50 protein-coding genes, 1 rRNA gene, 2 pseudogenes and 1 riboswitch are annotated in these 53,206 nt (G+C 72.2%); of the genes and pseudogenes, 30 read left to right on the forward strand and 23 right to left on the reverse strand.

All coding sequences use genetic code 11. The features are described from left to right. From rrf to ABD350_RS27545, 11 genes are all read left to right on the forward strand, one after another. Positions 1-64 (forward strand): 5S ribosomal RNA (gene rrf, locus ABD350_RS38030); the annotation flags it as partial. A 107-nt stretch (positions 65-171) separates the two neighbouring features. Next, complete coding sequence (gene clsA / locus ABD350_RS27500; RefSeq protein ID WP_344351237.1) at positions 172-780, forward strand: cardiolipin synthase ClsA; 609 nt, start codon at positions 172-174, stop codon at positions 778-780. A gap of 114 nt (positions 781-894) precedes the next feature. Beyond that, on the forward strand, positions 895-3,390 hold the full coding sequence (locus ABD350_RS27505; protein ID WP_344351240.1) for a sugar phosphate nucleotidyltransferase: 2,496 nt from the start codon (positions 895-897) through the stop codon (positions 3,388-3,390). A 165-nt stretch (positions 3,391-3,555) separates the two neighbouring features. After that, positions 3,556-4,473, forward strand: a complete 918-nt coding sequence (locus ABD350_RS27510; protein ID WP_344351242.1) for a DUF881 domain-containing protein — start codon at positions 3,556-3,558, stop codon at positions 4,471-4,473. Then, positions 4,470-4,802, forward strand: a complete 333-nt coding sequence (locus ABD350_RS27515; protein WP_003988855.1) for a small basic family protein — start codon at positions 4,470-4,472, stop codon at positions 4,800-4,802. The genes ABD350_RS27510 and ABD350_RS27515 overlap by 4 nt, the downstream gene beginning before the upstream one ends. A gap of 5 nt (positions 4,803-4,807) precedes the next feature. Further along, on the forward strand, positions 4,808-5,701 hold the full coding sequence (locus ABD350_RS27520) for a DUF881 domain-containing protein (RefSeq protein ID WP_344351244.1): 894 nt from the start codon (positions 4,808-4,810) through the stop codon (positions 5,699-5,701). A 190-nt stretch (positions 5,702-5,891) separates the two neighbouring features. Next, on the forward strand, positions 5,892-6,722 hold the full coding sequence (locus ABD350_RS27525; RefSeq protein WP_189998659.1) for an FHA domain-containing protein: 831 nt from the start codon (positions 5,892-5,894) through the stop codon (positions 6,720-6,722). Between the two features lie 44 nt (positions 6,723-6,766). Further along, entirely contained in the window at positions 6,767-7,504 is a 738-nt protein-coding gene (gene ftsR, locus ABD350_RS27530) for a transcriptional regulator FtsR (protein ID WP_189998657.1), read from the forward strand. Positions 7,505-7,589: 85 nt separating this feature from the next. Continuing rightward, entirely contained in the window at positions 7,590-8,063 is a 474-nt protein-coding gene (locus ABD350_RS27535; protein WP_037684412.1) for a bifunctional nuclease family protein, read from the forward strand. Between the two features lie 261 nt (positions 8,064-8,324). After that, entirely contained in the window at positions 8,325-9,008 is a 684-nt protein-coding gene (locus tag ABD350_RS27540) for a MerR family transcriptional regulator (RefSeq protein WP_344351253.1), read from the forward strand. 191 nt (positions 9,009-9,199) lie between these two features. Continuing rightward, entirely contained in the window at positions 9,200-10,849 is a 1,650-nt protein-coding gene (locus tag ABD350_RS27545) for a DNA polymerase IV (RefSeq protein WP_344351256.1), read from the forward strand. A gap of 441 nt (positions 10,850-11,290) precedes the next feature. Here the strand turns inward: ABD350_RS27545 and ABD350_RS27550 are convergent, their stop codons facing one another. Further along, positions 11,291-11,662 carry a PRC-barrel domain-containing protein gene (locus ABD350_RS27550; RefSeq protein WP_344351259.1) on the reverse strand — a complete coding sequence of 124 codons (372 nt, stop codon included), beginning with the start codon at positions 11,660-11,662 and terminating at the stop codon, positions 11,291-11,293. Positions 11,663-11,781: 119 nt separating this feature from the next. Continuing rightward, positions 11,782-11,877: riboswitch (glycine riboswitch) on the forward strand. Between the two features lie 174 nt (positions 11,878-12,051). On the opposite strand from ABD350_RS27550, the gene gcvP reads away from it, so the two are divergent. Further along, positions 12,052-14,937, forward strand: a complete 2,886-nt coding sequence (gcvP, locus tag ABD350_RS27555; RefSeq protein ID WP_344351261.1) for an aminomethyl-transferring glycine dehydrogenase — start codon at positions 12,052-12,054, stop codon at positions 14,935-14,937. 55 nt (positions 14,938-14,992) lie between these two features. On the opposite strand, the gene ABD350_RS27560 is transcribed toward gcvP, so the two are convergent. From ABD350_RS27560 to ABD350_RS27600, 9 genes are all read right to left on the reverse strand, one after another. Next, the gene (locus tag ABD350_RS27560; RefSeq protein WP_344351263.1) at positions 14,993-15,412 is read right to left on the reverse strand and encodes a TOBE domain-containing protein; all 420 of its coding nucleotides are present in this window, start codon (positions 15,410-15,412) and stop codon (positions 14,993-14,995) included. Between the two features lie 28 nt (positions 15,413-15,440). After that, on the reverse strand, positions 15,441-16,457 hold the full coding sequence (locus ABD350_RS27565) for an ABC transporter ATP-binding protein (protein WP_344351265.1): 1,017 nt from the start codon (positions 16,455-16,457) through the stop codon (positions 15,441-15,443). A gap of 350 nt (positions 16,458-16,807) precedes the next feature. After that, positions 16,808-17,668, reverse strand: coding sequence for a molybdate ABC transporter permease subunit (gene modB / locus ABD350_RS27570; protein WP_344351267.1), 861 nt, complete (start codon positions 17,666-17,668; stop codon positions 16,808-16,810). Then, positions 17,665-18,501 (reverse strand): molybdate ABC transporter substrate-binding protein, encoded by an 837-nt coding sequence (gene modA / locus ABD350_RS27575; protein ID WP_344351269.1) that lies wholly within the window; start codon positions 18,499-18,501, stop codon positions 17,665-17,667. The genes modB and modA overlap by 4 nt, the downstream gene beginning before the upstream one ends. Before the next feature lie 206 nt (positions 18,502-18,707). Next, complete coding sequence (locus ABD350_RS27580; protein WP_344351272.1) at positions 18,708-19,103, reverse strand: TOBE domain-containing protein; 396 nt, start codon at positions 19,101-19,103, stop codon at positions 18,708-18,710. A 66-nt stretch (positions 19,104-19,169) separates the two neighbouring features. Then, positions 19,170-21,122 (reverse strand): amino acid transporter, encoded by a 1,953-nt coding sequence (locus tag ABD350_RS27585; RefSeq protein WP_344351275.1) that lies wholly within the window; start codon positions 21,120-21,122, stop codon positions 19,170-19,172. 626 nt (positions 21,123-21,748) lie between these two features. Beyond that, positions 21,749-22,306, reverse strand: a complete 558-nt coding sequence (locus ABD350_RS27590) for a hypothetical protein (RefSeq protein WP_344351278.1) — start codon at positions 22,304-22,306, stop codon at positions 21,749-21,751. Positions 22,307-22,705: 399 nt separating this feature from the next. Further along, positions 22,706-22,912 (reverse strand): DUF5999 family protein, encoded by a 207-nt coding sequence (locus tag ABD350_RS27595; protein ID WP_344351280.1) that lies wholly within the window; start codon positions 22,910-22,912, stop codon positions 22,706-22,708. Positions 22,913-23,211: 299 nt separating this feature from the next. Continuing rightward, the gene (locus ABD350_RS27600) at positions 23,212-23,814 is read right to left on the reverse strand and encodes a hypothetical protein (RefSeq protein ID WP_344351282.1); all 603 of its coding nucleotides are present in this window, start codon (positions 23,812-23,814) and stop codon (positions 23,212-23,214) included. A 572-nt stretch (positions 23,815-24,386) separates the two neighbouring features. On the opposite strand from ABD350_RS27600, the gene ABD350_RS27605 reads away from it, so the two are divergent. Both ABD350_RS27605 and ABD350_RS38035 read left to right on the forward strand, forming a co-directional pair. Further along, a complete protein-coding gene (locus ABD350_RS27605) occupies positions 24,387-25,904 on the forward strand; it encodes a glutamate-cysteine ligase family protein (protein ID WP_344351285.1) in 1,518 nt (505 codons plus the stop codon). A gap of 177 nt (positions 25,905-26,081) precedes the next feature. Continuing rightward, positions 26,082-26,816: pseudogene (locus ABD350_RS38035) on the forward strand (phosphatase PAP2 family protein); the annotation flags it as partial. Here ABD350_RS38035 and ABD350_RS27615 read toward each other — a convergent pair. Together ABD350_RS27615 and ABD350_RS27620 are read right to left on the reverse strand one after the other, a co-directional pair. Next, entirely contained in the window at positions 26,763-27,443 is a 681-nt protein-coding gene (locus ABD350_RS27615; protein ID WP_344351288.1) for a response regulator, read from the reverse strand. The pseudogene ABD350_RS38035 and the gene ABD350_RS27615 sit on opposite strands and share 54 nt — an antisense overlap. A gap of 7 nt (positions 27,444-27,450) precedes the next feature. Beyond that, on the reverse strand, positions 27,451-28,785 hold the full coding sequence (locus tag ABD350_RS27620) for a sensor histidine kinase (protein ID WP_382466920.1): 1,335 nt from the start codon (positions 28,783-28,785) through the stop codon (positions 27,451-27,453). A 379-nt stretch (positions 28,786-29,164) separates the two neighbouring features. Between ABD350_RS27620 and ABD350_RS27625 the strand changes: the two genes are divergently transcribed. Further along, a complete protein-coding gene (locus ABD350_RS27625; protein ID WP_382466919.1) occupies positions 29,165-29,986 on the forward strand; it encodes a CPBP family intramembrane glutamic endopeptidase in 822 nt (273 codons plus the stop codon). Between the two features lie 25 nt (positions 29,987-30,011). On the opposite strand, the gene ABD350_RS27630 is transcribed toward ABD350_RS27625, so the two are convergent. The 3 genes from ABD350_RS27630 to ABD350_RS27640 all read right to left on the reverse strand — a co-directional run bounded on the left by ABD350_RS27630 (position 30,012) and on the right by ABD350_RS27640 (position 32,274). Next, positions 30,012-30,824 (reverse strand): PhzF family phenazine biosynthesis protein, encoded by an 813-nt coding sequence (locus ABD350_RS27630; RefSeq protein WP_344351292.1) that lies wholly within the window; start codon positions 30,822-30,824, stop codon positions 30,012-30,014. 516 nt (positions 30,825-31,340) lie between these two features. After that, entirely contained in the window at positions 31,341-31,763 is a 423-nt protein-coding gene (locus tag ABD350_RS27635; RefSeq protein ID WP_344351295.1) for a DUF6193 family natural product biosynthesis protein, read from the reverse strand. Positions 31,764-31,884: 121 nt separating this feature from the next. After that, positions 31,885-32,274, reverse strand: coding sequence for a VOC family protein (locus ABD350_RS27640; RefSeq protein ID WP_344351297.1), 390 nt, complete (start codon positions 32,272-32,274; stop codon positions 31,885-31,887). 104 nt (positions 32,275-32,378) lie between these two features. Here ABD350_RS27640 and ABD350_RS27645 point away from each other — a divergent pair. From ABD350_RS27645 to ABD350_RS27660, 4 genes and pseudogenes are all read left to right on the forward strand, one after another. After that, positions 32,379-32,599, forward strand: a pseudogene (locus tag ABD350_RS27645) (PadR family transcriptional regulator); the annotation flags it as partial. A gap of 302 nt (positions 32,600-32,901) precedes the next feature. Next, positions 32,902-33,609, forward strand: a complete 708-nt coding sequence (locus tag ABD350_RS27650) for a Clp protease N-terminal domain-containing protein (RefSeq protein ID WP_382466918.1) — start codon at positions 32,902-32,904, stop codon at positions 33,607-33,609. 46 nt (positions 33,610-33,655) lie between these two features. Then, positions 33,656-34,660, forward strand: a complete 1,005-nt coding sequence (locus tag ABD350_RS27655; protein ID WP_344351302.1) for an EamA family transporter — start codon at positions 33,656-33,658, stop codon at positions 34,658-34,660. A gap of 192 nt (positions 34,661-34,852) precedes the next feature. Beyond that, a complete protein-coding gene (locus ABD350_RS27660) occupies positions 34,853-35,800 on the forward strand; it encodes an EamA family transporter (protein ID WP_344351304.1) in 948 nt (315 codons plus the stop codon). 46 nt (positions 35,801-35,846) lie between these two features. Here the strand turns inward: ABD350_RS27660 and ABD350_RS27665 are convergent, their stop codons facing one another. After that, positions 35,847-36,527: a pyridoxamine 5'-phosphate oxidase family protein gene (locus ABD350_RS27665; protein WP_344351306.1), complete on the reverse strand. Its 681-nt coding sequence runs from the start codon at positions 36,525-36,527 to the stop codon at positions 35,847-35,849. 47 nt (positions 36,528-36,574) lie between these two features. Here ABD350_RS27665 and ABD350_RS27670 point away from each other — a divergent pair, with 47 nt between their 5' ends. After that, positions 36,575-37,906, forward strand: coding sequence for an aminotransferase class I/II-fold pyridoxal phosphate-dependent enzyme (locus ABD350_RS27670; RefSeq protein WP_344351308.1), 1,332 nt, complete (start codon positions 36,575-36,577; stop codon positions 37,904-37,906). A gap of 50 nt (positions 37,907-37,956) precedes the next feature. Here ABD350_RS27670 and ABD350_RS27675 read toward each other — a convergent pair whose 3' ends face one another. Then, complete coding sequence (locus ABD350_RS27675) at positions 37,957-38,910, reverse strand: DMT family transporter (protein WP_382466917.1); 954 nt, start codon at positions 38,908-38,910, stop codon at positions 37,957-37,959. Positions 38,911-38,984: 74 nt separating this feature from the next. Between ABD350_RS27675 and ABD350_RS27680 the strand changes: the two genes are divergently transcribed. Further along, positions 38,985-39,887, forward strand: a complete 903-nt coding sequence (locus tag ABD350_RS27680) for a LysR family transcriptional regulator (RefSeq protein ID WP_344351313.1) — start codon at positions 38,985-38,987, stop codon at positions 39,885-39,887. Between the two features lie 3 nt (positions 39,888-39,890). Here the strand turns inward: ABD350_RS27680 and ABD350_RS27685 are convergent, their stop codons facing one another. Then, positions 39,891-40,361 (reverse strand): pyridoxamine 5'-phosphate oxidase family protein, encoded by a 471-nt coding sequence (locus ABD350_RS27685; protein WP_344351315.1) that lies wholly within the window; start codon positions 40,359-40,361, stop codon positions 39,891-39,893. Between the two features lie 162 nt (positions 40,362-40,523). After that, complete coding sequence (locus ABD350_RS27690; RefSeq protein ID WP_344351318.1) at positions 40,524-40,973, reverse strand: Rieske (2Fe-2S) protein; 450 nt, start codon at positions 40,971-40,973, stop codon at positions 40,524-40,526. A 257-nt stretch (positions 40,974-41,230) separates the two neighbouring features. Between ABD350_RS27690 and ABD350_RS27695 the strand changes: the two genes are divergently transcribed. From ABD350_RS27695 to ABD350_RS27735, 8 genes are all read left to right on the forward strand, one after another. After that, complete coding sequence (locus ABD350_RS27695) at positions 41,231-42,007, forward strand: HipA family kinase (RefSeq protein ID WP_344351320.1); 777 nt, start codon at positions 41,231-41,233, stop codon at positions 42,005-42,007. After that, positions 42,004-42,453 carry a DUF3037 domain-containing protein gene (locus ABD350_RS27700; RefSeq protein WP_030775010.1) on the forward strand — a complete coding sequence of 150 codons (450 nt, stop codon included), beginning with the start codon at positions 42,004-42,006 and terminating at the stop codon, positions 42,451-42,453. The genes ABD350_RS27695 and ABD350_RS27700 overlap by 4 nt, the downstream gene beginning before the upstream one ends. A gap of 147 nt (positions 42,454-42,600) precedes the next feature. After that, on the forward strand, positions 42,601-43,362 hold the full coding sequence (gene fabG / locus ABD350_RS27705; protein ID WP_344351324.1) for a 3-oxoacyl-ACP reductase FabG: 762 nt from the start codon (positions 42,601-42,603) through the stop codon (positions 43,360-43,362). 22 nt (positions 43,363-43,384) lie between these two features. Next, on the forward strand, positions 43,385-44,146 hold the full coding sequence (locus tag ABD350_RS27710) for an SDR family oxidoreductase (RefSeq protein WP_344351326.1): 762 nt from the start codon (positions 43,385-43,387) through the stop codon (positions 44,144-44,146). A gap of 200 nt (positions 44,147-44,346) precedes the next feature. Continuing rightward, positions 44,347-45,924 (forward strand): ABC transporter substrate-binding protein, encoded by a 1,578-nt coding sequence (locus ABD350_RS27715; protein WP_344351328.1) that lies wholly within the window; start codon positions 44,347-44,349, stop codon positions 45,922-45,924. A gap of 97 nt (positions 45,925-46,021) precedes the next feature. Further along, positions 46,022-46,705: a uracil-DNA glycosylase gene (ung, locus tag ABD350_RS27720; RefSeq protein ID WP_344351330.1), complete on the forward strand. Its 684-nt coding sequence runs from the start codon at positions 46,022-46,024 to the stop codon at positions 46,703-46,705. A gap of 198 nt (positions 46,706-46,903) precedes the next feature. Beyond that, positions 46,904-47,410, forward strand: coding sequence for a hypothetical protein (locus tag ABD350_RS27725; protein ID WP_344351333.1), 507 nt, complete (start codon positions 46,904-46,906; stop codon positions 47,408-47,410). 515 nt (positions 47,411-47,925) lie between these two features. After that, positions 47,926-48,837: a Gfo/Idh/MocA family protein gene (locus tag ABD350_RS27735; RefSeq protein ID WP_344351335.1), complete on the forward strand. Its 912-nt coding sequence runs from the start codon at positions 47,926-47,928 to the stop codon at positions 48,835-48,837. Here ABD350_RS27735 and lnt read toward each other — a convergent pair. Continuing rightward, the gene (gene lnt, locus ABD350_RS27740) at positions 48,755-50,329 is read right to left on the reverse strand and encodes an apolipoprotein N-acyltransferase (protein WP_344351337.1); all 1,575 of its coding nucleotides are present in this window, start codon (positions 50,327-50,329) and stop codon (positions 48,755-48,757) included. The genes ABD350_RS27735 and lnt overlap by 83 nt on opposite strands. A 102-nt stretch (positions 50,330-50,431) precedes the next feature. After that, a complete protein-coding gene (locus ABD350_RS27745; protein WP_344351338.1) occupies positions 50,432-50,908 on the reverse strand; it encodes a nuclear transport factor 2 family protein in 477 nt (158 codons plus the stop codon). Between the two features lie 96 nt (positions 50,909-51,004). Between ABD350_RS27745 and ABD350_RS27750 the strand changes: the two genes are divergently transcribed. Beyond that, positions 51,005-51,616, forward strand: coding sequence for a DUF4291 domain-containing protein (locus ABD350_RS27750; RefSeq protein ID WP_344351340.1), 612 nt, complete (start codon positions 51,005-51,007; stop codon positions 51,614-51,616). A 32-nt stretch (positions 51,617-51,648) separates the two neighbouring features. Here ABD350_RS27750 and ABD350_RS27755 read toward each other — a convergent pair whose 3' ends face one another. Next, a complete protein-coding gene (locus ABD350_RS27755) occupies positions 51,649-51,828 on the reverse strand; it encodes a hypothetical protein (RefSeq protein ID WP_344351343.1) in 180 nt (59 codons plus the stop codon). 211 nt (positions 51,829-52,039) lie between these two features. Then, positions 52,040-52,915 carry an undecaprenyl-diphosphate phosphatase gene (locus ABD350_RS27760; RefSeq protein ID WP_344351346.1) on the reverse strand — a complete coding sequence of 292 codons (876 nt, stop codon included), beginning with the start codon at positions 52,913-52,915 and terminating at the stop codon, positions 52,040-52,042. Positions 52,916-53,206 lie beyond the last annotated feature (291 nt).

Below are 53,206 nucleotides of genomic sequence, written 5' to 3' on the forward strand. Positions count from 1 at the left end.
TAAGCCTCACAGCGCCGATGGTACTGCAGGGGGGACCCTGTGGGAGAGTAGGACGCCGCCGAACTCCTTTTGAAGCTCCGGCTCTTGGGCACTGCCCAGGAGCCGGAGCTTTTTTGCGTTGAGGTAAAGTCAGTGAGCATCATTGGCTCGTTTCGCACAGGAGGCCCCCGGGTGGAGGTCCAGGAGACCCGTGTCCAAACGGACCGGGTCCTCACCATCCCCAACATCCTCAGCATGGCGCGGCTCGTCGGCGTACCCCTGTTCCTGTGGTTGATCCTCAGGCCGGAGTTCGGCGGCCCGAAGAGCGATGGGTGGGCCCTCCTCGTGCTGGCGTTCAGCGGGGTCAGCGACTATCTCGACGGCAAGCTCGCCCGGCGCTGGAATCAGATCAGCAGCCTCGGCCGGCTCCTCGACCCCGCCGCCGACCGCCTGTACGTGCTTTCCACGCTCCTGGGGCTCACCTGGCGGGAGATCCTGCCCCTGTGGCTGACCGCGCTGTTGCTGGCGCGAGAACTGGTTCTGCTGGTCATGGTGGGCATCCTCCGCCGGCACGGGTATCCGCCGCCCCAGGTGAACTTCCTCGGGAAGGCCGCCACGTTCAACTTGATGTACGCCTTCCCGCTCCTGCTGCTCAGTGACGGAAGTGGTTGGATCTCGTCACTCGCCGCTATTTTCGGATGGGCTTTCGCCGGATGGGGTACAACCCTGTATTGGTGGGCAGGAGTGCTCTACGTGGTACAGGTCCGCCGATTGGTTCGAGCGGACACCATGGCCGATTGAGCTCGGCGATTGTCCAGACATAACGCCTCGATGGCCCGCGGTGTAAAAGTGCGGGACAATCTGGACGGGTGAAGTCGGCTAGACCGTCGTCTCTTGGAGGAGGACGCTTCCGACATGAAGGCCGTCGTGATGGCCGGGGGCGAAGGCACACGCCTGCGCCCCATGACCTCTAGCATGCCCAAGCCGCTCCTGCCCGTGGCGAATCGCCCGATCATGGAGCATGTGCTACGGCTGCTCAAAAGGCACGGGCTCACCGAGACCGTCGTCACCGTGCAGTTCCTGGCATCGCTCGTAAAGAACTACTTCGGTGACGGCGAAGAGCTCGGCATGGAGCTCACCTATGCCAATGAGGAGAAGCCACTCGGTACCGCCGGAAGCGTCAAGAACGCCGAGGAGGCGTTGAAGGACGACGCCTTCCTTGTCATCTCCGGCGATGCCCTGACCGACTTCGACCTCACCGAGCTGATCAACTTCCACAAGGAGAAGGGCGCGCTGGTCACGGTCTGTCTGACCCGCGTGCCCAATCCCCTGGAGTTCGGCATCACCATCGTCGACGAGGAAGGCAAGGTCGAACGCTTCCTGGAGAAGCCGACCTGGGGACAGGTCTTCTCCGACACCGTGAACACGGGCATCTACGTCATGGAGCCCGAGGTCTTCGACTACGTCGATCCGGACGTACCCGTCGACTGGTCCGGTGACGTCTTCCCGCAGCTGATGAAGGAAGGCAAGCCGATCTACGGCTATGTCGCCGAGGGCTACTGGGAGGACGTCGGCACGCACGAGAGCTATGTGAAGGCCCAGGCCGACGTCCTCGAAGGCAAGGTCGACGTCGACATCGACGGCTTCGAGATCTCCCCCGGCGTGTGGGTGGCCGAGGGCGCAGATGTGCACCCCGACGCCGTACTGCGCGGGCCGCTGTACATCGGCGACTACGCGAAGGTCGAGGCCGGCGCGGAGATCCGCGAGCACACCGTGGTCGGCTCCAACGTCGTCGTCAAAAGCGGGGCCTTCCTGCACAAGGCCGTCGTGCACGACAACGTCTACATCGGGCAGCACAGCAATCTGCGTGGCTGTGTCGTCGGCAAGAACACCGACATCATGCGTGCCGCCCGGATCGAGGACGGCGCGGTCATCGGTGACGAGTGCCTGATCGGCGAGGAGTCGATCGTCCAGGGCAACGTCCGGGTGTACCCGTTCAAGACCATCGAGGCCGGCGCCTTCGTCAACACCTCGGTGATCTGGGAGTCACGCGGTCAGGCGCATCTGTTCGGCGCCCGCGGCGTCTCCGGCATCCTGAACGTGGAGATCACACCGGAGCTGGCGGTACGGCTCGCCGGTGCCTACGCGACGACCCTGAAGAAGGGCTCGACGGTCACCACGGCCCGCGACCACTCCCGCGGTGCCCGGGCGCTCAAGCGTGCGGTGATCTCCGCGCTCCAGGCCAGCGCCATCGACGTACGCGACCTGGAGAACGTGCCGCTGCCCGTGGCCCGGCAGCAGACCGCGCGGGGCAGCGCCGGCGGCATCATGATCCGCACCTCGCCCGGTGTCCCCGACTCCGTGGACATCATGTTCTTCGACGGGCAGGGCGGGGACCTCTCGCAGGGCGGCCAGCGCAAGCTCGACCGGGTGTTCGCGCGTCAGGAGTACCGGCGGGCGTTCCCGGGCGAGATCGGCGACCTGCACTTCCCGGCGAGCGTCTTCGACTCGTACACCGGGTCGCTGCTGCGCAACGTCGACACGACCGGGATAGCCGAGTCGGGGCTCAAGGTCGTCGTGGACGCCTCCAACGGCAGCGCCGGGCTGGTACTGCCCAGCCTGCTCGGCAAGCTCGGGGTGGACTCGCTGACCATCAACCCCGGTCTGGACGAGTCCCGGCCCACCGAGACGGCCGAGATGCGGCGCAAGGGGCTGGTGCGGCTCGGGGAGATAGTGGCGTCCTCGGGTGCCGCGTTCGGTGTGCGGTTCGACCCCGTCGGCGAGCGGCTGTCGCTCGTGGACGAGAAGGGCCGGATCATCGAGGACGACCGGGCGCTGCTGGTGATGCTGGACCTGGTGGCCGCCGAGCGGCGCAGCGGACGGGTGGCGCTCCCGGTCACCACGACCCGGATCGCCGAGCAGGTGGCCGCCTACCACGGCACCCAGGTCGAGTGGACCACCACGTCGCCGGACGACCTCACGCGCGTCGGGCGCGAAGAGGGCACCATCTTCGGCGGCGATGGCAAGGGCGGGTTCATCGTCCCCGAGTTCAGCGGCGTGTACGACGGCACCGCGGCCTTCGTACGGCTCATCGGGCTGGTGGCGCGCACGCAGCTCACGCTGAGCCAGATCGACGCCCGGATCCCGCGAGCGCACGTCCTCAAGCGCGATCTGGCGACGCCGTGGGCCGTCAAGGGCCTGGTGATGCGGCGCGTGGTCGAGGCCGCCGGGGACCGCTTCGTCGACACGACCGACGGTGTGCGGGTGGTGGAGACCGACGGGCGCTGGGTGATGGTGCTGCCCGACCCGGCCGAGGCGGTCACCCATCTGTGGGCGGAGGGCCCCGACGACGCCTCCGCGCAGGCCCTGCTGGACGAGTGGTCGGCCGTCGTGGACAGCGCCGGCCGGTGATCACGCACAGGCCCGGGGGCGTCGGCACGGCGTCCCCGGGCGGTACCGGACGGCTCGGGACGGAGTAAGGTCCCGCACGCGCGCGTGCCGGACAAGTGTCCCTCAAGGGGGCCTGTCCGGCACGCCGGTGGGGCCGTTCGGAGGTACTGCTCGCGACGTGCGACGATGTGCGGCATGCCGCAGCAACCCCCCGTTCGGAGCAGCCTCACGCGGCCGCAGCGCCCGGACGCCTCCATGTCGTTGATCACCAACGTCATGGACCACAGCCTCGACGACGGATACGCCGAGGCCGCCGCCCGGCGGAAGTCCGCGGGCGAGGGCGGTCTGCCGAAGACCCTGCGCGCCAAACTGGGCCTGGCCGCCGGGCTGGTCCTCGCGGCGCTGGTGGTGACCGTGGGCGCGGCCCAGGCGCGGGTGACGGCGCCCGTGGTGGCCAAGGAGCGCCAGGAGCTGATCGACCGCGTCGACAGCGAGACCGCGGACGCCGACCGGTTGGAGAGCACCGTCGACAAGCTGCGCGACGACGTCGACGCGCGCCGTCGGGCGGCCCTGAAGTCGAGCGGCGGCAGCGCCGAGGCGGACCTGGTGGGCCTGTTGTCGGGTGCCACCGCGGTGCACGGCCCCGGCGTCAGACTCGTCGTGAACGACGCCAAGGAGGCCGCCGGCGGCGGGGACGGCGGCAACCCCCGCGAGACGTCGGGCTTCTCCGACACCGGCCGGGTCCGGGACCGGGACATGCAGCGTGTGGTCAACGGACTGTGGGCGTCCGGGGCCGAGGCGGTCTCCGTCAACGGGCAGCGGCTGACCGCCCTGTCCGCGATCAGGGCCGCGGGTGACGCGATACTGGTCGACAACAGGCCGCTGGTACCGCCGTATACGGTGCTGGCGGTGGGGGACGGGCAGAGGTTGAGCACCAGGTTCCAGAACAGCGCCGACGGCCTGTACCTGCACGCCCTGGAGGAGAACTACGGGATCCGCGCCACCATCTCGACGGAGGGCGAGGTCCGGTTGCCCGCCGCTCCCAGTGTGATCGTACGTACAGCACAGCCGAAGTCCGAGAAAACCGGGAAGGGCACATCGTGATCGCCGTACTGGGCCTCGTCGTGGGAGTCGTGGCCGGCCTGTTGGTCCGGCCCGAGGTTCCGGCGGTCGTCGAGCCGTATCTGCCGATCGCCGTCGTCGCCGCGCTGGACGCCGTCTTCGGCGGTCTGCGGGCGATGCTGGACGGCATCTTCGACGACAAGGTCTTCGTGGTGTCGTTCCTGTCGAACGTGGTCGTCGCCGCCCTCATCGTGTTCCTGGGCGACAAGTTGGGCGTGGGCGCGCAGCTGTCCACGGGCGTGGTGGTCGTCCTGGGCATCCGGATCTTCTCCAACGCCGCGGCGATCCGACGGCACGTGTTCCGGGCGTGACCTCCATGAGCGACCAGAACGGCCAGAGCGGCCTGAACGAGCGGAACGACCGGAACGGGCGGAACGCCCACGGTGAGCCGGACGACCGGCCCGGGAACCGGCTGCGCAGGGAGCTGCCGGCCGAGGTGCCGGCGCCCGCGCCCGGCCGGCCGGCCGAGGAGCGGCCCCCGCAGTCGCTGACGGGGCGGCAGCGGCTCGTCAAGGGCCTGTGGCCGCCGCGGTTCACCCGGGCGCAACTCATCGTCGCCGTGCTGCTGTTCGGCCTCGGCTTCGGCCTGGCCGTGCAGGTGGCGTCGAACAGCGACACCGACAGCGCGCTGCGCGGCGCACGCCAGGAAGATCTTGTACGCATCCTCGATGAACTGGATTCGCGTACACAGCGTCTTGAGGACGAGAAGCAGGGACTCGAAAAGCAGCGTCAGGAACTGCAGAGCAGCTCCGACCAGGCCGCGGAGGCGCGCAGACAGACCGCCGAGAAGGCGAGGCAACTCGGCATCCTTGCGGGCACCGTGGCGGCACAGGGTCCCGGCATCACCATGACGATCGAGGACACGAAGGGGACGGTCAAGGCGGACATGCTGCTCGACGCGATCCAGGAGTTGCGCGCGGCCGGCGCGGAGGCGATCCAGGTCAACGGGGTCCGGGTGGTCGCCGGAACCTATTTCGCCGACTCCGACAGGAGTGTGAGCGTCGACGGGAACAAGATCAACGCACCGTATCGTTTCAGGGTCATCGGCAAGCCGCAGGACTTGGAGCCGGCGCTGAACATCCCTGGAGGCGTGGTGCAGACTCTGGAGAAAGAGCAGGCCACGGTGACCGTCGAGCGGTCGGACAAGATCGTCGTGGACGCCTTGCGGCGGGCGGAGCGGCCTGACTACGCTCGGTCGTCCTCCCAGTGAACCGGCGGCGCATGGGGGCTGTCGGGCAGGGGCAAGAGGTTGCGGGGGGTCGGCGCACCGAAGGGGTGGTGCGTGGTGGAAACTGTCTGGTGGTTACGGACGTTGTGAGAATGTCCGGCTCGGCCGGTGTAGGCAATCAGGGTTCGTCCTGCCCCACGGGCGGGTCTGTTTCGGTCAAGGGGAATCGCCCGTGAAGTTGTTTGCGAAGTTGTTCGGCAAGAGCGCGCGAGAGGGCAGCGACAACGCGACCGCTCGCCATCGCGCACAGCCTGACGCGGAGGGCCAGCGCCCGCTGTTCCGGGACCAGGTCGCTGGTCCGGGTGGTGACATTCAGGGAGGTCAGGGCGCGGCGTCAGTTGACCCTGCCCAGTCCGGCGGCATAGGTTTCGGGCAACCGTCAACCTCAGGTACGGGTGGAGGGTTCGCCTCCGGCCCGTACGCGTCCAATGCCCCGGCGGGGCAGCCGCGGCAGGAGGATCCGTCGATGTCGGTCCTGGTGTGTACGAGGTGCGGTAACCGCAATCCGGAGAACGCGCGGTTCTGTTCCCACTGCGGGGCGCCGCTGCGTCCCGGGCTGACGCCGGAGCGGGCCTCCGAGACGACGTCCACGATCTCGATCTCGGGGCTGGAGGCCTACGACTCCGAGGCGACCGGCCAGACGCCGTTGCCTATGCTCTCCCCGGAGGCACAGGCCGCGGTGGACGCGCTGCCGCCGGGTTCGGCGCTGCTCGTCGTGCGCCGGGGCCCGAACTCGGGCAGCCGCTTCCTGCTGGACGGTGACCTGACCACGGCCGGCCGGCACCCGCAGAGCGACATCTTCCTGGACGACGTGACGGTCTCCCGGCGGCACGTGGAGTTCCGGCGCTCCCCGGACGGCTCCTTCACGGTGGCCGACGTGGGCAGCCTGAACGGCACGTACGTCAACCGCGAGCGCATCGATCAGGTCGCCCTGTCGAACGGTGACGAGGTGCAGATCGGCAAGTACCGGCTGGTGTTCTACGCGAGCCGGCAGGGCTACTGACCCGCCCCCGGACGGTGTCCGGGGGAACCCCAGAGGGAAGGTCCATGCTTCAAACACCGAGCGGCGGTGCCGGAAGCGGTACCGCCGCCAGGGACAGTGGGCTGATGAGCATCGGCACGGTGCTGAACGTGCTGCGCGACGAGTTCCCCGAAGTCACCATCTCCAAGATCCGCTTCCTGGAGTCGGAGGGGCTCGTCGAGCCGCGGCGGACCCCGTCGGGGTACCGCAAGTTCAGCGCCGGGGATGTCGAGCGCCTCGGCCACATCCTGCGGATGCAGCGGGACCACTATCTGCCGCTCAAGGTGATCCGGGAGCACTTGGACGCCATGGAGCGGGGCGAGGCCGTCCCATTGCCCCTGGTCGGGCGCCAGCGCACCGCGCAGGACGCCGCGGCGGCCGTGGAGGGCCCCACGGTGGCCAGGGTGGGCCGGGCCGAGCTGCTGGCCGCGGCGGACATCGACGAGGGCGAGCTGAAGGAGTGGGAGTCCTACGGGCTCATCGCTCCGCTGGAGGACGGGGCGTACGACGCCGAGGCCGTCACGGTGGCCGCGCTGGTGGCCGAGCTGGGCCGGTTCGGGATCGAGCCGCGCCACCTGCGGGTGATGAAGGCCGCCGCGGACCGTGAGGCGGGCCTGGTCGACCAGATCGTGGCCCCGCTCAAGCGTCACCGGAACCCGCAGACCAGGGCGCACGCCGAGGCGCGTACGAAGGAGCTGGCGGACCTCACGATGAAGCTGCACGCGGCCTTGGTGAAGACCGCTCTCGGTGTGCGGATCCCGTGAAACAAGGGGGTCTCGGGCGGCCGGATCGGGCACCTGTTCCCGGCCCGACTACCCAAACGTCCCGGGCACGGCCTAGGGTTGCTGTGTGAACGAGCTCGATGTCGTAGGTGTCCGGGTCGAAATGCCCTCCAACCAACCGATCGTGCTCCTGCGCGAAGTGGGGGGCGACCGTTATCTCCCCATCTGGATCGGGCCGGGGGAGGCGACGGCGATCGCCTTCGCCCAGCAGGGCATGGCCCCCGCGCGACCGCTGACCCACGACCTGTTCAAGGACGTGCTGGAGGCCGTCGGCCAGGAGCTGACCGAGGTGCGCATCACCGATCTGCGAGAAGGCGTCTTCTACGCGGAGCTGGTGTTCGCCAGTGGGGTCGAGGTCAGCGCCCGCCCCTCCGATGCCATAGCGCTGGCTCTGCGCACCGGTACGCCGATCTTCGGCAGTGACACGGTGCTGGACGACGCGGGCATCGCCATTCCGGACGAGCAGGAGGACGAGGTGGAGAAGTTCCGGGAGTTCCTCGACCAGATCTCCCCCGAGGACTTCGGCACCAGCAGCCAGTGAGCGCTCCGCCCGGCCCGCCGGACCAGGTGCTTTGCCCGGCGAGGTCGGCGGATGCGCACGGTCGGCGTCCTGGCACCTGCCTGTGGCAGTGAGAGCGTCCTACGGCTCGCCGCGAGCGCATTCGGCTAGCCTTTCCCCGCGGTGGGACACGGGAAACCACTCCTAGGGTGATTATCACTCGGCGTGCCGAGTGTGGCGATCGTTGACGCACCCCTGGTGACTGCCTACCGTCGAGAAGGCAGGTCAAGGACGGAGGTCGGCGTGAGAACCAGCGGCGACGGTACGGTCGGGGGTGCCCCGGGACGCGCTTTCGGGGAGAGCGGTCCGTACCCGCCCCCGAGTTCGCGGCTGCGTTCAGGCGGGGGACATGCCCATCCCGGCGGCGCGGTGGAGCACGCTCCGCAGCTGCCGACGGCGGTGCCGAACGGCGGAGGGGTGGCGTCCATGACGTCCGAGCAGATCGGCTACCGCGGGCCCACGGCCTGCGCTGCCGCCGGCATCACCTACCGGCAGCTGGACTACTGGGCCCGTACCGGTCTGGTCGAGCCCAGCGTGCGGCCCGCCTACGGGTCGGGCACCCAGCGGCTGTACAGCTTCCGGGACGTCGTCGTCCTGAAGATCGTGAAGCGTTTTCTGGACACGGGCGTATCGCTGCAGAACATCCGCACAGCCGTGCAGCACCTCCGGGAACGCGGTTTCCGCGACCTGGAGCGGATGACCCTGATGAGTGACGGCGCCACCGTGTACGAGTGCTCCTCGCCGGACGAGGTGCACGCGCTGCTCCAGGGCGGTCAGGGCATCTTCGGAATCGCCGTCGGCGTGGTGTGGCGGGATGTGGAAAGCGCTCTCTCCCAGCTGCACGGCGAGCGCGTCGACACCGGCGAGACGCTGGTCGGGCACAACCCGGCGGACGAGTTGGCGCGGCGCCGCAACCGGGCGGTCTGACGCTGCCGCGTCCGGGCGGTCCGGCGCATCGCGCTGAGGCGGTCCGGCGTGTCGAACTCAAAGGCGGTCCGGCGTGTCGAGCTCATAGGCGGTCCGGTATGACGCTTACGGCCGGTCCGAACCGGCCGGTTCCGCCGACGGGCGCACCCGGCTCGACCGCATTGTCAGTGCCGTGGTGCAGCATCGGAGATGTGAGAAACACGCCCACGATCCTGCATCTCGACATGGATGCCTTCTTCGCCTCGGTGGAGCAGGCGTCCAAGCCGAGCCTGCGCGGGAAGGCGGTCGTCGTGGGCGGGCTCGGACCGCGCGGTGTGGTGGCCACCGCGTCGTACGAGGCACGGGTGTTCGGGGTCCACTCGGCGATGCCCATGGCCCAGGCGCGCCGGCTGGCACCCAACGCCGCCTATCTGGTGCCGCGCTTCACCCTGTACCGGACGATCAGCGAGCAGGTGATGGCGCTGCTGCGGGAGCTGTCGCCGCTGGTGGAGCCGCTGAGCCTGGACGAGGCGTTCGTGGACCTGGAGGCCGGGGGAACGGCGTGGGACGAGGAGTCGGCGCGCCGGGCCGGGCAGAAGCTGCGGGCGGACATCCGCGCGGTCACCGGGCTCACCGGCTCGGTGGGGCTCGCCGCCTCCAAGATGCTCGCGAAGATCGCCTCCGAGCAGGCCAAGCCGGACGGGCTGGTGCTGATCGAGCCGGGTACCGAGCGGGACATGCTGGCGCCCATGCCGGTGCGTACGCTGCCGGGGGTCGGGCCGGCCACCGGGGACCATCTGCGCAGGGCCGGGATCACCACGGTGCAGGAACTGGCGGAGGCCGGCGAGGACGAACTGGTCCGGCTGCTCGGCAAGGCACACGGGCAGGCGCTGTACGCGATGGCGCACGCCCGGGACGAGCGGCCGGTGGTGGCCGAGCGGGAAGCCAAGTCGGTGTCGGTGGAGGACACCTACGACGTGGACATCCACGACCGGCTGCGGGTCGGCCTGGAGGTGCAGCGGCTGGCCGACCGGTGTGTGCGGCGGCTGCGCGGGGCCGGGCTGTCCGGGCGGACCATCGTGCTCAAGGTGCGGCGGTACGACTTCTCGACCCTGACCCGCTCGGAGACGCTCAGAGGACCCACGGACGATCCCGTCGTCATCCGCGAGGCGGCGGCGCGGCTGCTGGACTCCGTGGACACCACCGGCGGGGTGCGGCTGCTCGGGGTCGGGGTCTCCGGGCTCGCCGACTACACCCAGGAGGACCTGTTCGCGCAGGCCATGCCGGTGCCCGTGGTGGAGGAGCCGGAGGAGACCGCCGTCGCCGTCGAGGCGGAGCGGCCGGAGCCCGTCGAACGGCAGTGGCGGGCCGGGCAGGATGTGCGGCACGCCGAGTACGGGCCCGGCTGGGTGCAGGGGAGCGGGCTGGGGAGAGTGACGGTGCGGTTCGAGACGCCTCAGTCCGGGCCGGGGCGTGTGCGGACGTTCTTTGCCGACGATCCTGCGCTGGAGTCGGCGGATCCGTTGCCGTTGGTCGGGGATCACTTTTCCCACCCACTCGCCCGTCCCGGTACGCCGAAAGACGACCGCCACGGGGCTCCGCCCCGGACCCCGGAGGGGTCCGACCCCCGGGCGGAGCCGCCCGTCCCGGAGGAAACCCGCCCCCGGGTGGAGCCGCCGGTCCCGGAGGGATCCCAAGCCGAGGAGGGGCCTCCCGCCCTGGAGGAGCCACCCGCCCCGGAAGGGCCCCGCGCCCTGGCGGAGTCCCCTGTGGAGGAGTCGTCCGTCCTGGAGGGATCCCACGTTGCGGAAGAGAGCCGTGCCTGGGGTGGGGGCCGCGCGCCGGAAGCGGCCGGCGCCTGAAACGCGGTCCGGGTTGCGGAAGAGATCCTCGCCTGGGGAGGGGGTCGTGCTCCGGGGCATGGCCGAGGGCGGGGGAGGTTCGCGCTTGGCGTGGGCCTGTGTGCTGGAAGTGGTCGGTGCCTGAAACGCGGTCCGGGTGGGGAAGAGGGGCACGCTCAGGCGGTGGACCGTGCTTCGGAGATGGCCGAAGGCGGGGGGGTGCGTGTGTATCGGAAGCGGCCGGCGCTTGGAACGTGGCCCGGCTTACGGAAGGGGCTCCCACCCAGGGAGGGGCCCCGGGCTGGGGGCGGGCCTCGTTCGGGTCGGGGCCTGGGGGCGGCATGGGGATGGGCCTTGGAGGGTGGCCGCGGCCGGGGGCCGGGGGCCGGGGTGGCCGTGGTTGGGACAGGGGCAGGACTATGTCGCGGGCGGGGAGACGTGCTGGGGGAGGGGGAGGGCGGGTCAGGTTTCTTCCGAGCCTGCCAGTCTGCCGAAGTCGTGGTCCGGGAGCGGGGGAGGGGAGGCCGCGTCGAGGCCGTAGTGGTGGTAGAGCTGGAGTTCCTGCTCGGGGGAGAGGTGGCGGCCCACGCCGAAGTCGGGGGCGTCCTTGATCAGGGCGCGGTCGAAGGGGACGCGCAGCGTGCCGTCGACGAGTTCGCTGGGCCCCAGGGGCACCAAGACGTCCCGGGAGAACAGGCCGGTGCGTACGGCCGCCCACTCGGGCACGCCGGTCGCGTCGTCCAGGTACACCTCGTCGATCGTGCCGATCTTGGCGCCCTCGCGGTCGAACGCCTTGCGGCCGATCAGGCTGCGCGGATCGATGTCGGTCTGCACGGTCCCTCTCCCTCCACGTGGTCGCAACTCATCCGTAAGCACTACGAAAGAGCACATTGGGGGAGGCGGCCACTTGAAGGCTGCCCCATTGACCCCGCTGGTAGGCTGACAGCGGCTGCTGACCCCGCGCGGGAGAGTCCTCCGACCCACCTCGGAGGCGCCGAAGGAGCAACTCCTCCCCGGAATCTCTCAGGCTCACGTACCGCACGGACGAGGTCACTCTGGAAAGCAGGGCGGGCGTCGACGGCTCCCGCCCTCACCGACGGTGAAAGCCGGTGCCCGCGGGCGTCCGGTGAAGCTCTCAGGTGCAGATGACAGAGGGGGAGGCCGTCGGGGTACCCGCGCCGGGGTGCCCCTCGCAGGTCGCGTCAGACCAGGAGGCCTCCGCAATGACCGCCCATCGCATTCCGCTCTCCGAACTCGAAGCGGGCACCCCGTTCGAGCAGCGCCACATCGGGCCCGACCAGGAGGCGCGGGCCAAGATGCTCGCGCAGGTCGGGTACGGCTCGCTGGACGAGCTGACCGCCGCCGCGGTCCCGGATGTGATCAAGAACGCCGACTCCCTGGACCTGCCGGGCGCCCGCACCGAGGCCGAGGTGCTCGCCGAACTGCGTTCGCTCGCCGACCGCAACCAGGTCCTGCGCTCCATGATCGGCCTGGGCTACCACGGCACCTTCACCCCGCCCGTCATCCTGCGCAACGTCATGGAGAACCCCGCCTGGTACACGGCCTACACGCCGTACCAGCCGGAGATCTCCCAGGGCCGTCTGGAGGCCCTGCTGAACTTCCAGACGATGGTCGCCGAGCTGACCGGGCTGCCCACCTCCGGCGCCTCCCTGCTGGACGAGGGCACGGCCGCCGCCGAGGCGATGGCCCTGTCCCGGCGCATGGGCAAGAACAAGAAGGGCCTGTTCCTGGTCGACGCGGACGCGCTGCCGCAGACCATCGCCGTGATCGAGACCCGTGCCGAGCCGACCGGCGTGGAGGTCGTCGTCGCCGACCTGTCCGCCGGCATCCCCGCGGAGATCGCCGAGCGCGAGATCAACGGTGTGCTGATCCAGTACCCGGGCGCCTCCGGTGCCGTACGGGACCTCAAGCCCGTCATCGACCAGGCGCACGAGTTGGGCGCCCTGGTGACCGTGGCCGCCGACCTGCTCGCCCTGACCCTGCTGACCTCGCCGGGTGAGCTGGGCGCGGACATCGCCGTAGGCACCACCCAGCGCTTCGGCGTGCCCATGGGCTTCGGCGGCCCGCACGCCGGCTACATGGCCGTACACGAGAAGTTCGCGCGCAGCCTGCCCGGCCGCCTGGTCGGCGTCTCCGTCGACGTCGACGGCCACAAGGCCTACCGGCTCGCGCTGCAGACCCGTGAGCAGCACATCCGCCGGGAGAAGGCCACCAGCAACATCTGTACCGCGCAGGTGCTGCTCGCCGTGATGGCCGGCATGTACGCCGTCTACCACGGTCCCGAGGGGCTGCAGACCATCGCGCGGCGTACGCACCGCTACGCCACCCTCCTCGCCGAGGGCCTGAAGGCCGCCGGTGTCGAGGTCGTCCACGGCGCGTTCTTCGACACGGTCACCGCGCGCGTGCCGGGCAAGGCCGCCGCGATCGTCGCCGCCGCCCGGGACAAGGGCGTCAACCTGCGGCTGGTCGACGCCGACCACGTCTCCGTGGCCTGTGACGAGACCACCGACCGGGCCGGGCTGGACGCCGTCTGGTCCGCCTTCGGCGTCGAGGCCGACATCGAGGCGCTGGACGCGACCGCCGAGGACACCCTGCCCGAGGCGCTGCTGCGCACCGACGCCTACCTCACCCACCCGGTCTTCCACCAGCACCGCTCCGAGACCGCCATGCTGCGTTACCTGCGCAGGCTGGCCGACCGCGACTACGCGCTCGACCGCGGCATGATCCCGCTGGGCTCCTGCACCATGAAGCTCAACGCGACCACGGAGATGGAGCCGGTCACCTGGCCCGAGTTCGGGCAGCTGCACCCCTTCGCGCCCGCCGAGCAGGCGCAGGGCTACCTCACCCTCATCCGTGAGCTGGAGGACCGGCTCGCGGAGGTCACCGGCTACGACAAGGTCTCCCTCCAGCCGAACGCCGGCTCCCAGGGCGAGCTGGCCGGTCTGCTCGCCGTCCGCGGCTACCACCGCGCCAACGGCGACGAGCAGCGCACCGTCTGCCTGATCCCGTCCTCCGCGCACGGCACCAACGCCGCCAGCGCCGTGATGGCCGGCATGAAGGTCGTCGTCGTCAAGACCGCCGAGGACGGCGAGATCGACGTCGAGGACCTGCGCGCCAAGATCGAGCAGTACCGTGACGAGCTGGCGGTGCTGATGATCACCTACCCGTCCACGCACGGTGTGTTCGAGGAGCACGTCGCCGACATCTGCGCCCGGGTTCACGAGGCCGGCGGCCAGGTGTACGTCGACGGAGCCAACCTCAACGCGCTCGTCGGCCTCGCCAAGCCGGGCCACTTCGGCGGTGACGTCTCGCACCTGAACCTGCACAAGACCTTCTGCATCCCGCACGGCGGCGGCGGTCCGGGTGTCGGTCCGGTCGCGGTCCGGTCGCACCTCGCGCCGTACCTGCCGAACCACCCGCTCCAGCCGGAGGCCGGTCCGGAGACGGGCGTGGGCCCGATCTCGGCGGCCCCGTGGGGCAGCGCCGGCATCCTGCCCATCTCCTGGGCGTACGTCCGGCTGATGGGCGGCGAGGGCCTGAAGCGGGCCACCCAGGTGGCCGTGCTGTCGGCGAACTACATCGCCAAGCGCCTGGAGCCGCACTACCCGGTGCTCTACACCGGCCCCGGCGGCCTGGTCGCGCACGAGTGCATCATCGACCTGCGCCCGATCACCAAGGCGACCGGCGTGAGCGTGGACGACGTCGCCAAGCGCCTGATCGACTACGGCTTCCACGCGCCGACCATGTCCTTCCCGGTGGCCGGCACGCTGATGATCGAGCCGACCGAGTCGGAGGACCTCACCGAGCTGGACCGTTTCTGCGACGCGATGATCGCCATCCGCGCGGAGATCGAGAAGGTCGGCTCGGGCGAGTGGCCCGCGGAGGACAACCCGCTGCGGAACGCCCCGCACACCGCGGCGGCGCTGGGCGGCGAATGGGCGCACGCCTACAGCCGTGAGGAGGCCGTCTTCCCGGCCGGTGTCTCCGCCGCCGACAAGTACTGGCCGCCGGTGCGCCGCATCGACCAGGCCTACGGCGACCGCAACCTGGTGTGCTCCTGCCCGCCGCTGGACGCCTACGAGGACTGAGCGAACCCGCTCCCGAAAGGCCCCGCCCGGAACCCGGGCGGGGCCTTCTGCGCTGCTACGGTGCCGCCAGCGAGACCTCGGTCGCCTTGATCAGGGCGATGACCTCGGAGCCCGCGAAGAGGCCGAGGTCGGCGACCGCGTCCCTGGTGATGACGGCGGTGAGCTCACCGGCGGCCGTGGCGATCCTCACGGAGGCCATGACCTCGCCCGGGCGGACCTCGGTGACGGTGCCGGGGAACCGGTTGCGGATGGACAGCCCCTCGGCCTGGCGGGCGGCGACGGCGACCTCGGTGGACTTCACCAGGGCGTGCACGGGCCGGCCGGGGGCGAGGGAGAGCTGCTCGGCGGCCTCCCGGGTGATGGCGGCCAGCAGGGGCGGGCCGCCGTCCAGCCGGACCTTGACGGTCGCCATCACCCGGCCTGCGTGGACCTCGGTGACGGTGCCGGGCAACTGGTTGCGGATGCTCAGGGTCATGGGCACCCACGGTAGGACGCGGGCCCGGTCAAGCCGGGTATGCGTGGGTCTGCGTCGCTTTCACCGTCGCCCAGACCGGTGTACCGGGGCGCAGGTCCAGCTCGGCGGCGGCCACCGTCGTCAGATCCGCGGCGAGCGGCAGTTCGCCGGTGAGGTCGGCGCGGATCCGGTCGCCGTGCGTCTCCAGGCCGGCGACCTCGCAGCGCCACAGGGTGCGGGCGCTCGCTCCGGAGGGCCGGTCCCGGAACAGGGTCACGGCGGAGGGCGGGAACGCCACGAAGGCCGGCCCGGACAGCTCCTCCGTCGTCGTGATCGCGGGCCCGGCGTCGAGCCGTACGGTGTGCCCCGCGGCCCGCCCCCGGTAGAGGTTGAGGCCGACGAGCCGGGCGATGTAGTCCGTGCGCGGGTGCCGGGCGATGTCGGCCGGGGTGCCCTGCTGCACGACCCTGCCGTGCTCCACGACCACCAGCCGGTCCGCGAGCACCATGGCGTCCAGCGGGTCGTGGGTGACCAGGACGGAGACGGCCTCGAACTCCGCCAGATGGCGGCGGAGTCCGGCGCGGACCTCCAGCCGGGTGCGGGCGTCCAGGGCCGCCAGCGGCTCGTCCAGGAGCAGCAGGCGGGGGCGGGTGGCGAGGGCGCGGGCGAGGGCCACGCGCTGGGCCTGGCCGCCGGACAGACGGCGTGGCTTGGTGGCCGCGTGGCCGGCGAGGCCCATGCGGTCCAGCCAGGCCGCCGCCAGGGCGCGGGCCTCGGTCTTGCCCGTGCCCTGGCAGCGGGGGCCGAAGGCGACGTTGTCGAGGGCGGAGAGATGGGGGAAGAGCAGGTAGTCCTGGAAGACGACGCCGACCGGGCGGGACTCGGGGGGCGTGTTCTGCAGGGGGGTGCCGTCCAGGCGCAGGTGGCCGTCCGTCAGGGGGGTGAGGCCGGCGAGGGCGCGCAGGGCGGTGGTCTTGCCGGCGCCGTTGGGGCCGAGCAGGGCCACGACCTCGCCGGGGGCGGCCGTCAGGGTGATGTCCAGGCGGAAGCCGGGGCGGTCGACCACGAGGTGGGCGTCGAGGCCGTGGGCGGGGGACGGGAGGGGCTGACCCTGCCGGCCTTCGGCCGGACCAGGGTTCCCACCGGCACCACCCGTGCGGCTTTCGTCGTCGGCTGCGGGTGGCCCCGGCGGGGGCGGAGCGCCGTCGGCGGCCGCGGGTGGGGGTGGAGTGGCGGCCCCGTCGGCGGTGGCGGTGGGGTGGTCCGGGGTGGTGGCCGTGCGGGGCGTTGAGGTGGTGTGTGTGGGGGTTGTCGAGGGGTGGTCCGAGGTGGTGGTTCGGTCGGTGGGCGTGGGTGGCGTGGGTGAGGGGGTGGTGTCCTTGGGGGCTCGGTTGTCGGAGCGGGGGTCGGTGTGGGTCATGGGGTTGTCATCCAGCGGTCCCTGAGGGCTGCGAGGACCGCGATCGACACGGTGAGCAGCACGAGGCTGAGGGCGATGGCGGCCTCCGGGTCGTTCTGGAGGGCGAGGTAGACCGAGAGGGGCATGGTCTGGGTGCGGCCGGGGAAGTTGCCCGCGAAAGTGATCGTCGCGCCGAACTCGCCGAGCGCACGCGCCCACGCCAGCACCGCGCCGGCCGCGATGCCGGGCGCGATCAGCGGCAGCGTGACCCGGCGGAACGCGGTGAAGCGGGACGCGCCGAGCGTGGTGGCCGCCTCCTCGTAGCGCGGGTCGGCGGCGCGCAGGGTGCCCTCGACGCTGATCACCAGGAACGGCATCGCCACGAACGCCTCCGCGATCACGACCCCGGTGGTGGTGAACGGCAGGGTGATCCCGAACGACGCGTCCAGCCACTGCCCGATGACACCGTTGCGGCCCAGGGCCAGCAGCAGCGCCACACCGCCGACGACCGGCGGCAGCACCAGCGGCAGGGTGACCAGGGCGCGTACCAGGCCACGGCCGGGGAAGTCCGTACGGGCCAGCAGCCAGGCCAGCGGCACGCCCAGGACGAGGCTCACGGCGGTCGCCGCGGTGGCACTGATCAGCGACAGCTGGAGCGCCTGCCACACTTCGCCGCTGCCGAGCTGCTCCGGCAGGGTGCGCCAGGGCGCGCGGACGAGCAGCGCGAGCAGCGGCAGCAGCAGGAACGCCAGCGCCAGCAGGCCCGGCAGCAACAGAGGCAACGGCACCCCGCGCCGGCTCCCCGTACCGGCACGGCGGCGCCGCGGCCGGCCCGTGCGGGGGCTGGCCACGGCGCCGGGCTTGTCGAGAGGGGTCACGGCTTCAGGAACCCGGCCTCGCCCAGCACCTTCTGGCCCTCGGCGGACCGTACGAGGGCGATGAACGCCCGGGCGGCCTCGGCGTTCCCCCCGTTCTTCAGCACGGCGATCGGGTAGTCGTTGACGGCGCCGGCGGACTCGGGGAACTCCACGCCCTGCACCTTGCCCTGCGTGGCCTTCACATCGGTCTTGTAGACGACCGCGGCGTCCGCCTCGTCCAGTCGCACCTTGTTCAGGGCGCTCTTGACGTCCTGCTCGTAGGAGACCGGGGTGAGCTCGATCCCGGCGGCGTCCAGGGCCTTTCGCGCGGCGGCGCCACAGGGCACGGCCTTGTCGCACAGGACGACCTTCAGCCCGGACTTGGTGAGGTCCTTCAGGGAGGACACCTTGGCGGGGTTGCCCGGCCGGGTGGCGATCTCCAGCTGGTTGCGCGCGAAGGTGACCGGCGTGCCCGCCGTGTCTCCCCGGTCCGTCACGGTCTTCATCGTCCTGGGGCTGGCGGCGGCGAAGACATCGGCCGGGGCGCCGCCGGTGATGCTCGCGGCGAGGGTGTCGCTGCCGCTGAAGTTGAAGCTGACCTTCGTGCCGGGGTGCCGGTGCTCGAACTCCTTGCCGAGGGTCGTGAAGCTCTCCTTCAGGGAGGCGGCGGCGAACACGGTCACCGTGCCGGACAGCTTCGCGGAAGCCGACGCGTCCGAGGAGCCGGACGCCTTGGTGTCCGCCTCGCCGGACGAGTCCGACGCGGCGGAGCAGGCGCTCAGGGCCAGTACGGCGGCGGCTCCCGCACCGGCCAGTCGCAGCATCCGCCGGGTCCGGCGCACGGAACGGGTCATCACGGATCGACTCCTCGGTTCTTGGACAACGGTCGCGCCCTGACACGCCCGCTGATCGGCCGTGCGGCGATGATACTGCCGCATCTGCGAGGTGGAAGTCTCCTGTCGCATCGCATGAGCCGGAAGTCCGAGGCTTGTAGCTTGCATGTGCGTTCGCACGGTGTCGGCGGCGGACGGCCTGGCAGCGGCCGTCGGCGACGCACCGGTCAGACGCGGTCGATGTGTACGTTCGTCGACTTCACGCGGGCGGTGGCCTCCATGCCGACCTCCAGGCCCAGTTCCTCCACGGCCTCCCGGGTCAGCAGCGAGACGAGCCGGTGCGGGCCGGCCTGGATCTCCACCTGGGCGGCGACATCGCCGAGCTTGATCGCGGTGACGATGCCGGGGAAGGCGTTGCGGACCGAGGTGTACGGGGTCTCCTCCTCGCCGCCGTCACCCTTGGCGAGTTCGACGGAGAACGCGGCGAGATCCCTGCCGTCGATGAGCCGGCGTCCGGACTCGTCGCGGTGGGTGGCCACCCGGCCGGCGTCGGCCCAGCGGCGGGCGGTGTCGGGGCTGACGCCGAGCAGCCGCGCGGCCTGGCCGATCGTGTAGGACTGCATGCCGGTCACGATAGGGCCACCGCTGGGGAACATGGTTACGGGGCCGGCCGTGGCCGGTGGTCCGGCTCAGCCGGTGTGGACCCGCGGTCGGCGCTCCGGGTCCGGTTCCGCCTCGCGCAGCACCTCGCGGGTCACCGGGGCGACCTCGCCCTGGCCGAAGAGGAAGAAACGGAGGAAATTGGCGAACGGACTGCCCTCGGTCCACTCGAAGTAGATGTGCGGGGTGCGGCCCGTGGCGTCCCGGACGTGCAGCAGCAGCGCGGCGAGGGCGTTCGGGATGGAGGCGGACTCCAGCGTCAGCACCCGGTAGCGGCCGTGCAGCACCTCGCCGCGCACGGTCAGCCCCGCCTCGAACTCGGACGGGTCGGTGACCGTGACCTCGACGAAGACGAAGTCCTCCTGCTCCGGAATGTCGTTGTCGGCCCTGATCTGCTCGGCCTTGTCCCGGTACTCGACCTGGTCCCGCAGCCCCGGCTTGTTGGCGATGAAACGGATCCGCCGGTGGGCCATGTCCCGGACGAACCGTTCCGCCATCGGATCGAGCGTCACATGGGTCACCCGCAGCTCGAAGGCGCGGGCCAGCCGGGACAGCAGCGATATCAGCATGATCCCGACGATGAAGCAGGCGCCGATCTTCACGCCGTCCGGCCGCTCGACGACGTTCACCACGGTCGTGTAGAGGAACACCGCCGAGATCGCCCCGAACGCGAGGGTCCAGCCGCGCTGGCCCGCCTTGCGTGCGGCGATGGTCACCGCGATCGCGGCCGAGCTGATCAGCACCAGCACGCCGGTGGCGTAGGCGCCGCCCTGCTTGTCGACGTCGGCGTCGAAGATCCATGTCACCAGGAAGGCGACCAGGGTGAAGATGACGACCATCGGGCGTACCGCCCGGGCCCAGTGCGGGGCCATGCCGTAGCGGGGCAGATACCGCGGCATCAGGTTGAGCAGGCCGGCCATGGCGGAGGCGCCCGCGAACCACAGGATGGCGATGGTCGAGACGTCGTACAGCGTGCCGAAGGCGTTGCCGAGATACTCGTGCGCGAGGTAGGCGAGCGCGCGGCCGTTGGCGTCGCCGCCCGGCTTGAACTCCCGCTCCGGGATGAGCAGCGTCGTGATGAAGCTGGTGGTGATCAGAAAGCAGCTCATCACCAGCGCGGCGGTGGTCAGCAGCTTCTTGGTGTCCCTGATCCGGCCGGCCGGCCGTTCGTCGGTGTCGCCCGGGTCGCCCTGGACGTGCGGCATGACGGCGACGCCGGTCTCGAAGCCGGACAGGCCGAGGGCGAGTTTCGGGAAGACGACCAGCGCCACGCCGATCATCACGAAGACGTTGCCGTGCTCGGTGGTCAGGGCGCCGCTCCAGTCGGTGATCACATGTCCGGCGGTGACGACATGCCACAGGCCGGTGATCACGACGACGAGGTTGAGGACGAGGTAGACGCCGACCAGGGCGACCGCGACGCCGATCGCCTCCAGGAAGCCCTTGAGGAACACCGCGCCGAGCAGCGCCACCAGCAACAGGGTGATCAGCATCTGCTTGTCGTGCAGGGCCTCCGTCAGATGCGGGTTCTCCACGAGGTGGGTGGAGGCGTCCGCGGCCGAGAGCGTGATGGTGATCAGGAAGTCGGTCGCCGCGAAACCCAGCAGGGTCAGGACGAACAGCTTGCCCTTCCAGAAGGAGAGCAGCCGCTCCAGCATCGCGATGGACCCCTCGCCGCGCGGGCTCTCCTCGGCCACGCGCCGGTAGACCGGCAGCGCGCCGGCCAGGGTGACGACGACCAGCACGACGGTCGCCACCGGGGACAGCAGCCCGGCCGCCAGGGCCGCGATGCCGGGCTGGTAACCGAGGGTGGAGAAGTAGTCGACACCGGTCAGGCACATCACCCGCCACCAGCGCTGGCCCTTGTGGGCGGGCTCCGGCTCGGCGTGCGGTCCCGGATGCTGTTTGGCCAGGTCGGACAGGCCTTCCAGCATCCAGGCGCGCAGGCGGCCGGTACTGGGAGGGCGTTCGGTCGTGGCCATCGGTGCTCCTGACGTGCGGCGGCTCTTTCCGGCCATCACCCGGACGGCGGCACCAGCGTAAGCAGAGAGTGACGTTCGGGCCTGTGGATCGGCGGGCCGACGGCGTCAAGCTTGCGTTAAGAATGGACCGGGAGTGCGGGGGCCGCGCGAAGAACGGGAGGCCGGGGCCGGTGCTCCGCGCCGGCGCCGAGCGGGTGTCCACGGTGGCGGGGCCGCCGGGTGACGACGGGTGACGACGGTGACGGCGACCGAGCGTCATGGCATACGGGTGCGGGGCGGGGCTGCTCGCCGGCTGGGGAGGAACGCCGCGGGTCATGGCCCGGGACGCGTGGACGCTTGCCCGCTGGGTGAGGCCCCCGGGTGGCCGCCGGGCGCCAGCGTCATGGCGTGCGGCACCCGGACCATCGCAGGGAGCGCGGGCGGGCCGCCGGGCCTGCGTGACCGGGGCGGCCGAAGGGTTCCGGGCTTACGGCGGCGGAGGCCGATGGTTTCCGGATTTACGGTGGCGGAGGCCGACGGTCGCCGGGCCGACGGTGTCCAAGGCCGAGGGCAGCCTGGTCTTCGGTGCCGGTGCCCGGGGCCGCTCTTCGCGCCGCTCTTCGCACCGCCCCGGGAGTCGCTGCTCGCTACTCCATGCCCGACGCGCGGAACACGCTCAGGGCGGTTTCGCGGTTCACGCGGCGGGCGAGGAGGTGCAGGGCGGTCGTGCCGGTCAGCAGGATGCCGGCCGTCTCGGCGCGGCGGGCACCCTCGTCGAGCCGGTACCACAGGTCCGGGTTGCGGACCAGCACATCGGGGTCGATCTCGACCCGGTTGCCCAGGGCGTCGCGCAGCACCAGCCGTCGGCTGACGCCGTCCAGCGGGCGTACCGCGATCAGCAGATCGGTGCGGACCCGGCGGGTGCGGCCCAGGCGGCGGCAGGCCAGCCAGCCCTGGCCGGCCGACACGCGCGCCGGGTACAGGACGAGGAGCAGCAGCAGGGCCGCCAGCAGCCACAGGGCACCGCGCCACCAGGTCAGCGAGCCGGCCGCGCCGTCCAGACACAGCAGCAGCCCGAGCAGCGCGGTGGCGTAGCGGACCGCGCCGCGTACCTCCCCGGCCCAGGCGCGGTCGTACGCCGCGGCCGCGGTGCCGGACGGGTGCCGGCCGGTCGCCTGGGGGCGGGTGTCGTCGCGGTGCTCCATGGGGAAAACGGTAGACCCGCCGGCGGCCCGGGACGTCCCCCGTTGACGACGCCCTGACGCGGGGGCGGCCGTTCTTGAAACGCGACCGTATCGCCCGGATCCGGCGCGACCCGGCACGGGACTCGTCCGACAGGCGGCGCGGCGGCCCATCGTAGGGCCGTGACACCGCTCAGGGAGCCGCTGACCCCGCCCCCCGGGTCACCGCCGAGGGCTCGTGACCGGGCATCGCTCGACCGTTCCGTACGGCCACCGGCACCACGGGTACCACTGGCACGGGCGTCCGGCCAGCCGGACCGATCGTACCGACGACGGCGGGGCACCTTCGAGGAGTGCCCCCGCATGCGTCGGGGCCGGTGCGCACGGGTGTGTGCGGCCGGCCCCTGTAGTGCTGTGCCGTGCTCAGGCGGCGGTCATCACCTGCTCCGCGTCCAGCGGGCGGTGCGGGGCGATGATGCGGCCGTCGGGCAGCAGCTCACCGGTGTCCTCGAAGAGCAGGACGCCGTTGCACAGCAGGCTCCACCCCTGCTCCGGGTGGTGCGCCACGAGGCGGGCGGACTCCCGGTCGGCGGATTCGGCTGGCGGGCACGGCGGCTGGTGCTGGCACATGGGCGGGATCTTTCGCTCTGTCGTGATCATGTCCGTCCCCCGTGATGAAAGAGTCGGTCTGCATCCAGTGTTCTCCCCTGCGTGTCATTCCGCAGGGTTTTCCCACCACCGCTTCTCACAGGTTCATGACGCGTCACCCGCGCGGGCGGTTCAGCCCAACCCCACGGTCACTTCGGATGGTTCGCACTGGTTAGAAGGGACTAGTCCGGTCGCCGAGGGCGCCCGGAGCGGCCGTACCCGGGCCCCGGAAACGGCCGTACCCCGCTTCCCGGGCGGGAAGCGGGGTACGCGGGTGTCGGTCAGGCGGCGGGTGAGCCGAGCGCGGTCGGGCCGAGCAGCGGGAGAGGAGTCACCCGCCGGGTCAGCACCGGAAGCAACTCGGCGACACGGAAGGGACGGTATGCCGGTATGCCAGGCGGGGCCGGAGCCAGCGGGACGAGCAGATCGGTGGCGGCCGGGTGGCCCTCGGTGCCGTCACCGGAGGGGTCGCCGTGCAGCCACAGGGTGAGCATGTACAGCCCTGGTACGGACAACAGCCTTGCCTGGTACGGGAGTTGGAGTGCCTCGGCCTGGCTCAGGGCGCGTTCGGTGGAAGCGACGTACGGGCCTTCGAAGAAGTGCGAGAAGGCCCAGCCGTCGGGGGTGAGCATGGTGTCGGCCGCGGCCACCGCGCGGTCACCGCACCGGATCAGGAAGCGCCAGCCGGCCAGCCGGGTCGCGGACAGGCCTTGTTCGGAGATGCGGTCCCACACATGGACCGGCAGCGGGAGTTCGGGTGTCGTGGGCCCCTGCGCGGCGCGCAGGGAAGGGGTGCGCGCCTCACGGACCGCGGTGGGAGAACCGAGGGCGGTGAGGACGGAGCGCAGGGCGGGCGCGGGGGCAGGGGGAAGGTGCAGCGGCATGTGGGTCGCCTCTCATTCGACAGGCGCGGCGGCGCGAGGAGGGGGTGGGGCGGACGGCGCTGTCTGCTCACGGAAGGCCGGAGAGGTGGGAGCCCGGGTCGGGCGTGAACGAGGGTGTGGCTGGGCCCGCCGCCCGTCGACCGGGACGGCGGGAATGCCTCGGAAACCAGGACCGAGGGTGCCACCTCTGCCGTGCGCACGAAGTTTATACGACGTTTGTTCGGCCGATGTTTCGGCTATCCGATTCCGGTTCCCGGGGCAAGGTTGAATTAGGCCGTCGATTTGCCGAACTCATCCCGATTTCCGGGCCGGTCGCTCACCGCTGACCTCGTATTACGCACCGGTAGCGGTCGGCCGGATGTCGTCGGCGTTTTTCACGAGGCGTACGGGGCACCCGAGGGTGCACCCTGCGGCATGCCTCGTGAATGTGCCGCCGGGAACATTCCGACAGAGTAATGGGCGGCGGGCCGGCATGGGACGTTATCGATCGCTTCGGCTGGGCATCATCCCACCTGCATCAGGGAGCCCGGCGGCCGGAGCGCCGGCCCGCCCATCCGAGGAGGGACACTTCGATGGGGGAGAAGGTCGTGGCGGGGCAGTTCGACCTGTCCGATCGCCAGCGCTATCGCGAAAAGCTCCAGAAGTGTCTTACGGGACTGGAGCGTTTGCTGCGGGAGAAGCGATTCGACCGCCCGAAGAATCTCATGGGGGTCGAGATAGAGCTGAATCTCGCGGGGCCCGACGGCATGCCGAAAATGTTGAACGGTCAGGTGTTGGAGCGTATCGCGAGCCGTGATTTCCAAACAGAACTCGCCATGTTCAACCTGGAAGTGAACATAGCGCCACACCGGCTGGGCGGGCGGGTATTCGACCGGCTCGCCGAGGAACTGCGCACCTCGCTCGCCTACGCCGACCGCAAGGCCGGCGAGGTGGACGCGGGCATCGTCATGATCGGCATCCTGCCCACCCTCGACCGGGACGACCTGGTCTCCTCCAACCTCTCCGAGGTGGACCGCTACACCCTCCTCAACGACCAGATCGTCGCCGCGCGCGGCGAGGACTTCCGGCTCGACATCGACGGCGTGGAGCACCTCGTCTGCACGTCCAAGTCGATCGTGCCCGAGGCGGCGTGCACCTCCGTGCAGCTGCACCTCCAGGTCACCCCGGACCGGTTCGCGGACGTGTGGAACGCGGCCCAGGTGGCGAGCGCCGCCCAGATAGCCGTAGGTGCCAACTCGCCGTTCCTCTTCGGGCGCGAGCTGTGGCGCGAGTCCCGGCCCCCGCTGTTCCTGCAGTCCACCGACACCCGGCCGCCCGAGCTGCAGACCCAGGGGGTGCGGCCGCGGACCTGGTTCGGCGAGCGGTGGATCTCCTCCGCGTACGACCTGTTCGAGGAGAACCTGCGCTACTTCCCGGCGCTGCTGCCGATCTGCGACGACGAGGAGCCGCTGGAGGTCATCGAGGCCGGCGGGGTGCCCCGGCTCGGCGAACTCGTGCTGCACAACGGCACGATCTACCGCTGGAACCGGCCGGTGTACGGCATCGCGGACGGCCTTCCGCATCTGCGCGTGGAGAACCGGGTGCTGCCCGCCGGGCCGACCATCACCGACGTCATCGCCAACGCGGCCTTCTACTACGGCCTCGTCCGCGCGCTCGCCGAGGAGCCCCGGCCGGTGTGGACGCGGCTGCCGTTCGCCGCGGCCGAGGCGAACTTCGACGCGGCGTGCCGGCACGGGATCGACGCGCGCTTCGTCTGGCCCCGGCGCGGTCGGTACGGCGGCACGGGCGAGGTCGACGCGGTGACGCTGGTCCGCGACGAGCTGCTGCCGCTCGCCGCGGCCGGGCTGGACGCGTGGGGCGTGGAGGCCGCCGACCGGGACCTCTACCTGGGCGTGATCGAGGAGCGCTGCCGACGCCGGGTCAACGGGGCGTCCTGGCAGGCGGCCACCTTCCACCGGGCACTGGAACGGGGTCTGTCCCGCGAGGCGGCCCTGGCGGCGACGACACGCCGGTACGCCGAGCTGATGCACGGCGGGGAACCGGTCCACACCTGGCCGGTGGGCCTGCCGGAGCCGGTACCGCTGGGGTGAGGGCGGAGCGCCGTGGCACGAAGCGAACGGCCGTCGTCGGGGATGCGGCGATCGGGCAGGAGGCCGCGGCGGTGACGCGGAACGAGGGTGCCCGTAGTCAACCCTGACGATCGTCAAGGCCCGGCGTTGCCGTTCGGCTCGGGTTCCCGGCTGCTCCCGCTTCTACGTTCGGGCCTCATGGAACGAGAACCGCGAAGGAAAGTACGAGCCGGTCGGCTGTTCGGCGCGTCGGCCGTCCTGGGCGTGGGAGCGGGAGTCGTCACTTGGCTGTCCCCCGGCGGGCTGGGCGAGGCTGGTGCTGTCGAGGTCACGGGTGGAACTTCGGCGTCCGCGTACCGGTCGGTGGCCGGTGCGGTGGCGGATGCACCGTCGTGGCTGGGCCCTCTCCTGGAAGTGGCCACCGAGGGCACTTTGGTGTTCCTCGGAATGCTGCTGGTCTGGATGGGGTGGACGGCAATCCGCCGGAAAAACACACGGGAGGTTGCCGGCTGCGTCCTGACCGGACTCGGCACCGTCGCGGCCTATGCGGTGAGCGAAGCGGTGAAGCTCGTCGTGGACGAGGAACGTCCTTGCCGTGCGTTACGCGCGGGCGCCGAATCCGTCGCGGAATGCCCCGGAGCGGGGGACTGGTCGTTCCCGAGCAACCACGCCACCCTGGCCGCCGGCCTGGCCGTCGGTCTCGCCGTGCTGCGGCCCCGCCTCGCCGCGCTCACCCTGCCACCGGCCGGGGCAGCCGCGCTGCTGCGTGTGCTGGTGGGGGTGCATTACCCGCACGATGTGCTCGCCGGCGCGACGCTCGGCGGCACCATCGTGGCGGCGGTGCTGCTCGCGTTCCTGCCCCTTGCCCAGGTGGCGGTATCACGGCTGGGAAGGCTGAGGCGGAATGATCCCGGCCTCGTGGGCCACCACCGCGGCAGCGGCCCGGTTGTCGACGCCCAGCCTCGCCAGGATGGAACTCACGTGGGCTTTGACCGTTCCCTCCACCACATGGAGCCGCCGGGCGATCTGCCCGTTGGACAGGCCGCTGCCGAGAAAGGCCAGTACCTCTCTTTCCCGGGCGGTGAGGGCGGCGACCCGGTGGCGGGCGGCGGAGCGCCGGCCGGCCAGGGTGCCCGCGCCCGTCGCGGCGAGGTGCGCGATGACCCGGGCCGCGACTTTCGGTGACAGGTAAGCGGCGCCTTCGGCCACCGCACGCACTCCGGTGATCAGTTCCTCGGGTTCGCCCGACTTGATCAGGAAGCCCGCCGCACCACCGCCGAGCGCCTGGAGGATGTAGTCGTCCTCGCCGAAGGTCGTCAGCATGATGATGCCCGTGGACGGCACGGTGCTGCGGATTTCGGCGGCGGCGTCGATGCCGTTGATTCCCGGCATACGGATGTCGAGTACGGCCACCGAGGGACGATGGCGTTGGACCAGTTCCACGGCGTCGTGCCCGTCGACGGCCTCGGCGACGACTTCGATATCCGGATCCGTGGCAAGAATGGCGCGTACCCCCGCGCGGATCATCGGCTCATCGTCGGCGATCAGGACCCGGATCATCGAGCGCTCACGGGGTGATCGTGTCCAGGGACACCAGGGTGTCCTTCCGGAAACAGAGCTGGTAGGCGTCGCCGGACCGGTCGTCGAACCGGTCGGCCGTCATCGCGTAGTACGCGCACGTTGTGCCGTCTCCCGTCGGCTCGGCAGTCAGCGGTCGATGGTTCGTCTGCCGGTCCGGCAGGAAACGCTCCACCTCGGAACGATCTTGCCCCACATGCAGGCGGGCATAGTCGCGTGGGTCCAGGACCGACTGTGACGCCGACAGCATCTCCCAGCCCGTGAGGGCTCCGCTCAGCAAAGCTCCCGTCACGAGGGGCACCATGACCGCGGCGACCAGGGCCCGGCCGGCCCGGCGCCGAGCGCGGCGATGTTCCTGCGGCAACTCGTCACCGCGAGAGGCCGAGGGCGAGAGCGGCGGTGGCGGCGGCGAGGGCGTGTGCGGGATGCGCGCGACGACCGCGTAGCCTCCGTCGCGCGGGCCGTGGGTGAACGAACCGCCGGTCAGCCGCACACGTTCCTCGAGACCGATGAGGCCATGCCCTCCGCTTCGAGACCGGGGCCGCTGGGTGGCCGCAGACGACGGCGGGCCGTTCTCCACGACGACTCGTGTTTCTGTTGCCGTATGCCTCACGTGGACGGTCGCGGTCGCGCCGGACGCGTGCTTGACGACGTTGGTCAGCGCTTCCTGCACGACCCGGTGAGCCGCCCGTCTGACCACGGGCGGCACGTCGTCCGCCTCGCCGTCGATGCGCAACTCCACCGTGAGGCCGGCCGCGGAAGCCTCGGAGGTGAGTCCCGTGAGGCTGGAGTCGTCGTCGGCCATCGGCGTTGTATCGCTCTCCTCCCGCAGGACACCGATCACCTCGCCGAGACGCTCCACCGCGGCCGCGGCTCTGGCCCGGATGTCCCCTGCGGCCCTTTGGTGGTGTTCCTCAAGACCCGGCGCGAGTTTGAGTGCGCCGGCCGACAGGGCGATCAGGCTGAGGTCGTGGCCGAGTACGTCGTGCATGTCCTGGGCGATACGTGCCCGCTCGCGCAGCCGGGCCTGACCGGCGATCAGCTGCTGCTCGCGTTGCAGCTGATCGGCGCGCTCCCACCCGGCCCGGACAAGCTGCTGATACTGGCACCAGAACCGGCCGACGAACCAAGGCAGCATCGTGGCCGCGACCACCACTGTCACAAAGCGGCCGGCCAGGGGGAGCCAAGCAGGAACGACGGACAAGGCCACCACACCGGCCGCGAGAATCGCGACCAGGGCGAGCGCTGTCGGCGCCGTCCGTCCAGGCCGTCGTCCTGCCAGGAACGCGGCGATGGCAGTCGGGACAGCCCACCACAGGTTCATCACGCTCAGACCGGCGGCCACCGCGGTAGCCGCCGTGAGGACGGGTCCAGGATCAAGTGCCCGCCGTAAAACAGCGGTTCCGGTCGCAGCCTCATGGTTGATCACTGTGCTGTCCACGGAGGTGACGGTACGGACATCGGGCGCCGTCCGACCACTGCCGAAAGTCCAATCAGCGCCGGTGACCGGCGGGCACTGGGCGCCACATCATCCCCGTACTTGCGGTCGGTGAGGTCCCGGTGCTTGGCGGGCGCCGGGGCGCCGCCGGGGCGTGTGGTGCCGGGCGCGGCGGGGGGACGGCCGTCGGCGGTGGTGCGGGCCGGTGTACGGGGCCGGGGTGCGCTTCTGCGATCCTTGCCAGGCGAAGATGGGCCAGGGGTCCATGAGCCGACTGGAGGCGGGAGTGCGGGTGGAAGCTGACGCGGTGGCCGATTCCCCGGCGCGGGCACGCGACCCGCGGCGGACGCTGCGGGACGAGACGCTGCTCGTGCTGGCGCTCTCCCTCGGGGCGAGCGGGGTGTCCGCGCTGATCAGCTTCATCGGCTCGGTCACCAAGCCCGGCGGCCTCAAGGACCAGGCGGCCACCCTCAACGCCTCCGCCGCCCCGGGCCGCCCCTGGCTGGACCTGGCCTGGCAGCTCTTCGGCATCGCCACCGCGCTGGTCCCCGTGGCCCTCGTCGCCCACCTGCTGCTGCGCGAGGGCACGAGCCTGCGCGTCCTCGGCTTCGACCGCACCCGCCCCTGGACCGACCTGGCCCGGGGCGCCGGGGTCGCGGCGGTGATCGGCAGCACCGGCATCGCGTTCTACCTGGCCGCCCGCGGCCTCGGCTTCAACCTCACCGTCGTACCCGAGGCACTGCCGGACGTGTGGTGGAAGTACCCGGTACTGATCCTGTCCGCGGTGCAGAACGCGGTCCTCGAAGAGGTCATCGTCGTCGGCTATCTGCTGCGCAGGCTGGGCCAGTCGGGCTGGAGCCCGGGCGCCGCCCTGCTGGCCGGCGCGGTGCTGCGCGGCTCCTACCACCTCTACCAGGGCATCGGCGGCTTCCTCGGCAACATGGCCATGGGCGTGGTGTTCGTCTGGCTGTACCGCCGCTGGGGACGCGTCGGCCCGCTGGTCGTCGCGCACTCCCTGCTCGACATCGGGGCGTTCGTCGGCTACGCCCTCCTCGCGGGCAAGGTGGGCTGGCTGCCGACGGCCTGACCGCGCGGGCCGCCGGCGAGCCCCCTCAGGCGCGCAGGTCGCCCTCGATGACCGTCACCGCGTGGCCGGTGAGCAGCGTACGCGCACCGCGCAGACCGGTACGGACCAGTCCGGTACGGCGGGAGGCCTGGAACCCGGTGAGATCGTCACGGCCGAGCCGGGGCGACCAGTACGGGGCGAGCGCGGTGTGGGCGCTGCCGGTCACCGGGTCCTCGTCGATGCCGATGTTCGGGAAGAAGCAGCGGGAGACGTAGTCGTAGCCGCGGGCGGGGTCCTCGGCGCGGGCCGTGGCGATGATGCCGCGCGCGGAGTAGGCGCCGAGGGCCTTGTGATCGGGGGAGAGGCCGCGGACGGTCTTCTCGTCGGCCAGTTCCACCAGCAGGTCGCCGACGTCGGGCCCGGTGTCGAAGGCGGCGAGCGGCTGAGTGCCGAGCGCCTCGGCGACCCCGGCCGGCAGTTCGGCCGGGGTGAGCGGGGCGGTCGGGAAGTCGAGGGTGAGCGAGCCGTCCGCGGCGGGCGTGGCGATCAGCACGCCACTGCGGGTGGCGAACCGCACCGGTCCCTCGTGGGCGCCGGTGGTGTGCAGGACGTGGGCCGTGGCGAGGGTGGCGTGCCCGCACATGGCGACCTCGGTGACGGGCGTGAACCAGCGCAGCGCCCAGTCCGTGTCACCGCCCTCGGGCAGCGGGTGCGCGAACGCCGTCTCCGTGTGGTTCACCTCCATGGCGACGTTCTGGAGCCGGTCGTCGTCCGGGAAGACGTCGTCCAGGAGGATGACTCCGGCGGGGTTGCCGGTGAACGGGCGGACGGTGAAGGCGTCCACGATTCGAAGGTGCATGGTGCCGACGCTAGCGGCTGCCACGGCGCCGGGGCCAAGGCCGCTTCACGAGCGGTGGACCGGTTTCCCGGCCGTCGCGCGGCGGTGTGCGCGGCCGGCGCGTCCAACGGGCCGTCGTACCCGGCCGACGTGACCGAGAGACCGGCGTCTTCGGCCCGTGTGGCCGCCGCCGACTCCGGCGGCGGCCGGCCGTCGGCCTCCACCGGCCGTCGCCCGCACGTCGCCCGCCCGGCCGCCGGCGAAGACCGGTACGCGGCGGGCCGCCGGTGCGGGCCGCGGGTACGGATGCGGGTGAGGGTGCGGGTGAGGTGTGAAGGTCCGGCGCCGGCCCGGGGCCCGGCGCCGTCCGCACGCGGTGGCTGTGGCACAGCGTCCACGGGTACACGTGCCCGTCGGAGGCCGGACGGCGAGGCTCCTCCGGTGCCGGGCCACGGAGCCGGGGCGTCCGCGTGGCCGTCTGGGCAAGGTGCCGGCCCTGTCCCGTGGTCGGGGTGCCGGTCCCGGCAGCGGAACGGCTCAGTCCCCACCGTCGCAGGTGTCCTGGGTACCGGCGAGCACGGGCCCGGTCGTGGCTTCGTGGGCCGCGAGTTCTTCCGAGGTTCCAAAGAAGGCGGGTCCGCAGCCGGGAGGGAGGCGCTCGACCACCATCGCGATGGCCTCCCGTGCCGTCGCGGCCGGCCCGACGTGCTCGCTGCGCCGGGGGCCGGAGACCCGGTAGCCGCCGTCCGCCGCAGGCTGGATGTAGGGGATGTCCCAGGTCCACGGCCACTCCGTGCACCGGCTGAAGTGCAGCTCTCCCATGCCGGTCCACGGGAACAGCCGGCGCAGGCGGGGTTCGGCGTAGGCGACTTCGAGCAGCTCGGCACGGACCCGCCCGTCGTCGCGGACCTTCTGCCAGCCCGCTTCGACCCGAGCCTGGCCCGAGGGCGTCGTATGCATGGCGCCCATCATTCCTGGTGGAATCTGTGAGGGCGCGGCCGTGGCGGCAGCTGTACGGGCGTGCGGCGACGAGGCACTGGCGGGGGAGTCGACGGCCTTCCGGCTCGGACGGGCAGGCCGGTCAGGTGAGGTAGTCCGCGCGTCCCTCGTCATCGAGTTCGAAGGGGCCTTCGGGGATGATGCAGAACTCATTGCCCTCGGGATCCGCCATCACCAGGAACCCTCCGGCGTCGTACTCCTCCAGCCGGCGCCCGCCGAGCGCCTCGACACGCTGCTGCTCCGCGGACGGGTGGGGTGAGGTGACATCGAAGTGCATACGGTTCTTCACGGACTTGGGCTTGTCGCTTCGCTGGAAGCCCAGGCCCAGGCCGTTCTCGCGCCGCAGCCATACATAGGGTCCCATGCGGCCCACGACTGGCCGGCCCAGCAGCTCGGACCAGAACGCGGCAAGCCGCTCAGGGTCGGTGGCATCGATGATGAGGGCATTGATCTGCATAGGTGAGTCCGCCATCCCCTGATCCTCTCAGTGCTCACGGGGCCGCTCGGTCAGATGAACCTGCCCGTGGTCGATCTTCAGTGAGACCGGTCGGACTTCGTTGAGACAGGTCATGTCACCTGGCCCCCGAGGGGGTTGGCATAGGTTCCGGCCGGTGGGGTGTGGGCGGTTTCGAGGGGCGGCGGGGTGCCTTCGGGCCGTTCGGGCCGGGGTTCGGTCCCGGTGGGCCCGGGTTCGGGCCGGTCCCGGGGGGGCGCGTGGGCGGGGCGGTCCGCGGGGGCGGGCGCGGCGCGGTGATGTGCGCGCCTCGCTCCTGGCCCTGCTCAAGGGGCGGCCCATGGCTGACCGTCATCAACGACGCCCGCAAGAAGCTGTATCTGATCCTGGCCGACGAGCACTGAGGCCCGTACGCCGGCCGGCCTGGCGGTCCGGGAACGCGTGAGCGTTCCGTGGTGAGGAACCGTCGGCCCTGCTCCGGCGGTGGCACGCGGACGGCAAGGCGGCGCGCGCGGTTCGCGTCATATCGGCTGGATCTCCTCCGTAAGGATGAAATCCGGGCCGGTGATGTCCACTCCGCGTGGGACGCGCAAATGGTTCCTGTCGCGGATGCCCCGTCCCCTTGGGGCTGATGAGGTAGGGGATGTGCAATCCCGTACAGCCCACCGGACCGCCCCCGACCGAGCGGTTCCGCACCAGGACGGAGCTGCCGGGCTCGACGCGGAGCTGGCGGCGGTGGTCGCCGGTGCCCGCAGGAGGGCCGTCCGGGACGGGGACCGGCAGACCGACACCGCCCATCTCCTCCACGCCCTGCTGGAGCACGACCCGCAGGCCCGCGCCGCCGTGGGCGAACCGCGGCGGCTCGCCCGGCTCCTCGGTTACCTCGTGCAGCGCAGCATCGGCTACGGACTGCGCTGGCAGACCGGCGTCGAGGACTCCGGCGCGCTCCCCGTCGTAGCCGCTCCCGCCGACCGACCCGGGCAGCCGTCCGCCGCCACCACGGGCCGGGACGCCGCCGCAACCGGCAAGGACACCGACGCCATAGGCAAGGACGCCGCCGTCACGGGCAGGGGTGCCGCCGTCACGGGCAGGGACGCCGACCGCTGGTCGCCCGCCGCTGCCGCCGCGCTCGCCGACGCCCGTACCCGTGCCCGGCGCCGGGACGCCCGCCGCGTCGCCGGTACCGATCTGCTCGCGGCTTTCGCCGCCGACCCGGGGTCCCGGGCCGTGGAGGTGCTCGAACGCGCCGGCATCGCGGCGCGCGACCTGATCGCGCGGATCGAGGCCGGGGCCGGGGCACGCGCCGGCGACGGCCGGGCGGACGGCCGGCGGCCCGAATCGTCCACCAGCTGAGACAGGTGTCAACAGGGGTGACGCTCCTGTCGGCGCCTGCCATCATGTGCCGGTGCATACGTCTGTGAGCAGTCAGGACAGTCCCGGCAAGGGCGCCGGGCTCGGCCTCGCGCTCGCCTCCGCGCTGGCCTTCGGCGGGTCCGGCGTGGCCGCGAAGCCGCTGATCGAGGCGGGCCTGGACCCGCTGCACGTGGTGTGGCTGCGGGTGGCGGGCGCCGCCCTGGTGATGCTGCCCCTCGCCGTGCGGCACCGTGCCCTGCCGCGCCGCCGGCCCGCGCTGCTCGCCGGCTTCGGACTGCTCGCCGTCGCCGGCGTTCAGGCCTGCTACTTCGCCGCGCTGTCCCGCATCCCGGTCGGCGTCGCCCTGCTCGTCGAGTACCTGGCGCCCGCCCTGGTGCTGGGCTGGGTGCGGTTCGTGCAGCGGCGGCCCGTCACCCGGGCCGCCGCGCTCGGTGTGGTCCTCGCGGCCGGCGGCCTCGCCTGTGTGGTGGAGGTCTGGTCCGGGCTGAGCTTCGACGCGCTCGGCCTGCTGCTCGCCCTCGGCGCCGCCTGCTGCCAGGTCGGCTACTTCGTCCTGGCCGACCAGGGCAGCGACGCGGGGGCGACCGCACCCGACCCGCTCGGTGTCATCGCCTACGGGCTGCTCGTGGGCACCGCCGTACTGACCGTGGTGGCCCGCCCCTGGAGCATGGACTGGTCGGTGCTGGCCGGATCCACCGACCTGAACGGCACCGCCGTACCGGCCGCCGCCCTGCTCGCCTGGATCGTGCTCGTCGCCACGGTGATCGCGTACGTCACCGGGGTGCTCTCCGTGCGCCGGCTGTCGCCGCAGGTCGCCGGGGTCGTCGCCTGCCTGGAGGCGGTCATCGCGACCGTGCTGGCCTGGGTGCTGCTCGGCGAGCACCTCTCCCTGCCGCAGGTCGCCGGTGGCGCGGTCGTCCTGGTCGGCGCGTTCATCGCCCAGTCCGCCGGCCCCGGCAAGGGCACCCCCGAGCCGGTCGCCGCCGACGGCGCGGAAAGGGAGTTGTCCGCGCGGGGCACCGCCGCCTAGAGTCCCGATCATGCAGCAGAACGCACTCGTCCTTCCGCCCCCGGCCGCCTGAGGCGGGCCTCCGGGTCACCCGCCCGACGCGCACGCGCCGGGCCGGACGGTGCTGCCCGCAGATGAAGTCAGCGCGTCCCGCCGAGACGGGACGCCTTCGACCTTCCGCGCTGTCCTGCGCGTTTCTGCGGAGAGATTCTGTTGTCGAACACTTCCTCCGGCCTGCCCGTCGGGCGTGGCCTGCTCTACCTGATCGTCACCGGTGCCGCCTGGGGCACCGCGGGCGCCGCCGGCTCGCTGGTCTACCGCACCAGCGACCTGGGCGCCTTCGCCCTCTCCTTCTGGCGCTGTGCGCTGGGGCTCGTCTTCCTGCTGGCCGGCCGCCTGCTGCGCCCGCGCGCCCGCCGCACGGCCGCGGCCCGGCCGTCGCGCCGTGCGATCAGGAGGGTCCTGGCCACCGGGGTCGCCCTCGCCGTGTTCCAGACCGCGTACTTCGCGGCGGTGGCGTCGACCGGGTTGGCCGTGGCCACCGTCGTGGCCCTCGGCGCGGGTCCCGTGCTGATAGCGCTCGGCGCCCGGCTGCTGCTCGGCGAGCGGCTGGGCGCGGGCGGGGGCGCGGCCGTCGCGGGCGCGCTCGCCGGGTTGGCCGTGCTCACCCTGGGCGGTTCGGCCGCGACCGTCCGGCCGTCGGGGGTGCTGCTCGCCGTGGCCTCGGCGGCGGCCTACGGCGCCATGACCCTGCTCACCCGCTGGTGGGGCAGGGACGGCGGCGCGGACAGCGCCGGCACCACGGTGGGGGCCTTCGCCGTGACCAGCCTGTGCCTGCTGCCGTTCGCCGTCCACGAGGGCCTGCTCCCGCACACCGCCCACCCGGCCCGGCTGCTGTGCCTGCTGCTGTACATCGCCGCCGTGCCCACCGCCCTCGCGTACGCCTTCTACTTCGCGGGAGCCGCGGTCGTCCGGTCCGCCACCGTCTCCGTGATCATGCTGCTGGAGCCGGTGACCGCGGCCGTACTCGCCGTCCTGCTGCTCGGCGAGCGGCTCTCGGCGGCCACGGCGGCCGGCACCCTGCTGATGCTCGGCGCCGTGGCGGGCCTGGCCGTGAGCGAGGCCCGCGGGTCCGGCCGCCCGGAGCCGACCGCGGTGTGACCGGCGGCCGCCCCCGAAACGCCGGCCCGGGGGCGGGCCGTGGCCGTTACCGCGCCGCCAGGTAGTCCGGCAGCCCGATGCCGGGGGCCAGGTCGCCGTTGGGAACCGGGGTCTCGTAGCCCTTGCGCAGCGGGACGACGCCGGCCCAGTGCGGCAGGGCGAGGTCCTCGGGCTCGTCGTTGGCGCCGCCGGTGCGGACCTTGGCGGAGACCTCCTCCAGGTCCAGGCGGATCACCGCGGTGGCGGCCAGCTCCTTCTTGCTCGCGGGCCGGGAGTCGGCGGCCCGGCCCGGTACGACGTGGTCGACCAGCGCGTCGAGGGCCAGCCGCCGCTCCTCGGGGTCGGTGACCTCGTGCGCGATGCCGTGGACCACGACCGAGCGGTAGTTGATCGAGTGGTGGAAGGCGGAACGGGCCAGCACCAGCCCGTCGACGTGGGTGACCGTCAGGCACACCGGCAGGCCCGGGTCGGCCTGGCCGGTCATCCGCAGCGGCCGGGAGCCGGTCGAGCCGTGGACGTAGAGCCGCTCGCCGACCCGGCCGTACAGCGTCGGCAGCACCACGGGGGCGCCGTCCCGGACGAAGCCGAGGTGGCAGACGTACCCCTCGTCCAGGATCGCGTGCACCAGTTCCTTGTCGTACGACGCCCGCTGCGCGGAGCGCGTCGGGACGGTCCGGTCGGTCGGCGCGTAGGCGGCGGGCCGCGATTCCTCGGTGGTGCCCTGCATGGTCCCCTCCATGGCGATCTCTATTGCACTAGTGCATAATGAGCTTTGTGCTAGGAGACTATCGGATCGAAGGGCGCGGCGCAGCCGAGATTGCGGCCAGCGTCGAACAGGCGGTCGGGTCGGGCGGGTTGGAACCGGGGCAACTCCTGCCTTCCATGCGGGAGTTGGCGGCCAGGCTGGGGGTGAACGCGAACACGGTCGCCGCCGCCTACCGCATCCTGCGCGAACGCGGGGTGATCGAGACGGCCGGCCGCCGGGGCAGCCGGGTCCGCCCCAGGCCTGCCACCACCGGCCGGGAGGAACTGCGCGTCGAGGTGCCCCCGGGCGGCCGCGACCTGTCCACGGGCAACCCCGACCCGGCCCTGCTGCCCCGCCTGGGCCCGGCCCTCGCCGCGGCGGCCGAGCAGGGCGACCGGCGGCCCGTCCGCTACGGCGACGACCCCGTGGACCCGGACCTCGCCCGGCTCGCCCGCGCCGAACTCGACGCCGACGGCGTCCCCGCGGGCCCGCTGACCGTGACCTCCGGCTCCCTCGACGCCGTCGAACGCGTCCTCACCGCGCACCTCAGGCCCGGCGACACGGTCGCCGTCGAGGACCCGGGCTGGGGCAGCCTCCTCGACCTCGTCCCCGCCCTCGGCCTGCACACGGCCCCGGTCGGCGTGGACGACGACGGCCCGCGCCCGGAGGACCTGCGCCGCGCCCTGGAGTCCGGGGCCCGCGCGCTGATCGTCACCGACCGGGCGCAGAATCCGACCGGCGCCTCGGTGACCGCCCCGCGCGCGCGTGCCCTGCGGGCGGTGCTGCGCGACCATCCGGGGACCCTGCTCATCGAGGACGACCACGGCCACGGCATCGTCGACCTGCCGCTGCACCCCCTCGCCGGCGTCACCCGCCACTGGGCCTTCGTCCGCTCCGCCGCCAAGGCCTACGGCCCCGACCTGCGCCTCGCCGTCCTCGCCGGGGACCCCGTCACCGTCGACCGGCTCCGCGGCCGCCAGCGCCTGGGCCCCGGCTGGGTGAGCCTGCTGCTGCAACGCGCCGTGGTCCACCTGTGGACGCACGGCGCGGTGGACCGGGCGGCGGTGGCCCGGTCCTACGGCGCCCGGCGGGACGCCCTGGTCGACGCGCTGGCGGAACGCGGTGTCACCGCCCACGGCCGCAGCGGTATGAACGTGTGGGTCCCGGTCCCCGACGAGACGGGCGCCCTCGCCCGGCTGCTCCAGAGCGGCTGGGCGGTGGCCCCGGGCGCCCGCTTCCGCCTGGCCTCCCCGCAGGGCGTGCGCATCACGGTCTCGCCCCTCACCGGGGCGGACATCACCGCGCTGGCCGACGCGGTGGCGGCTGCCGTACGCCCGTCCCCGGCCCGCGTCTACGGCTGAGGACGGCCGGGCCGGGGGGCGCGGTCACCACGGACCCGCGCCACACCCCGTCACGCGCTCTTCCCCCGCACCTGGGTCAGCGCCGCGCCGGCCAGGACGATCACGGCCCCCACCGGCGTGGTCCACCGCAGCGACTCCCCGAGGATCGCCACCCCCGCCGCCGTGGCGATGACCGGGATGAAGTACGTGACCATCTGGGCGGTGGTGGGCCCCACCTCGGCGACCAGCCCGTACTGGAGCAGCACCGCCAGCCCCGTGCCCAGCGCGCCGAGCGCCGCGACGGCCAGCAGCGGAACGAGCGCGAGGTGCCCGGGCGCGCTGGTGAACAGGGGCGTCACCACCGCGAGCTGGACCGTGGCCAGCAGCAACTGCCCCCCGGTCATGGACAGATGGGAGTTGCCCGTACCGGCCAGCGTCCGCCGGACGTAGATCCAGCCCACCGGATAGCTCAGCGAGGCCAGCAGCGCCATCGCCGTGCCCGTGGCGTCCAGCCCGTGGAAGCCCTGCCAGACGCCGAGCACGGTCAGCACGCCCAGGAAGCCCAGTCCGAGCCCGGCCACCCGCACCCGGCTCGGCCGGTCCTCGGACAGCGCGACCAGGGACAGCGCCATGCCCCACAAGGGGGAGGTGGCGTTGCAGATGCCGGCCAGGGTGGACGGGATCGTCAGCTCGGCGTAGGCGAAGAGGGAGAACGGCAGGGCGTTCAGCAGGAACGCGGCGACCGCCATGTGCCCCCACAGCCGGGCCCCGCGCGGCAGCCGCTCCCGCTTCACGGCCATCGCCGCCACCAGCACCGCCGTGCCGAACACCAGCCGCCCGAGGGTGACCTGGAACGGCGCGTACCCCTCGGTTCCCACCTTGATCAGCAGGAAGCTGAAGCCCCAGATCAGGGACAGCAGGCCGAAGCGCAGCCGCCAGTCCAGGCGGGCGCGGCCTCCGGTCGGGCCGGAGGAGGGGCCGGAGGCGGGGGAGTGGGTCCGGGTGCGGGTGCTGATCGTGCTCATGGCGACAACGATGCTGGAGGCAACCTCGTAGCACAATCGAGATTTCCCACCTGGTACCTCTTAGGATCCCTTACATGTTGAACCTTGAGCGCCTGCGGACCCTGGACGCACTGGCCCGGCACGGCTCGGTCAGTGCCGCCGCCGACGCGCTGCACGTGACCACGTCCGCGGTCTCCCAGCAACTGGGCAAACTGGAGCGGGAGGTCGGGCAACGGCTCCTCGCCAAAAACGGCCGGGGCGTGCGGCTCACCGACGCCGGGCGGCTGCTGTCCGAGCACGCGGCGCGCATCCTGTCCCAGGTCGAGCTGGCCGAGTCCGACCTGGAGGCGCACCGCGGCCAGGTCGTCGGCGAACTGCGCCTGTCGGCGTTCCCGACCGCGGCCCGCGGTCTGTTCCCCGCCGCGCTGGGCGCGCTGCGCACCGGGCACCCGGGGCTGCGGGTGCGCTCCAGCGAGCTGGAACCGGAGCAGGGCATCGCCGGGGTGGTCCGCGGCGATCTCGACCTCGCGGTGGTCCTGGACTGGTACAACAAGCCGATGCCCGTCCCCGACGGCCTGGTCAAGGCACCCCTGCTGGACGACCCCGCCGAGGTCGCCATGCCCGTCGGGCACCGGCTCGCGGACCGGGACGAGGTGGACCTGACCGAGTTCACCGAGGACGAGTGGATCACCTGGGGCGAGGGCGAGTTCTGCCACGAGTGGCTGATGTTCACCCTGCGGTCCAAGGGCGTCGAGCCGATCGTCGGCCACCGCGCTGGGGAGACCCACACCCAACTCGGGCTGGTCGCCGCCGGACTGGGCGTGTGCGTCGTACCCTTGCTGGGCCGGCACCCGGTGCCCGAGGGGGTGGTCCTGGTGCCGCTCCGGCAGCGCGTGCGCCGCCATGTGTACGTGATCTGGCGGGCGGACGCCGACCGCCGGCCCTCGATCCGCGCCGCGGTGGAGGCCCTGCGGACGGCGGCGCGCCGGCTCGGCTGAGTCCTACACCCCGCCCAGCTTCCGGAAGTCCCAGGACACGGTCTTCTGCGGGGTCAGCCGGGCCCACGCGTGCCGGCCGTCGTGCACCATCTCGTCCAGGCCGAGGTTCTTGCGCGCGAACAGCGTCTCGGCCGTGTCGAGTTCGGCGCACAGCTCACCCCGGCGCGGCACCTCGCCCACGAACTCCACCCGGCCGGACAGCTCCACCCCGCGCAACTCGCCGTACTCCTCCCCGGAGTCGACCACGACCGCCACCCGGGGATCGCGGCGCCACTGTGCCCAGCGGCGGCTTCGCACCACGGAGTACAGCCACAGCGACGTGCCGTCCCAGACGAACCACAGCACGCTGACATGCGGTGTGCCGTCGGCCGAGACGGTCGCGATCCGGCAGGTGCGCTGGGTGGTGAGGAACTCGTCCAGCTCGGCCGGCGACATCATGATCCTGCGGCCCCGCCGCTGAGGGCTGACGGACATGCGGCCCCCTCTCTTCTCCCCGTCGTGCCGGAGACTCGTCGTCTTCGCGACGATCCTGAGGCAGCACGTCGGAAAAGGGAACGGGGCGCCACCGTCACGACCACCGACGGGATACCGGACCGTCCCGGCCGGACGCGGGGGTGCCGCCGAGATGGGCCCGGCTCAGGCCAGCCTGATGCCGTCGCCCGACACGGTGATCCGCGCCGGGGCCAGACCCTTCGTCGCCGGCCCCTTCTTCACGCTGCCGTCCGCCACGGAGAACTCGCTGCCGTGACACGGGCAGACGATCAGGCCGCGCGCCACGCTGCCGACCGCGCAGCCCTGATGGGGGCACTCGGCGGAGAACGCCTTGTAGGTGCCGGCCATCGGCTGGGTGACCACGACACCCTGGTCCTTGAAGATCCTGCCGCCGCCCTCGGGGATGTCGGCGGTCCTGGCGAGCGCGGTGCCACCGCCGTCCGGCGCGGCCCCGGTGGTGGCGGCCTCGGTGTCGGACGCGTCGTCGCCCGCACCGCAGGCGGTCAGCGCGGCGGCGAGCCCCGCGGCACCGACCGCCGCCACGACGGTACGACGGTCCGGACCGGCGGCGGGGTGGGAGGAGGCGCTGCTCATATGGCGTTTCCCTTCAGCGGAGCTGTCATGGTCCGCCCTCGGGTACGGGCGTTGGACCGCGGCCGTTCAGCGGGCGGTGGGTGCCCGGGAGTTCGTGCCGGATCGTCCCCGTCTTCCGCCGGGGCGACCACGCATCCAGGGTCCCCACCGCCCGGCCGGCTTCGGCGCGGGGAGCCCGGCCGCGCCCCGCCGGAGCGAAGGAGCCGGCGGGGTCCGGCCGCCGAATGCGCGGTCGAGCGCTCGGATAGCCTGGCGAAATGCTACGAACTGTCACCGCGACCCGCTATATCACGCCCCTGCGTGAGGGCGGCTCGTTGCCGGGGCTTGTCGAGGGCGACGACTTCGGGATCTACGTCATCAAGTTCACCGGTGCGGGACAGGGCCGCAAGACCCTGGTCGCCGAAGTCGTGTGCGGCGAACTCGCCCGGCGGCTCGGGTTCCGCATGCCCCGGCTGGTCACCCTCGAACTGGACCCGGTCCTCGGGCTCGGCGAGCCCGAACAGCAGGTGCAGGACCTGCTGCGCGGCAGCGGCGGTACCAACCTCGGCATGGACTTCCTGTCCGGCGCCCTCGGTTACGACCCGCTGGCCTTCCCGGTGAGCCCCGAGGAGGCCGGCCGGATCGTATGGTTCGACGCGCTGGTCAACAACGTCGACCGGTCCTGGCGCAACCCCAACCTCCTGGTGCACCGAGGACAGCTGTGGCTCATCGACCACGGCGCCACGATGATCTGGCACCACAACTGGCCCGGCGCCGAGACCTCGGCGGCCCGCCCCTACGACGCCTCGGACCACGCCCTGGCCGGCTTCGCCCCCGACGTGCGCGCCGCCGCGGCCGACCTCGCCCCCAAGGTCACCGAGGACCTGCTGGCCGAGGTCACCGCCGAGATCCCGGACGTCTGGCTCGACGGCGAGCCGGGCTTCGACACCCCGGACGACCTGCGCCGGGCCTACGCGCGGCCGCTGCTCGCGCGCGCGGCCGTCATCGCCGAGCGGATCACCGGCCTCGGCACCGGATCCGAGGAGGGCAAGTGAGCGAGCGTCACATCCACATGGCCGGTCATGTCACCGAACGGCACATCACCCGGGCCGGCCAGGGCGGCGACCGGGACGTGTTCGAGTACGCGCTGCTGCGGGTCGTGCCCCGGGTGGAGCGCGGGGAGTGCGTCAACGCGGGCGTGGTCGTCTACTGCCGCGCCCGGGGTTACCTCGGCGCCCGCACCCACCTGGACGAGGCCCGGCTGCTCGCCCTGGACCCGGCCGCCGACGTGGCCGGGGTGCGCGCCGCGCTCGCCGCGATCGAGCGGACGTGCGCGGGCGGTGAACAGGCCGGGCAGGCGGCCGGCGACGACGCGGGGCGCCGCTACCGCTGGCTGGTCGCGCCCCGCTCCGCCATCGTCCAGCCCGGCCCCGTGCACACCGGACTGACCGCCGACCCGGCCGCCGAGACCGAGCGCTTGCTGAACCTCCTGGTGAGGTAATCGATCACACCGGCCGATGTTGCCGTTGACACCGCGTGCCAGGGCTTCTAGCGTCACGGGTGGAGAAGGTACTAAGCGGTCGCTCACCGCACGAGCGGGCCCTCTCCGAGGGTCCGACAGGTTCTCTCAAGGGCGAGGAGAAACAGCATGTCCACCAACGAACAGCGGGTCGCGGTAGTCACCGGCGCGGCGCGCGGCATCGGCGCCGCCACCGCCGTACGGCTGGCCGCCGAAGGCCGCGCGGTCGCCGTGATCGACCTCGACGAGGCCGCCTGCAAGGACACCGTCGAGAAGATCACCGCCGCCGGCGGCAAGGCCGTCGCGATCGGCGCGGACGTCTCCGACGAGGCACAGGTCGAGGCGGCCGTCGCCCGCGTCGCCGAGGAACTGGGCGCCCCCACGATCCTGGTCAACAACGCGGGCGTGCTGCGCGACAACCTGCTGTTCAAGATGAGCGTGTCCGACTGGGACACGGTCATGAACGTGCATCTGCGCGGCTCGTTCCTGATGACCAAGGCCGTGCAGCAGCACATGGTCGAGGCCGGCTGGGGCCGGATCGTCAACCTCTCCTCCTCCTCGGCGCTCGGCAACCGCGGCCAGGTCAACTACTCGGCCGCCAAGGCCGGTCTCCAGGGCTTCACCAAGACCCTCGCCATCGAGCTGGGCAAGTTCGGCATCACCGCCAACGCCGTCGCCCCGGGCTTCATCGCCACCGAGATGACCAAGGCCACCGCCGAGCGCGTCAAGATGGACTTCGAGGACTTCAAGAAGGCCGCCGCCACCCAGATCCCGGTGCAGCGCGTCGGCGAGCCCGAGGACATCGCCAACGCCATCGCCTTCTTCACCGGCGAGGCGGCCGGGTTCGTCTCCGGCCAGGTGCTGTACGTCGCCGGCGGACCGCTCAACTAAGGGACTCAGGGGTAACACGGACATGACTGGACTCCCCGAGCTCTCCGGCAGGGTCGCGATCGTCACCGGCGCCAGCCGCGGTATCGGCTACGGCGTCGCCGAGGCGCTGGTCGCCCGCGGTGACCGCGTCTGCGTCACCGGCCGCGGCGAGGACGCCCTGAAGGAGGCCGTCGAACGGCTCGGCGCCGAACGGGTCATCGGCGTCGCCGGCAAGGCGCACGACCTCGACCACCAGAGCGAGGTCGTCGAGCGCACCATGGCGGCCTTCGGCCGGGTCGACTTCCTCGTCAACAACGCGGGCACCAACCCGGTCTTCGGCCCGATCGCGGACCTCGACCTCGACGTCGCCCGCAAGGTCTTCGAGACCAACGTGGTCTCCGCCCTCGGCTTCGCCCAGAAGACCTGGCACGCCTGGCAGAAGGACAACGGCGGCGCGATCGTCAACATCGCCTCGGTCGCCGGCCTGTCGGCCTCGCCGTTCATCGGCGCGTACGGCATGAGCAAGGCCGCGATGATCAACCTCACCCAGCAGCTGGCGCACGAGTTCGCGCCGCGGGTACGGGTCAACGCGATCGCCCCGGCCGTGGTCAAGACCAAGTTCGCGCAGGCCCTGTACGAGGGCCGCGAGGAGGAGGCCGCGGCCGGCTACCCGCTGGGACGGCTCGGGGTGCCCTCCGACATCGGCGGCGCCGCCGCGTTCCTCATCTCCGAGCAGTCCGACTGGATCACCGGTCAGACGCTCGTCGTGGACGGCGGCATCTTCCTCAACGCGGGCGTGGGCTGACCCGCTCCCTTCCGGGCACCGGTCCTCCGGACGGACCGGTGCCCGGCATCCGCCCGGCATCCGCCCGGCATCCGCCCGGGCGGACCCACGGCATCGTCGTCGCCGATCGGTCAACGGGCCTTGTTCCAGGGGAGGTTCAGGGCACGGGCGCTGCGGTATGGTCTGCCGTCCCTTGGTACGGCGGATCGAGGAGCGTGCGCGTGCCCCACCGGAGCCGATTCCTGCGAAGAGCCGCGGCGAGCGCGTCCCTGTCCCTGGTCGCCGGCTGCGGCCTGCTGTCCGACGGCGACCCCGACGAGCGGGGACCGATCGTCGTGGGCACCACCAGCGCCCCGAGCACGCTGGACCCCGCCGGAGCCTGGGACGGCTCCTGGGAGCTGTACCGCAACGTCTTCCAGACGCTCCTCGCCTACCCGAACGGCGCCGCCACCCCCCAGCCCGACGCCGCCCGCACCTGCGCCTTCACCGACTCCACGAGCCGCACCTACCACTGCGAGCTGCGCGCCGGACTGAAGTTCGCCGACGGCGACCCGCTGACCGCCGAGGCCGTCCGGCACTCCATCGACCGCATCCGCGCCATCGACGCCCCCGGCGGCCCCGCCGGACTGCTCGGCAGCCTGGACCGGGTGGAGACCGCCGGCGAGCGCGACATCGTCTTCCACCTCGACAAGCCCGACGCCACCTTCCCCTTCGTGCTGGCCACCCCCGCCATGTCCCTGGTCGACCCGGACGACTACCCGGCGGACTCCCTGCGCGAGGACACCGGCGTACACGGCTCCGGGCCGTACGAACTGCGGTCCTACGAGGAGGGGGAGCGGGCCGTCCTGGTCCGCAACGACACCTACCGGGGCTTCGCCAAGCGGCGGAACGACGCGGTGACCATCCGCTACTTCGAGGACTCCGCCGGCATGGTCCGGGCGCTGCGCGAGGGGCGCGTGGACGTCACCTACCGCGGACTCGCCGCCGACGACATCGTGGCCCTCCAGGAACACGACGACGAGGAGCTGCACCTGGTCGACGGCACCGGCACCGACATCAGCTACCTGGTGTTCGACCCCGCGGACCCCTGGGCCGGGCGGATCGCCGTACGCAAGGCCGTCGCCCAGCTCGTGGACCGGGCCGCGATCGCGCACAAGGTCTACAAGGACACCGTCGACCCGCTGTACTCGATGGTCCCCAAGGGCCTGACCGGCCACACCACCGGCTTCTTCGACGACTACGGCGAACCGAGCGTCACCAAGGCCCGCGGGATCCTCACCGCCGCCGGCATCACCCGGCGCGTCCCGCTCACCCTCTGGTACACCACCGACCGCTACGGCTCCGAGACCCGCCTGATGTTCCAGGAGCTCAAGCGGCAGCTGGACGGCTCCGGCCTGTTCACCATCACCCTCAAGAGCCGACCGTGGAAGACCTATGTGACCGGCTTCCGCAACCACGAGTACCCGGTGTTCGGACGGGGCTGGTCCCCGGACTTCCCCGACGCGGACAACTTCATCGCCCCGTTCGTCGGCGAGCACAACGCGCTCGGCACGCCCTACCCGGCCAAGGAGATCACCGGCCGGCTGCTGCCCCACGCGCGCGCCGAGAGCGACCGCGCCCGGGCCGTCGAGGACCTGGAGGCCGCCCAGCGGATCATGGCGGACGACGCCCGGCTGCTCCCGCTGTGGCAGGGCCGGCAGTTCGTGGCGGCCGGCGTCGACATCTCCGGCGCCGAACAGGCCCTGGACCCCTCGACGGTGATGACGATGTGGGCGCTGCACCGCAAGACCAGCTGGTGAGAACCCTCGCGGCAGCCGTTGTCAGTGCTCGCCTGTAGGTTCTGGAACCTGGAAGTGACCGCACGCGGTACCTGATCGACATCGTGAGGACGTTGACGTGACCGACATCGCCATGCTGCCCGAGTCCTGGCGCGGGGTTCTGGCCGACGAACTGCAGCAGCCCTACTTCAAGGAGCTGACCGAGTTCGTCGAGGAGGAGCGGGCGAAGGGCCCCGTCTACCCGCCGCGCGAGGAGGTCTTCGCCGCGCTGGACGCCACGCCGTACGACCGGGTGAAGGTCCTCATCCTCGGCCAGGACCCGTACCACGGCGAGGGCCAGGGCCACGGCCTGTGCTTCTCGGTCCGCCCCGGGGTGAAGACCCCGCCCTCCCTGCGGAACATCTACAAGGAGATGCACGAGGAACTGGGCCTGCCCATCCCGGACAACGGCTATCTGATGCCGTGGGCCGAACAGGGCGTGCTGCTGCTCAACGCGGTCCTCACCGTCCGGGCCGGCGAGGCCAACTCCCACAAGGGCAAGGGCTGGGAGAGGTTCACCGACGCCGTGATCCGCGCGGTGGCCTCCCGCCCCGACCCGGCGGTCTTCGTCCTGTGGGGCAACTACGCGCAGAAGAAGCTCCCGCTGATCGACGAGACCCGGCACGTGGTGGTCAAGGGCGCGCACCCCTCGCCGCTGTCCGCCAGGAAGTTCTTCGGCTCCCGCCCGTTCACGCAGATCAACGAGGCGATCGCCGCACAGGGACACGAGCCGATCGACTGGCGCATCCCGAACCTGGGCTGACCGCGGCGCGGGACGGGGGACACGGCCGGAGCGCGGTCGCCGCGGCCCCCAGAGGCGCGGGGAACCGGGCGACCGGCCGGGACGCGCCCGCGGTCGGCCGCCGGCGCCGTCGGCACGACGGCGCCGCCTGTCCGGGAATCAGGTCCGCGCCGGTTAGCGTCGGGAGCGGCAACAACCGGCGACGGCCCGGAGGGCATCGTGGCGGAGCGACAGGAACAGACGGCGTCGGACGCCGTGCTGACGCGGATCGGGCAGGTCGTGATGTTGCACCACGGCGGCGACCGCGAGGAGGCCCGCAGCCGCTTCCTGGACCTGTGGGCGGAGATCGGCGAGGACGGCGACCCGCTGCACCGCTGCACCCTCGCCCACTATCTGGCCGACACCCACGACGACCCGGTGGACGAACTCGCCTGGGACCTCAGGGCGTTGTCGGCGGCCGAGGAGCTGACCGACGGCCGCCCGGGCGGCGACCCGGACAGCGTGCGGGGCTTCCTGCCGTCCCTGCACCTGAACCTGGCCGCCGACTACGCCAAACTGGGCCGCGCCGAGGCCGCCCGCAGCCAGCTGCGCCGGGCCCGCAGCGCCGCGCGCGGCCTCGCCGACGACGGCTACGGCGCGGGGGTCCGCTCCGCGATCAGCCGGCTGGCGCTGCGGCTGGGGGAGGACGACGGGGCGGGGGACGAGGGCCGGCCGCCGCGCCGGTAGCGGACGCCGATCAGGAGCCTGCGCGGCCGGGTCCTTCGGCAGCCGCACGCCGGGTCTGGAGGAGATACGCGCGGGACAGGAGACATCGGCCCGTCCGCCCAGGCCGCCAGGGACAGCACGTGCCGGGCCGGGTCGGATGAGCCCGCGGCGGAGAGCAGCACGGCCGGCTGCTCCCGGAAGACGGCGCCGGTCCGGTCCGGTCGCCGAAGGCGCGCAGCCCGGGGCGCCGGGTGGCCTCCAGGGCCGGTCCGTGCCGGGCGGCCGGCAGATCCCGGCGGCCGCCTACACCACCGACCGGCTCCCGCGCACCAGCGCGATCGCCCGCCGGGCCGTTCGCACCGCCCGCCTCGGCATGGCCGGCGGCCGGGCCGCCACCGCCGTACGGAACGCCGTAGCCGCGGCCCCGCCGACGACCGGGCCGGCGCTCTTCCCGCGCGGCTTCGACGGCGTCGCCGACCGGCGGTCCCCGTATGCTTCCCGCAGACCAAACGCAGGCCAGCGATAGGGGAGAGCACGTGAAGGTCGGCTGCATCGGACTCGGGGACATCGCGCAGAAGGCCTATCTGCCGGTGCTCGGCACCCAGCCGGGAATCGACCTGCACCTCCAGACCCGCACCCCCGCCACCCTGGACCGGGTCGGGGACAGCCTGCACCTGCCGCGTGACCGGCGGCACACCACCTTGGACTCGCTGCTCGACGCCGGCCTCGACGCGGCCTTCGTGCACGCGCCCACCGCCGTTCACCCCGAGATCGTCACCCGGCTGCTGGAGGCCGGCGTCCCGACGTACGTGGACAAGCCGCTGGCCTACGAACTCGCCGACTCCGAACGGCTGGTCGCCCTCGCCGAGCGGCACGGCGTCTCGCTCTTCGTCGGCTTCAACCGCCGCTACGCGCCCGGGTACGCCCAGTGCCTGGACCATCCCCGGGAGCTGATCCTCCTGCAGAAGAACCGGACCGGGCTGCCCGAGGAACCCCGCTCGATGATCCTGGACGACTTCATCCACGTCGTCGACACGCTGCGCTTCCTGGTGCCCGGCCCGGTCGACGACGTGACGGTGCGCGCCCGCGCCGAGGCCGGGCTGCTTCACCACGTCGTGCTCCAGCTGGCGGGCGACGGCTTCACCGCGCTCGGCGTGATGAACCGGCTCAGCGGCTCGTCCGAGGAGATCCTGGAGGTGTCCGGGCAGGACACCAAGCGCCAGGTGGTCAACCTCGCCGAGGTGATCGACCACAAGGGGCAGCCCACCGTGCGCCGGCGCGGCGACTGGGTGCCGGTGCCCCGCCAGCGCGGCATCGAACAGGCGGTCCTCGCCTTCCTCGACGCCGTACGGGCCGGACGGGTGCTCAGCGCCCGGGACGCGCTGGCGACCCATGAACTGTGCGAGCGGGTGGTGCGAGAGGTGGGGTACCGCCACGGCGCGTCCTGACCGTCCGCACCCCCTCGGTCACCCCCAGCACGGCCAGCACCAGCAGCGCGCCGTGCACCGGCCAGTCGCCGTGGCGGACGTACGGGGTGACGCCGTGCGCGAGCGGTACGTCGTACACCCGCGCTGCGCTCGCGCCGGTGCCGAGCCACGGGCCGAGGCGACGGCCGTCCGGGCCGTAGACCGCCGAGACGCCGGTGAGGGTGGCGTGCACCATCGGGCGGCCGGTCTCGGCGGCGCGCAGCGCGGCCAGCGAGGCGTGCTGCTCCGGCGCCCAGCTGTGCTGGAACGTGGAGGTCGAGGACTGGCCGAGGAGGATGTCCGCGCCGTCGTCGGCGAGATGCCGGCCCAGGTCGGGGAAGGCGGTCTCGAAGCAGATCAACGGGCCGACCCGCAGCCCGTGCCCGACGTCCAGCACGGCCTGCCGGGTGCCGCGGTGCCGGTCCTCGCCGGCGGCCCGGCCCACCGAGGTGGCCCAGCCGAGCAGCGAACGGGCCGGTATGTACTCGCCGAACGGCACCAGCCGCATCTTGTCGTACCGGTCGCCGGTCGGGCCGTCCGGGCCGACCAGCACCGCGCTCTTGTAGATGCCGGGCCGGCCGGAGCGGCGGGCGTCCACGTTCACCAGCACGTCGGCGCCGGTCGCCCGCGACAGCGCCGCCAGCCGCCGGGCCAGGTCGGGCCGGTCGTCCAGGTCGAAGCCGACGCTGGACTCGCCCCACACCACCAGGTCGACGTCCTGCCCGGCCAGCCGCCGGGTCAGCCGCTCCTCCAGCGCGAACCGCCGCTCGGCGCTGTCCCGCCCGGCGACGACACCCGGCTGCACGACGGCGATCCGGGCCCGCCCGTCCCCATCCGGGCGCGGCGCCCACGCCCACCCGGCCGAGGCCACCGCGGCCGTCGCGGTCAGCGAGGCCACGGCCGGCAGGCGGGACGCGGGCACGGATATCAGCACGGCCACCGCCACGTTGACGGCCACCACCAGGAAGCTGAGCAGCCACACCCCGCCGACCGAGGCCAGCCGCAGCGCCGGATCCACCTGCCACTGACTGGCGCCCAGCATGCCCCACGGCCCGCCGAGACCCTGCCAGGAGCGCACCAGTTCCCCCGCCAGCCAGGCCGACGGCAGCACCAGCAGCGCGGCGGCGCCCCGGCCCGCCGGCGCCGGCCCGCCCAGCAGCCGGCGCACCAGCCATCCCCATGGCACCCACAGCGCGCCCAGCAGCGCGGCTATCAGGAAGATGAACACGTGCAGGTTCGGCAGCAGCCAGTGGTGCACGGCCAGCAGGAAGCCGAAGCCGCCGCACCAGCCGTCGTACGCGGCCCGCCGCCCGGTCGGCGCCGACCGGGCCAGCAGCAGCCACGGCACCAGGGCGACGTACGCCCACCACCACAGGGAGGGGGCCGGAAACGCGAGCACGGGCAGCGCGCCGGACAGGGCGGCGACGGCCGAGCGGCGCCACGGGGAGGTCAGCCAGTGGTCGATCGTCCTCATAGGGAGCCTCCCTACCCAGCGATGGCTCCAGTGTGCGCGGCGGACCCGGGGCCGTGCGCGTTCGGCGGCGAACGGGCCGAGCGGGCCGTGTACGCCGGCCCGTTACGGGGTGCCGGGCCGCCCGCCCGACAGGCGGCGCCACTTCTCGTGGGCGACGACCTCGCGCAGCCGCCAGCCGTCCGGTGTGCGCAGCAGCCCGAAGTCGTACCGGCCGCCGCACACCAGGTCCGGCGCGGCGGGGCCGGTGGCGTCGGCGAGGCTCATGGGGGTGAGGTAGTCGGCGCGCACCCGGGCGGTGTCCCCGGTGTCGTGCTCCAGGACCCCGAACCGCACCTGCCGGTTGACGATCAGGTGCTGCCGCGTGGTGAACCGGGCCAGGCTCTCGGCGAGCCAGGCGGCGACCCGCCCCGCGTCGCCCTCGATGCCGCCCGCCGAACGGTAGTCGGCCCGCCCGTCCGCCGTGAACAGCCGGTGGTACGCGGCCCAGTCGCCGTCGTCCAGCGCCACCGCGTAGGCGGTGACCAGGTCCTCCACGGCCAGCCGGTCCCTCACGGTCGCGAACTCCGCACGCTGCGTCATCGCCACAGTGTTGGCCACGGCGGACGCGGAGCCAAGAGGTCTACGGGGTGAAATATTCGGTGGTGCGGGACCGGAGCGGCGGCCGAACCTGTCCCCGTGAACGTACAAGCCGTCGAAACCGAACCGGAGTTCCGCGTCCGTGCCCGGTACACGGACACCACGGTGACCGTCTACCAGGCCTACCGCCCGGAGATCGGCCGGGCCGCCGCCCGTACCGGACGCTTCCCCTCCGCCTGGAAGCGGGACCGGATGACCTGGGTCAAGCCGTCGTTCCTGTGGATGATGTACCGCTGTGGCTGGGGCACCAAGGAGCACCAGGAGACCGTCCTCGCCGTGGAGATCACCCGCGAGGGCTTCGCATGGGCCCTGCGCCACGCCTGCCTGTCCCACTACGCGCCCGCCCTGCACCCGGACCAGGCCGCCTGGAAGCGCGAGCTGGCGCGCAGCCCGGCCCGGGTGCAGTGGGACCCGGAGCGGGATCTGCACCACAACCCGCTGCCGTACCGGTCCTTGCAGCTCGGCCTCGCCGGGGAGGCGGCCGCCCGGTACGCGGACGAGTGGATCGTCGGTATCGAGGACGTGACCCCGCTGGCCGGAGAGATCCACGCGCTGGTACGGGCGGGCGAGGTGACGCGGGCGAGCGCGGCGCTGCCCGAGGAGCGGCCGTATCCGGTGGCCGACGAGGTGCTCGCGCACCTGCGTGCGTAGGACCGCGCCAAGTCTTCGCCGCGGTCGCCGGTTCAGGCCGCCTCGATGATCCGGCCGCGGACGGCGGCGGCCCACTCGATCACCAACAGCTCGTACTCCGCGCGCTCCTGGGCCGACAGGGTGCCGCCCGCACGCAGCCACAGCGCTCTGATCCGCTCGTTCAGCTCGGCGGCAGAGCGCGCGGAACCAGGGGGTGGGGAATCCGGGGACATGCGGCACAGCCTAGGCCCAAGCACTGACCCTGCGCTACCGCCTGGCTACGCAGACGGTGACGCGTTGGTCACCGGCTCCGCCCGGTCGTCCGTTCGTGGCCGCCTGCTGCCGGGAACGGGCCGCCCGCCCTCCGGGCGGTGCGCAGGTCACGGGCGGGTCACGGACGGGGGAAAGATGTCCGAAACCCGCGCGGTCTCCCGCGGCGAGGCCCTACCCGGCCGATTCGGCGGCGTGCGGGCTCAGTACGCCCATGGCCACCAGGACGATGATCACGATGCCGAGGGCGACGCGGTACCAGACGAACGGCATGAAACTCTTGTTGGAGATCCACTTCATGAACCAGGCGATGACCGCGTATCCCGAGGCGAACGCGATCACCGTCGCGAACAGGGTGGGCCCCCAGTCCACATGGCCCTCGCCCAGCGAGTCCTTCACCTCGAAGGCTCCGGAGGCGAGGACGGCGGGGATGGCGAGCAGGAAGGAGTAGCGGGCCGCGGCCTCCCGCTTGTAGCCCATGAACAGGCCGCCGCTGATGGTCGCGCCGGAGCGGGAGACGCCCGGGATGAGCGCGCAGGCCTGGCAGAGGCCGAAGATCAGGCCGTCCTTGACGCCCAGGTTCTCCAGCGTCTTGCGCTGCTTGGGCGCCCGGTGCCGGCGGCCGGTCTCGTCGCGGGCCGCCATCCGGTCGGCGATGCCGATGACCACGCCGACGACGAGGAGCATCGTCGCGGTGACCCGCAGATCGCGGAACGGTCCCTCGATCTGGTCCTTCAGCGTCACGCCCAGCAGACCGATGGGGATCGAGCCGACGATCACCAGCCAGCCCATCTGCGCGTCGTGGTTCCGGCGCATCGACTTGTCGAACAGCGAGCGGCACCAGGAGGTGATGATCCGGCCGATGTCCTTGCGGAAGTAGATGAGCACCGCGGTCTCGGTGCCGATCTGGGTGATCGCCGTGAAGGCCGCGCCCGGGTCCTCCCAGCCGGAGAACGCGGCGGTCAGCCGCAGGTGCGCGCTGGAGGAGACGGGCAGGAACTCGGTCAGCCCTTGGACGAGTCCGAGGACGAGGGATTCAAACCAAGACATGAAGGTATGGCGTCCAAGTGCTGAAAGGAGAAGAGGTGATCATGTGACGAAGGAAGGGTAGCGGGCCCGGCCGGCGGTACGGCAACAGGGGCCGGGCACGTCCGCCTTCCACGGGGGCCGCGCACCGCGGGCCGGGCCGGCGGGACAGTACCTCCCGGGCGGGTGAATCGGCGTGCCCCGGCCATGGCCGCGACTGCTGTAATGGACGCGCCCGAGGGTTACCGATGACGCGGCCGGGAGGTCGTCTTGAGGGTTGATCAGTGTCTTCTCGTCGACGGGGACGACACGTTG

It is taken from the genome of Streptomyces nogalater (assembly GCF_039532885.1).
GTDB classification, from domain to species: Bacteria; Actinomycetota; Actinomycetes; order Streptomycetales; family Streptomycetaceae; genus Streptomyces; species Streptomyces nogalater.

Excerpts from the sequence above, each read along its gene's own strand:
- ABD350_RS27505 (WP_344351240.1), top strand. The coding sequence starts at position 895 with ATGAAGGCCGTCGTGATGGCCGGGGGCGAAGGCACACGCCTGCGCCCC.
- ABD350_RS27510 (WP_344351242.1), top strand. The coding sequence starts at position 3,556 with ATGTGCGGCATGCCGCAGCAACCCCCCGTTCGGAGCAGCCTCACGCGG.
- ABD350_RS27520 (WP_344351244.1), top strand. The coding sequence starts at position 4,808 with ATGAGCGACCAGAACGGCCAGAGCGGCCTGAACGAGCGGAACGACCGG.
- ftsR (WP_189998657.1), top strand. The coding sequence starts at position 6,767 with ATGCTTCAAACACCGAGCGGCGGTGCCGGAAGCGGTACCGCCGCCAGG.
- gcvP (WP_344351261.1), top strand. The coding sequence starts at position 12,052 with ATGACCGCCCATCGCATTCCGCTCTCCGAACTCGAAGCGGGCACCCCG.
- ABD350_RS27560 (WP_344351263.1), bottom strand. The coding sequence starts at position 15,412 with ATGACCCTGAGCATCCGCAACCAGTTGCCCGGCACCGTCACCGAGGTC.
- modA (WP_344351269.1), bottom strand. The coding sequence starts at position 18,501 with ATGACCCGTTCCGTGCGCCGGACCCGGCGGATGCTGCGACTGGCCGGT.
- ABD350_RS27580 (WP_344351272.1), bottom strand. The coding sequence starts at position 19,103 with ATGCAGTCCTACACGATCGGCCAGGCCGCGCGGCTGCTCGGCGTCAGC.
- ABD350_RS27585 (WP_344351275.1), bottom strand. The coding sequence starts at position 21,122 with ATGGCCACGACCGAACGCCCTCCCAGTACCGGCCGCCTGCGCGCCTGG.
- ABD350_RS27590 (WP_344351278.1), bottom strand. The coding sequence starts at position 22,306 with ATGGAGCACCGCGACGACACCCGCCCCCAGGCGACCGGCCGGCACCCG.
- ABD350_RS27595 (WP_344351280.1), bottom strand. The coding sequence starts at position 22,912 with ATGTGCCAGCACCAGCCGCCGTGCCCGCCAGCCGAATCCGCCGACCGG.
- ABD350_RS27600 (WP_344351282.1), bottom strand. The coding sequence starts at position 23,814 with ATGCCGCTGCACCTTCCCCCTGCCCCCGCGCCCGCCCTGCGCTCCGTC.
- ABD350_RS27605 (WP_344351285.1), top strand. The coding sequence starts at position 24,387 with ATGGGGGAGAAGGTCGTGGCGGGGCAGTTCGACCTGTCCGATCGCCAG.
- ABD350_RS27615 (WP_344351288.1), bottom strand. The coding sequence starts at position 27,443 with ATGATCCGGGTCCTGATCGCCGACGATGAGCCGATGATCCGCGCGGGG.
- ABD350_RS27620 (WP_382466920.1), bottom strand. The coding sequence starts at position 28,785 with ATGAACCTGTGGTGGGCTGTCCCGACTGCCATCGCCGCGTTCCTGGCA.
- ABD350_RS27625 (WP_382466919.1), top strand. The coding sequence starts at position 29,165 with ATGAGCCGACTGGAGGCGGGAGTGCGGGTGGAAGCTGACGCGGTGGCC.
- ABD350_RS27630 (WP_344351292.1), bottom strand. The coding sequence starts at position 30,824 with ATGCACCTTCGAATCGTGGACGCCTTCACCGTCCGCCCGTTCACCGGC.
- ABD350_RS27635 (WP_344351295.1), bottom strand. The coding sequence starts at position 31,763 with ATGCATACGACGCCCTCGGGCCAGGCTCGGGTCGAAGCGGGCTGGCAG.
- ABD350_RS27640 (WP_344351297.1), bottom strand. The coding sequence starts at position 32,274 with ATGGCGGACTCACCTATGCAGATCAATGCCCTCATCATCGATGCCACC.
- ABD350_RS27665 (WP_344351306.1), bottom strand. The coding sequence starts at position 36,527 with ATGCAGGGCACCACCGAGGAATCGCGGCCCGCCGCCTACGCGCCGACC.
- ABD350_RS27675 (WP_382466917.1), bottom strand. The coding sequence starts at position 38,910 with ATGAGCACGATCAGCACCCGCACCCGGACCCACTCCCCCGCCTCCGGC.
- ABD350_RS27680 (WP_344351313.1), top strand. The coding sequence starts at position 38,985 with ATGTTGAACCTTGAGCGCCTGCGGACCCTGGACGCACTGGCCCGGCAC.
- ABD350_RS27685 (WP_344351315.1), bottom strand. The coding sequence starts at position 40,361 with ATGTCCGTCAGCCCTCAGCGGCGGGGCCGCAGGATCATGATGTCGCCG.
- ABD350_RS27690 (WP_344351318.1), bottom strand. The coding sequence starts at position 40,973 with ATGAGCAGCGCCTCCTCCCACCCCGCCGCCGGTCCGGACCGTCGTACC.
- ABD350_RS27695 (WP_344351320.1), top strand. The coding sequence starts at position 41,231 with ATGCTACGAACTGTCACCGCGACCCGCTATATCACGCCCCTGCGTGAG.
- fabG (WP_344351324.1), top strand. The coding sequence starts at position 42,601 with ATGTCCACCAACGAACAGCGGGTCGCGGTAGTCACCGGCGCGGCGCGC.
- ABD350_RS27710 (WP_344351326.1), top strand. The coding sequence starts at position 43,385 with ATGACTGGACTCCCCGAGCTCTCCGGCAGGGTCGCGATCGTCACCGGC.
- lnt (WP_344351337.1), bottom strand. The coding sequence starts at position 50,329 with ATGAGGACGATCGACCACTGGCTGACCTCCCCGTGGCGCCGCTCGGCC.
- ABD350_RS27745 (WP_344351338.1), bottom strand. The coding sequence starts at position 50,908 with ATGACGCAGCGTGCGGAGTTCGCGACCGTGAGGGACCGGCTGGCCGTG.
- ABD350_RS27755 (WP_344351343.1), bottom strand. The coding sequence starts at position 51,828 with ATGTCCCCGGATTCCCCACCCCCTGGTTCCGCGCGCTCTGCCGCCGAG.
- ABD350_RS27760 (WP_344351346.1), bottom strand. The coding sequence starts at position 52,915 with ATGTCTTGGTTTGAATCCCTCGTCCTCGGACTCGTCCAAGGGCTGACC.